This is a genomic window from Corynebacterium sp. HMSC08F01, assembly GCF_001807545.1.
In the GTDB taxonomy this organism is placed as follows: Bacteria; Actinomycetota; Actinomycetes; order Mycobacteriales; family Mycobacteriaceae; genus Corynebacterium; species Corynebacterium coyleae.
This window is the reverse complement of sequence record NZ_KV789323.1, coordinates 57,672-113,736: the sequence shown is the minus strand read 5'-3', so window position 1 is coordinate 113,736 and position 56,065 is coordinate 57,672. Positions and strand designations below refer to the sequence as shown.

The 56,065-nt window shown below is 59.9% G+C and carries 55 protein-coding genes and 1 tRNA gene (2 of these 56 only partly in view); 36 read left to right on the top strand and 20 right to left on the bottom strand.

The features are described 5' to 3' along the window. The 6 genes from sufD to HMPREF3171_RS09910 form a co-directional block, all read left to right on the top strand. On the top strand, positions 1 to 1,121 hold the 3' portion of the coding sequence (gene sufD / locus HMPREF3171_RS09935) for a Fe-S cluster assembly protein SufD (protein ID WP_070484816.1). Its footprint begins 43 nt before the window's first position; only the last 1,121 of its 1,164 coding nucleotides appear in the window; its start codon lies beyond the left edge, outside the window; the stop codon is at positions 1,119 to 1,121. Positions 1,122 to 1,132: 11 nt separating this feature from the next. Further along, the gene (sufC, locus tag HMPREF3171_RS09930; RefSeq protein WP_070484815.1) at positions 1,133 to 1,888 is read left to right on the top strand and encodes a Fe-S cluster assembly ATPase SufC; all 756 of its coding nucleotides are present in this window, start codon (positions 1,133 to 1,135) and stop codon (positions 1,886 to 1,888) included. Then, complete coding sequence (locus tag HMPREF3171_RS09925; protein ID WP_070484814.1) at positions 1,888 to 3,120, top strand: cysteine desulfurase; 1,233 nt, start codon at positions 1,888 to 1,890, stop codon at positions 3,118 to 3,120. The genes sufC and HMPREF3171_RS09925 overlap by 1 nt, the downstream gene beginning before the upstream one ends. After that, positions 3,117 to 3,566, top strand: a complete 450-nt coding sequence (gene sufU / locus HMPREF3171_RS09920) for a Fe-S cluster assembly sulfur transfer protein SufU (protein WP_070484813.1) — start codon at positions 3,117 to 3,119, stop codon at positions 3,564 to 3,566. The genes HMPREF3171_RS09925 and sufU overlap by 4 nt, the downstream gene beginning before the upstream one ends. Before the next feature lie 2 nt (positions 3,567 to 3,568). Further along, positions 3,569 to 3,943: a metal-sulfur cluster assembly factor gene (locus HMPREF3171_RS09915; protein WP_083292061.1), complete on the top strand. Its 375-nt coding sequence runs from the start codon at positions 3,569 to 3,571 to the stop codon at positions 3,941 to 3,943. A gap of 82 nt (positions 3,944 to 4,025) precedes the next feature. Further along, complete coding sequence (locus HMPREF3171_RS09910; protein WP_070484812.1) at positions 4,026 to 5,654, top strand: ABC-F family ATP-binding cassette domain-containing protein; 1,629 nt, start codon at positions 4,026 to 4,028, stop codon at positions 5,652 to 5,654. 71 nt (positions 5,655 to 5,725) lie between these two features. Here the strand turns inward: HMPREF3171_RS09910 and HMPREF3171_RS09905 are convergent, their stop codons facing one another. Both HMPREF3171_RS09905 and HMPREF3171_RS09900 read right to left on the bottom strand, forming a co-directional pair. Further along, a complete protein-coding gene (locus tag HMPREF3171_RS09905) occupies positions 5,726 to 7,264 on the bottom strand; it encodes an HNH endonuclease signature motif containing protein (protein ID WP_070484811.1) in 1,539 nt (512 codons plus the stop codon). Between the two features lie 33 nt (positions 7,265 to 7,297). Then, positions 7,298 to 8,164 (bottom strand): hypothetical protein, encoded by an 867-nt coding sequence (locus tag HMPREF3171_RS09900; RefSeq protein ID WP_070484810.1) that lies wholly within the window; start codon positions 8,162 to 8,164, stop codon positions 7,298 to 7,300. A gap of 181 nt (positions 8,165 to 8,345) precedes the next feature. Between HMPREF3171_RS09900 and HMPREF3171_RS09895 the strand changes: the two genes are divergently transcribed. After that, positions 8,346 to 8,591 carry a PLDc N-terminal domain-containing protein gene (locus tag HMPREF3171_RS09895; RefSeq protein WP_083279521.1) on the top strand — a complete coding sequence of 82 codons (246 nt, stop codon included), beginning with the start codon at positions 8,346 to 8,348 and terminating at the stop codon, positions 8,589 to 8,591. Positions 8,592 to 9,172: 581 nt separating this feature from the next. On the opposite strand, the gene HMPREF3171_RS09885 is transcribed toward HMPREF3171_RS09895, so the two are convergent. The 3 genes from HMPREF3171_RS09885 to HMPREF3171_RS09875 are packed head-to-tail and all read right to left on the bottom strand — an operon-like array spanning position 9,173 to position 11,561. Continuing rightward, the gene (locus HMPREF3171_RS09885; RefSeq protein WP_070484809.1) at positions 9,173 to 9,862 is read right to left on the bottom strand and encodes a MerR family transcriptional regulator; all 690 of its coding nucleotides are present in this window, start codon (positions 9,860 to 9,862) and stop codon (positions 9,173 to 9,175) included. A gap of 54 nt (positions 9,863 to 9,916) precedes the next feature. Continuing rightward, positions 9,917 to 11,281, bottom strand: a complete 1,365-nt coding sequence (locus tag HMPREF3171_RS09880; RefSeq protein ID WP_083279522.1) for a PFL family protein — start codon at positions 11,279 to 11,281, stop codon at positions 9,917 to 9,919. Between the two features lie 10 nt (positions 11,282 to 11,291). Further along, positions 11,292 to 11,561 carry an ACT domain-containing protein gene (locus HMPREF3171_RS09875; RefSeq protein ID WP_070484808.1) on the bottom strand — a complete coding sequence of 90 codons (270 nt, stop codon included), beginning with the start codon at positions 11,559 to 11,561 and terminating at the stop codon, positions 11,292 to 11,294. A 41-nt stretch (positions 11,562 to 11,602) separates the two neighbouring features. Between HMPREF3171_RS09875 and HMPREF3171_RS09870 the strand changes: the two genes are divergently transcribed. After that, complete coding sequence (locus tag HMPREF3171_RS09870; protein WP_070484865.1) at positions 11,603 to 12,259, top strand: NAD(P)H-binding protein; 657 nt, start codon at positions 11,603 to 11,605, stop codon at positions 12,257 to 12,259. Here the strand turns inward: HMPREF3171_RS09870 and HMPREF3171_RS09865 are convergent. The 3 genes from HMPREF3171_RS09865 to acnA form a co-directional block, all read right to left on the bottom strand. After that, on the bottom strand, positions 12,256 to 12,996 hold the full coding sequence (locus HMPREF3171_RS09865; protein ID WP_070423149.1) for a glutamine amidotransferase-related protein: 741 nt from the start codon (positions 12,994 to 12,996) through the stop codon (positions 12,256 to 12,258). The genes HMPREF3171_RS09870 and HMPREF3171_RS09865 overlap by 4 nt on opposite strands. Before the next feature lie 24 nt (positions 12,997 to 13,020). Continuing rightward, entirely contained in the window at positions 13,021 to 13,587 is a 567-nt protein-coding gene (locus HMPREF3171_RS09860; RefSeq protein ID WP_070423150.1) for a TetR/AcrR family transcriptional regulator, read from the bottom strand. A 143-nt stretch (positions 13,588 to 13,730) separates the two neighbouring features. Continuing rightward, positions 13,731 to 16,508, bottom strand: a complete 2,778-nt coding sequence (gene acnA, locus HMPREF3171_RS09855) for an aconitate hydratase AcnA (RefSeq protein ID WP_208856595.1) — start codon at positions 16,506 to 16,508, stop codon at positions 13,731 to 13,733. Positions 16,509 to 16,701: 193 nt separating this feature from the next. Between acnA and HMPREF3171_RS09850 the strand changes: the two genes are divergently transcribed. The 3 genes from HMPREF3171_RS09850 (at position 16,702) to HMPREF3171_RS09840 (ending at position 20,492) form a co-directional block, all read left to right on the top strand. After that, the gene (locus tag HMPREF3171_RS09850) at positions 16,702 to 17,175 is read left to right on the top strand and encodes an Rv1476 family membrane protein (RefSeq protein ID WP_083279523.1); all 474 of its coding nucleotides are present in this window, start codon (positions 16,702 to 16,704) and stop codon (positions 17,173 to 17,175) included. Positions 17,176 to 17,743: 568 nt separating this feature from the next. Next, on the top strand, positions 17,744 to 19,402 hold the full coding sequence (locus HMPREF3171_RS09845) for a DIP1281 family NlpC/P60 protein (RefSeq protein ID WP_070484806.1): 1,659 nt from the start codon (positions 17,744 to 17,746) through the stop codon (positions 19,400 to 19,402). 31 nt (positions 19,403 to 19,433) lie between these two features. Next, positions 19,434 to 20,492 (top strand): ferrochelatase, encoded by a 1,059-nt coding sequence (locus HMPREF3171_RS09840; RefSeq protein ID WP_070484805.1) that lies wholly within the window; start codon positions 19,434 to 19,436, stop codon positions 20,490 to 20,492. On the opposite strand, the gene HMPREF3171_RS09835 is transcribed toward HMPREF3171_RS09840, so the two are convergent. Further along, positions 20,489 to 21,244, bottom strand: a complete 756-nt coding sequence (locus HMPREF3171_RS09835; RefSeq protein ID WP_070484804.1) for a hypothetical protein — start codon at positions 21,242 to 21,244, stop codon at positions 20,489 to 20,491. The genes HMPREF3171_RS09840 and HMPREF3171_RS09835 overlap by 4 nt on opposite strands. 40 nt (positions 21,245 to 21,284) lie before the next feature. Here HMPREF3171_RS09835 and HMPREF3171_RS09830 point away from each other — a divergent pair, with 40 nt between their 5' ends. Genes HMPREF3171_RS09830 through HMPREF3171_RS09820 form a run of 3 tightly spaced genes read left to right on the top strand, consistent with a single transcriptional unit; the run spans position 21,285 to position 23,817 of the window. After that, entirely contained in the window at positions 21,285 to 22,136 is an 852-nt protein-coding gene (locus HMPREF3171_RS09830; RefSeq protein ID WP_070423154.1) for a DUF3097 domain-containing protein, read from the top strand. Positions 22,137 to 22,146: 10 nt separating this feature from the next. Further along, on the top strand, positions 22,147 to 22,575 hold the full coding sequence (locus HMPREF3171_RS09825) for an NfeD family protein (protein ID WP_070423155.1): 429 nt from the start codon (positions 22,147 to 22,149) through the stop codon (positions 22,573 to 22,575). Beyond that, positions 22,576 to 23,817, top strand: a complete 1,242-nt coding sequence (locus HMPREF3171_RS09820) for an SPFH domain-containing protein (RefSeq protein WP_083279524.1) — start codon at positions 22,576 to 22,578, stop codon at positions 23,815 to 23,817. Here HMPREF3171_RS09820 and HMPREF3171_RS09815 read toward each other — a convergent pair. The 3 genes from HMPREF3171_RS09815 to HMPREF3171_RS09805 form a co-directional block, all read right to left on the bottom strand. Continuing rightward, the gene (locus HMPREF3171_RS09815) at positions 23,789 to 24,349 is read right to left on the bottom strand and encodes a MarR family transcriptional regulator (RefSeq protein ID WP_070423156.1); all 561 of its coding nucleotides are present in this window, start codon (positions 24,347 to 24,349) and stop codon (positions 23,789 to 23,791) included. The two genes, HMPREF3171_RS09820 and HMPREF3171_RS09815, sit on opposite strands and share 29 nt — an antisense overlap. A gap of 35 nt (positions 24,350 to 24,384) precedes the next feature. Next, positions 24,385 to 25,032 carry a TVP38/TMEM64 family protein gene (locus HMPREF3171_RS09810; RefSeq protein ID WP_070484803.1) on the bottom strand — a complete coding sequence of 216 codons (648 nt, stop codon included), beginning with the start codon at positions 25,030 to 25,032 and terminating at the stop codon, positions 24,385 to 24,387. Positions 25,033 to 25,109: 77 nt separating this feature from the next. Further along, positions 25,110 to 25,195 (bottom strand) — tRNA-Leu (locus tag HMPREF3171_RS09805). Between the two features lie 231 nt (positions 25,196 to 25,426). Between HMPREF3171_RS09805 and HMPREF3171_RS09800 the strand changes: the two genes are divergently transcribed. Genes HMPREF3171_RS09800 through HMPREF3171_RS09785 form a run of 4 tightly spaced genes read left to right on the top strand, consistent with a single transcriptional unit; the run spans position 25,427 to position 29,594 of the window. After that, on the top strand, positions 25,427 to 26,866 hold the full coding sequence (locus HMPREF3171_RS09800; protein WP_371326011.1) for an ABC transporter transmembrane domain-containing protein: 1,440 nt from the start codon (positions 25,427 to 25,429) through the stop codon (positions 26,864 to 26,866). Then, a complete protein-coding gene (locus HMPREF3171_RS09795; protein ID WP_070484801.1) occupies positions 26,867 to 28,672 on the top strand; it encodes an ABC transporter ATP-binding protein in 1,806 nt (601 codons plus the stop codon). Between the two features lie 21 nt (positions 28,673 to 28,693). Further along, complete coding sequence (locus HMPREF3171_RS09790; RefSeq protein ID WP_070423160.1) at positions 28,694 to 29,227, top strand: YbhB/YbcL family Raf kinase inhibitor-like protein; 534 nt, start codon at positions 28,694 to 28,696, stop codon at positions 29,225 to 29,227. A 10-nt stretch (positions 29,228 to 29,237) separates the two neighbouring features. Next, positions 29,238 to 29,594 (top strand): hypothetical protein, encoded by a 357-nt coding sequence (locus tag HMPREF3171_RS09785; protein WP_070423161.1) that lies wholly within the window; start codon positions 29,238 to 29,240, stop codon positions 29,592 to 29,594. Here HMPREF3171_RS09785 and HMPREF3171_RS09780 read toward each other — a convergent pair. Beyond that, positions 29,591 to 30,670: a quinone-dependent dihydroorotate dehydrogenase gene (locus HMPREF3171_RS09780; RefSeq protein ID WP_070484800.1), complete on the bottom strand. Its 1,080-nt coding sequence runs from the start codon at positions 30,668 to 30,670 to the stop codon at positions 29,591 to 29,593. The genes HMPREF3171_RS09785 and HMPREF3171_RS09780 overlap by 4 nt on opposite strands. A 9-nt stretch (positions 30,671 to 30,679) precedes the next feature. After that, a complete protein-coding gene (locus HMPREF3171_RS09775) occupies positions 30,680 to 31,717 on the bottom strand; it encodes a YncE family protein (protein ID WP_244268727.1) in 1,038 nt (345 codons plus the stop codon). A gap of 72 nt (positions 31,718 to 31,789) precedes the next feature. Between HMPREF3171_RS09775 and HMPREF3171_RS09770 the strand changes: the two genes are divergently transcribed. From HMPREF3171_RS09770 to HMPREF3171_RS09740, 7 genes are all read left to right on the top strand, one after another. Continuing rightward, positions 31,790 to 32,617: an undecaprenyl-diphosphate phosphatase gene (locus HMPREF3171_RS09770; RefSeq protein WP_070484864.1), complete on the top strand. Its 828-nt coding sequence runs from the start codon at positions 31,790 to 31,792 to the stop codon at positions 32,615 to 32,617. 10 nt (positions 32,618 to 32,627) lie between these two features. Further along, positions 32,628 to 33,842, top strand: a complete 1,215-nt coding sequence (mshC, locus tag HMPREF3171_RS09765) for a cysteine--1-D-myo-inosityl 2-amino-2-deoxy-alpha-D-glucopyranoside ligase (RefSeq protein ID WP_070484799.1) — start codon at positions 32,628 to 32,630, stop codon at positions 33,840 to 33,842. Between the two features lie 24 nt (positions 33,843 to 33,866). Further along, positions 33,867 to 34,262 (top strand): hypothetical protein, encoded by a 396-nt coding sequence (locus tag HMPREF3171_RS09760; protein ID WP_070423164.1) that lies wholly within the window; start codon positions 33,867 to 33,869, stop codon positions 34,260 to 34,262. Then, positions 34,255 to 34,929, top strand: a complete 675-nt coding sequence (locus HMPREF3171_RS09755; protein ID WP_256388307.1) for an HAD family hydrolase — start codon at positions 34,255 to 34,257, stop codon at positions 34,927 to 34,929. The genes HMPREF3171_RS09760 and HMPREF3171_RS09755 overlap by 8 nt, the downstream gene beginning before the upstream one ends. A 55-nt stretch (positions 34,930 to 34,984) precedes the next feature. After that, the gene (gene aspA / locus HMPREF3171_RS09750) at positions 34,985 to 36,418 is read left to right on the top strand and encodes an aspartate ammonia-lyase (RefSeq protein WP_070451482.1); all 1,434 of its coding nucleotides are present in this window, start codon (positions 34,985 to 34,987) and stop codon (positions 36,416 to 36,418) included. Between the two features lie 146 nt (positions 36,419 to 36,564). Further along, the gene (locus tag HMPREF3171_RS09745) at positions 36,565 to 37,875 is read left to right on the top strand and encodes an anaerobic C4-dicarboxylate transporter (protein ID WP_070484797.1); all 1,311 of its coding nucleotides are present in this window, start codon (positions 36,565 to 36,567) and stop codon (positions 37,873 to 37,875) included. 5 nt (positions 37,876 to 37,880) lie between these two features. Beyond that, on the top strand, positions 37,881 to 39,548 hold the full coding sequence (locus HMPREF3171_RS09740) for a formate--tetrahydrofolate ligase (protein WP_070484796.1): 1,668 nt from the start codon (positions 37,881 to 37,883) through the stop codon (positions 39,546 to 39,548). Here the strand turns inward: HMPREF3171_RS09740 and HMPREF3171_RS09735 are convergent. After that, a complete protein-coding gene (locus HMPREF3171_RS09735; protein ID WP_070451605.1) occupies positions 39,545 to 40,384 on the bottom strand; it encodes a RecB family exonuclease in 840 nt (279 codons plus the stop codon). The two genes, HMPREF3171_RS09740 and HMPREF3171_RS09735, sit on opposite strands and share 4 nt — an antisense overlap. Positions 40,385 to 40,410: 26 nt before the next feature. Between HMPREF3171_RS09735 and HMPREF3171_RS09730 the strand changes: the two genes are divergently transcribed. The 3 genes from HMPREF3171_RS09730 to arc are packed head-to-tail and all read left to right on the top strand — an operon-like array spanning position 40,411 to position 44,033. After that, the gene (locus tag HMPREF3171_RS09730; RefSeq protein WP_070484795.1) at positions 40,411 to 41,622 is read left to right on the top strand and encodes a M18 family aminopeptidase; all 1,212 of its coding nucleotides are present in this window, start codon (positions 40,411 to 40,413) and stop codon (positions 41,620 to 41,622) included. A gap of 15 nt (positions 41,623 to 41,637) precedes the next feature. After that, positions 41,638 to 42,471 carry a tRNA (adenine-N1)-methyltransferase gene (locus tag HMPREF3171_RS09725; RefSeq protein WP_070423170.1) on the top strand — a complete coding sequence of 278 codons (834 nt, stop codon included), beginning with the start codon at positions 41,638 to 41,640 and terminating at the stop codon, positions 42,469 to 42,471. Positions 42,472 to 42,509: 38 nt separating this feature from the next. Beyond that, positions 42,510 to 44,033, top strand: coding sequence for a proteasome ATPase (arc, locus tag HMPREF3171_RS09720; RefSeq protein WP_070484794.1), 1,524 nt, complete (start codon positions 42,510 to 42,512; stop codon positions 44,031 to 44,033). A 3-nt stretch (positions 44,034 to 44,036) separates the two neighbouring features. Here the strand turns inward: arc and HMPREF3171_RS09715 are convergent, their stop codons facing one another. Next, on the bottom strand, positions 44,037 to 44,216 hold the full coding sequence (locus tag HMPREF3171_RS09715; protein ID WP_210384752.1) for a type II toxin-antitoxin system Phd/YefM family antitoxin: 180 nt from the start codon (positions 44,214 to 44,216) through the stop codon (positions 44,037 to 44,039). An 8-nt stretch (positions 44,217 to 44,224) separates the two neighbouring features. Beyond that, positions 44,225 to 45,592: a MocR-like pyridoxine biosynthesis transcription factor PdxR gene (pdxR, locus tag HMPREF3171_RS09710; RefSeq protein ID WP_246815366.1), complete on the bottom strand. Its 1,368-nt coding sequence runs from the start codon at positions 45,590 to 45,592 to the stop codon at positions 44,225 to 44,227. Between the two features lie 58 nt (positions 45,593 to 45,650). Between pdxR and pdxS the strand changes: the two genes are divergently transcribed. Beyond that, the gene (gene pdxS / locus HMPREF3171_RS09705) at positions 45,651 to 46,526 is read left to right on the top strand and encodes a pyridoxal 5'-phosphate synthase lyase subunit PdxS (RefSeq protein ID WP_070423174.1); all 876 of its coding nucleotides are present in this window, start codon (positions 45,651 to 45,653) and stop codon (positions 46,524 to 46,526) included. Between the two features lie 162 nt (positions 46,527 to 46,688). Here the strand turns inward: pdxS and HMPREF3171_RS11935 are convergent, their stop codons facing one another. The 3 genes from HMPREF3171_RS11935 to HMPREF3171_RS11700 form a co-directional block, all read right to left on the bottom strand. Continuing rightward, positions 46,689 to 47,075, bottom strand: coding sequence for a hypothetical protein (locus HMPREF3171_RS11935; RefSeq protein WP_070423175.1), 387 nt, complete (start codon positions 47,073 to 47,075; stop codon positions 46,689 to 46,691). Positions 47,076 to 47,386: 311 nt separating this feature from the next. Further along, positions 47,387 to 48,691 (bottom strand): hypothetical protein, encoded by a 1,305-nt coding sequence (locus HMPREF3171_RS09695; protein WP_070484790.1) that lies wholly within the window; start codon positions 48,689 to 48,691, stop codon positions 47,387 to 47,389. A 16-nt stretch (positions 48,692 to 48,707) separates the two neighbouring features. Next, positions 48,708 to 49,457, bottom strand: coding sequence for an ABC transporter ATP-binding protein (locus tag HMPREF3171_RS11700; RefSeq protein WP_083279525.1), 750 nt, complete (start codon positions 49,455 to 49,457; stop codon positions 48,708 to 48,710). Between the two features lie 642 nt (positions 49,458 to 50,099). Here HMPREF3171_RS11700 and dop point away from each other — a divergent pair. The 7 genes in view from dop to tatC are tightly spaced (at most 34 nt apart) and all read left to right on the top strand, a layout consistent with a single transcriptional unit that may run on beyond the window. Then, positions 50,100 to 51,620, top strand: coding sequence for a depupylase/deamidase Dop (dop, locus tag HMPREF3171_RS09685; protein ID WP_070484789.1), 1,521 nt, complete (start codon positions 50,100 to 50,102; stop codon positions 51,618 to 51,620). Positions 51,621 to 51,636: 16 nt separating this feature from the next. Continuing rightward, entirely contained in the window at positions 51,637 to 51,831 is a 195-nt protein-coding gene (locus HMPREF3171_RS09680; protein ID WP_070423179.1) for a ubiquitin-like protein Pup, read from the top strand. Positions 51,832 to 51,836: 5 nt separating this feature from the next. After that, positions 51,837 to 53,231, top strand: a complete 1,395-nt coding sequence (gene pafA / locus HMPREF3171_RS09675; protein ID WP_070484788.1) for a Pup--protein ligase — start codon at positions 51,837 to 51,839, stop codon at positions 53,229 to 53,231. A gap of 3 nt (positions 53,232 to 53,234) precedes the next feature. Then, the gene (locus tag HMPREF3171_RS09670; protein ID WP_070484787.1) at positions 53,235 to 54,170 is read left to right on the top strand and encodes a helix-turn-helix transcriptional regulator; all 936 of its coding nucleotides are present in this window, start codon (positions 53,235 to 53,237) and stop codon (positions 54,168 to 54,170) included. Further along, positions 54,160 to 55,092 (top strand): helix-turn-helix transcriptional regulator, encoded by a 933-nt coding sequence (locus HMPREF3171_RS09665; RefSeq protein ID WP_070484786.1) that lies wholly within the window; start codon positions 54,160 to 54,162, stop codon positions 55,090 to 55,092. The genes HMPREF3171_RS09670 and HMPREF3171_RS09665 overlap by 11 nt, the downstream gene beginning before the upstream one ends. A 34-nt stretch (positions 55,093 to 55,126) precedes the next feature. Continuing rightward, positions 55,127 to 55,393 (top strand): Sec-independent protein translocase subunit TatA, encoded by a 267-nt coding sequence (gene tatA, locus HMPREF3171_RS09660; RefSeq protein ID WP_070484785.1) that lies wholly within the window; start codon positions 55,127 to 55,129, stop codon positions 55,391 to 55,393. Positions 55,394 to 55,399: 6 nt separating this feature from the next. After that, a protein-coding gene (gene tatC, locus HMPREF3171_RS09655) for a twin-arginine translocase subunit TatC (protein ID WP_224212712.1) crosses the window boundary here: on the top strand, positions 55,400 to 56,065 show its 5' portion. 354 nt of this gene lie beyond the right edge of the window; 666 of the gene's 1,020 nt are visible here — the first part of the coding sequence; the start codon lies at positions 55,400 to 55,402; its stop codon lies beyond the right edge, outside the window.

Below are 56,065 nucleotides of genomic sequence, written 5' to 3'. Positions count from 1 at the left end.
GCGACCTGTTTTCCTCCTTCAACGTCGAGGATTTCGAGGTCCCGGGCGGTCGCGACGAAGTCTGGCGCTTCGTCTCGCTGCGTCGTCTGCGCGGCTTGCACAACGGCCAGTTCGCACCGCAGGCTCCCGCCCAGATCACAGTTGACGCTCCGTCCGAGGTCACCGTTGAGCAAGTTGCGCTTGACGACGACCGCGTGACCGCCGCCGGCGCTCCCGTCGACCGGATCGCTGCCCAGGCGTGGACCTCCTCCGAGAACGCCACACTGGTATCGGTGCCAGCAAACGTCGAGCTCAACGACACAATCACCATTACTGTGACCGGTGCAGGCACAGACGTCACGACGTTTGGCACCATCGTTGTCGAGACCGGCGCGAACTCCGGCGCAACCGTGCTGGTGCGCTACGAGGGCTCCGGCACTCACGCCGACAACGTCAACTGGGTCATCGGTGAGGGCTCCCGCGTCAATGCCGTCATCGACGCCGAATGGGATCTTGATGCAGTACATGTTGGCCAGCAGGCGATCGTCGTCAAGCGCGATGCAACCCTGCGTCACCATGTCGCAACCTTTGGCGGCGAGGTCGTGCGAATCTCTCCACGCGTGTCCTTCGAGGCACCGGGCGGCGACGCTGAGCTGACTGGCGTGTACTTCGCCGATGCGGGCCAGTACATCGAAAACCGCCTGCTCGTCGATCACGGCGTACCGAACTGCCGCTCCAACGTGCTCTACAAGGGTGCCCTCCAAGGCGACAAGGCCTCCGGCTTGCCCGAGGCCCGCACCTGCTGGGTCGGCGACGTACTCATCCGCGCCGAAGCGCAAGGCACCGACACTTACGAAACCAACCGCAACCTGGTGCTTACCGACGGTGCACGCGCCGACGCGATCCCGAACCTGGAAATCGAAACCGGCGAAATCGCAGGAGCAGGCCACGCAGCAACCGTCGGCCGCTTCGACGACGACCAGCTGTTCTACCTGCGCTCCCGCGGTATCCGCGAGGAAGACGCCACCCGTCTGATTATCCGTGGCTTCTTTAACGAGGTCCTCAACCAGATCCCAATCGAGTCGGTCCGCGAAGACCTGATCGCCCGCGTCGCCGGCGAACTCGAGCGCAACGAAAACTAAAAGGAGCTTCTATGTCCACCCTCGAAATTAAGAACCTGCACGCCAACGTCCTTCCCTCCGAGGAAGGCCAGGAGCCGAAGCCCATCCTCAAGGGCGTCAACCTGACCATTAAGGGCGGCGAAACCCACGCCATCATGGGCCCCAACGGCTCTGGCAAGTCCACCCTTGCCTACACCTTGGCCGGCCACCCGAAGTACGAGGTAACCGAAGGCGAGGTTCTCCTCGACGGCGAGAACATCCTGGAGATGGATATCGACGAGCGCGCACGCGCAGGCCTCTTCCTCGCCATGCAGTACCCGGTCGAGGTCCCAGGCGTGTCCTCCTCGAACTTCATGCGCTCCGCTGTCACCGCAGTGCGCGGTGAGGCTCCGAAGCTGCGCGAGTGGGTTTCCGAGCTCAACGCAGCGCGCGAGGCACTCCAGATGGATGCGTCCTTCTCCGAGCGTTCCGTCAACGAAGGCTTCTCCGGTGGCGAGAAGAAGCGCCACGAGGTCATGCAGCTTTCCCTGATGAAGCCGAAGTTCGCCGTTATGGACGAGACCGACTCCGGCCTTGACGTCGACGCGCTTCGCATCGTCTCTGAGGGCATCAACCGCTACCAGGACGAAACCGGTGGTGGAGTGCTCATGATTACGCACTACAAGCGCATCCTGAACTACGTCAAGCCGGACTTCATCCACGTCTTCGCGGACGGCAAGATCGTCAAGACCGGCGATGCTTCCCTCGCTGATCAGCTAGAGGCCGAAGGCTACGAGAAGTTCATCTAATGACGCTCGACGTATCTGCAATCCGGCAAGAGTTCCCGATCCTGGGGCGCACCGTGCGCGGCGGAAAGCCGTTGGTGTACCTGGATTCGGGGGCGACGTCGCAACGCCCGCAGCGGGTGTGGGACGCTGAGCGCGACTTCGTGCTCGGCTACAACGCTCCCGTGCACCGCGGTTCATACCTTCTCGCAGAGGAGGCGACCGACGCCTACGAATCAGCCCGCGAGGCGATCGCGGCGTTCGTAGGCGCGCGTAACGACGAGATCGCGTTCACCAAAAACGCCACCGAAGCCCTGAACTTGGTTGCGCACGTCCTGGGTGACTCGCGGGCGGGCTCGCTCGCGGTCGGGCCTGAGGACACGATCGTGATCACCGAGCTTGAGCACCACGCGAACCTGGTGCCCTGGCAGGAGCTTGCCCGTCGCACAGGCGCGACGTTGAAGTGGTACAAGATGACCCCGGACGGGCGCATCGACCTCGACTCGCTCGAGCTCGACAACTCCGTCAAGGTGGTCGCCTTTACCCACCAGTCAAACGTCACCGGTGCGGTTGCAGATGTCGAGGAGATGGTGCGCCGCGCAAAGGCTGTCGGGGCTCTCACCGTGCTCGACGCTTGCCAATCCGTGCCGCACATGCCGGTCGATTTCCACGCCTTGGACGTTGACTTCGCTGCCTTCTCCGGGCACAAGATGTGCGGCCCCAGTGGTGTGGGCGCGGTGTACTCCAAGCACCTCAACGAGCTGCCGCCGTTCTTGACCGGTGGATCCATGATCGAGGTTGTGCGCATGGAGGAATCCACCTTCGCTCCCGCACCGCAGCGCTTCGAGGCGGGGACCCAAATGACCTCGCAGGTCGTGGGGCTCGGCGAGGCAGTGCGTTTCCTCACCGAGGTGGGTATGGAGGAGATCCAGGCTCACGAACACGAGCTCACGGCCTATGCGCTGGAGCAGATGCAGGCAATTGATGGGCTGCGCATTGCTGGCCCGCTGACGGCTGAGAATCGCGGTGGCGCGATCTCGTTTACTGTCGACGGTGTCCACCCGCATGACTTGGGTCAGGTGCTCGATGCTGAAGGCGTTGCGATTCGCACCGGCCACCACTGTGCGTGGCCAGCGCACCGCGGCCTCGACCTGCAGTCGACCTCGCGGGCCAGCTTCTACCTGTACAACACTCTCGACGAGGTAGACACCCTGGTGGCCTCTATTGCCAAGGCGAAGGAGTTTTTCGCACGATGAACCTCGAATCCATGTACCAGGAAGTCATCCTGGACCATTACAAAAACCCGCAGCACGCCGGGCTTCGCGAGCCATACGAGGCGGAGGTGCACCACGTCAACCCGTCCTGCGGCGACGAGCTGACCCTGCGCGTGCACCTGTCCGAAGACGGCTCCACCGTCGAGGACGTTTCCTACGAAGCAGTGGGGTGTTCCATCTCGCAAGCTTCGACTTCCGTGATGGCTGAGGAGGTCATCGGGCTGCCGGTTGCTGAAGCAATGAAGAAGCTCGAAGCTTTCGACGAGATGATCACCTCCCGCGGCACCCTCGAAGGCGACGCGGAGATGATCGGCGATGGCGTCGCCTTCTCGGGTGTGTCGAAGTTTCCGGCCCGCGTCAAGTGCGCGCTGCTCGGCTGGAAGGCATTCCAGGCGGCAACGTCGGATGCATTGGAAGAAAAGGAGTAACTGTGACCGAATCGAACAAGCAGTCCGAGCGACCACAGCAAACCGAAGAGCAACTCAAGTTGGTCGGTGAAGTAGAGGAGTACCTCCACGACGTCATCGACCCGGAGCTGGGTATCAACGTTGTTGACCTCGGCCTGGTCTACGACCTGTGGATCGAGGAGCGCGAGGGCACAACCGTCGCGGTGCTCAACATGACGCTCACCTCGCCGGCGTGCCCGCTCACCGACGTGATCGAGGAGCAGGCCACCAATGCGGTGGTGTCGAACACCGCGGTCGACGAGCTCGAACTCAACTGGGTATGGATGCCGCCGTGGGGCCCGCAGTTCATCACGGAAGAGGGCCGCGAGCAGCTGCGTGCGCTTGGCTTCGCTGTCTAGACATCTATCTTGATCTTTCCCCGTCACGGATTGACTGTGGCGGGGAATTTTCGTTTAGGGGTGGTTGATAGAGTGGTGCCCCGTGATTGTTACGAATGATCTCGAGGTCCGCGTCGGGGCACGCACGCTTCTCGACGCACCAGGCCAGCACCTTCGCGTCCAACCCGGCGATCGCATCGGCCTAGTCGGCCGCAACGGCGCCGGCAAAACGACGACGATGCGCATCCTGGCGGGGGAGACCGAACCCTACGGTGGCTCGGTGACTCGGGCTGGCGAGATCGGTTACCTCCCGCAGGACTCCAAGGAGGGCGATATCGAGCAGACCGCCCGCGACCGTGTGCTCTCCGCGCGCGGGCTGGATCAGATCCAGCGCTCCATGGCAAAGCAGCAGAAGATCATGGAGGAGACCGACGGGGCGGAGCGCGACAAGGCGATTGCGAAGTTCTCCCGCCTGGAGGAGCGCTACCAGGCGCTCGGCGGCTACGAGGCCAACGCTGAAGCGGCGCAGATCTGTGACAATTTGGGGCTTCCGGCCAGGGTGCTTGATCAGAAACTTAAGACGCTTTCGGGTGGTCAGCGTCGCCGCGTCGAACTGGCCCAAATTCTCTTTGCTTCTCGCCAGGGTTCGGGTAAGTCGAAGACGACGCTTCTTCTCGACGAGCCCACTAACCACCTCGACGCCGACTCCATCACCTGGCTGCGTAACTTCCTGTCCAAGCACGAGGGCGGGTTGATCATGATCTCGCACGACGTTGAGCTTCTCGACGCCGTCTGCAACAAGGTCTGGTTCCTCGACGCCGTCCGCGCGGAGGCCGACGTGTACAACATGGGCTTTTCCAAGTACAAGGACGCACGCGCCCTCGACGAGGCCCGGCGGCGCCGCGAGCGCGCCAACGCGGAGAAGAAGGCCTCGGCCCTGCAGAAGCAGGCCGCCAAGCTCGGCGCGAAAGCCACTAAGGCGGCCGCGGCGAAGCAGATGCTGGCGCGTGCCGAGCGCATGATGGGGGAGCTCGACGAGGTCCGCGTCGCCGACAAGGTCGCCTCCATCTCGTTCCCTGAGCCGGCGCCGTGCGGCAAGACCCCGCTCTTCGGCAAGGGGTTGACAAAGATGTACGGCTCGCTCGAAGTCTTCGCGGGCGTCGATCTTGCGGTGGACAAGGGATCCCGGGTGGTCGTTCTCGGCACGAATGGTGCGGGCAAGACTACTTTGCTCAAGCTGCTCGCCGGGGTGGAGCGCACCGACGGGGAGGGTGGCGTCGTCTCCGGCCATGGCCTCAAGATTGGCTACTTTGCCCAGGAGCACGACACGATCGACGGCTCCAAGTCGGTGTGGGAAAACACGATCGAGGCTTGCCCCGACGCTGGCCAACAGGACCTGCGTGGGCTGCTTGGTGCCTTCATGTTCTCCGGCGACAAGCTCGATCAGCCGGCGGGCACCCTTTCTGGCGGCGAGAAGACTCGCCTAGCGCTGGCGACGCTGGTTTCCTCGCGTGCGAACGTGTTGCTTCTCGACGAGCCCACCAACAACCTCGACCCACAATCCCGCGAACAGGTCCTCGATGCGCTGAAGACGTACACGGGAGCGGTGGTGCTGGTCACCCACGATCCGGGTGCGGTGCGGGCGCTCGAGCCAGAGCGGGTCATCATCATGCCGGAGGGCGATGAAGATATGTGGAGCGACGAGTACATGGAGATCGTCGAGCTGGCTTAGCAATTCGCCATTGGGGCTTGGGCAGGCTAGCGCCCACCAACGTTCGAGGCAGGCGAGTTTCCGGTGGCAGCCTAAAACGGCGGGTAAGGGGATTGGTGTTTAGCCCATGATGGCGGCTCGGCAGGCTCGCGCGGTGGGGGTTTCGCTGTGGCTGTGTTCAGTCGGTGGTTTCGTTTACGGATCCGATTGACGGCTGAGTTTTCTGCCGCATCTGCATGATTGAACCTAATCTTGGTGGATCCGGGTTGCTTCACACCCACGCGGCCAGTTGCGTGGTCCCGTTCGATGTGACTCGTGTTGCCTCTGTGGTCTTTGAAGTCGTTGTTACATCGGTGATGGGTTCTACAGAGTGCGGCGAGGTTATCGATGTTGGTGTCACCGCCTTGCAGCCACGACGTGATGTGGTGGATCTCGGTTTGGGTCAGTGGGGCGGTGCACCCCGTCCAGGCACACACGCCTTGCACCGCGAGCAGCGTGATCTTCTGTGCCAACGATGCAAGGCGGCTCGTGCGGTAGAGGTTCAAGGGCAAAGAAGTCGCCCCATCAACGCTGAGGATGAAGTCAGCGGTGCCGTCCATCCCGAGACGGACGAGATCGAATGCTGTGAGGTCGATGCCGGTATTGGTTTGAAACTTCGTGGTCGGGGAGGCATCGGCGAGCTCGTCGAGCGTTACGGAGACGACAACGGACGCACAGCCGCCACCTGTTGGCTTTTGGCACGTGTCGTAGTGCTTCAGCATCTTGGCAAATTGGTCGTAGGCCCGTTGTGCTGGGGATCGGTAGTCGTCGACATCCTTTGGCATGTTTGAGTTCGGCGCTAGCCCCTTGTCGGTGAGTGCCTTGAACAATGCGGTGTCGCTGGCAGTGGCGTCGATGGTGATCTTGTGGGTGCCGTCGGCGCGCTGTGGCCCGATGTGGAGCCCACGTTTCTCCATGCCGGCGTTTGGGTTCGTGGGGTCGAGGTGTTCGCGGTTAGCGTCTTCTACCCAGCGTCGTACTGTTGCACGGAGGTCTTTGACTGTACGTCGCGGAGCCTCTGCGAGCGCCTTAGCCTGGAGACGAGCGCGGGCACCTTTGGCGGCCTCAACGAGGCGATCCAGCTCGAGACGAATCACGCGTTGTTTTTCGGCATTGACGCGCTCGGCGTTTCGGCGTGCCGTTTCCTGTTCGCGGCGCGCCTGCTCGCGCGCTGCTTGCTGCGCAGCTGCTTTCGCGGCCGCCTGTGCGGCATCGTCCGCCGTGGAATCTGCGTTGGAGTCGAAGAGGTCACCATCAGCAGCGTCCTCTGCGGTCCCCTCGACGGCCGGCTCCCCGTAGTAGTCGCGGCCACGGGCGAGACGGTCGTAGGCCTCCTTGGGCTCAAGGCCAAGCTTCTTCTGTAAGTACTGGGTCGGATGTTTCGCACCGACGGTGCGGCCAGCTTCATCGCGCTCGCAGAGGAATGCGAAGAAGGCGTCGAGGCTTGCCTTGACGTTGAAGGCTGCTTCGAAGCGCTCCATCTCTTTGTGGATGTCGTCGAAGTGCAGCGTTGCTGGGTCGTGAAAGAGGTCCTTGATGGCGAAAAGGGCATGGGAGATGGTGTCGACGTGGCGCGAAAGCTCCGTTGACATGGTTTCTCTCCCTTAACGCAATCGGAATTAGTGTTAGAACGGACCTTTAACAGTTGTAGGGCTGGAGTCAGCCCAGGATGTGTCGGCAAGAAAGTCAACTGTGATGGATTCTCGGCGTGGTTGTGTCAGCCGTTCATGTACGCGCTTCATCGAGTCTTCGTTGACGTCGACTACCATGATCAACCTGCCGGAACTATCGCTCAGGCGCAATGAATTTTCCGGCGAATCAATGGTGAGGAATGGATAGTCGCTCGGGAAGTGTGGCTTCACTACCGTCTCGTATTCGTCGCCAAGCAATGCGTCCTGGAAGGGGCGAATCTGGACGTGTGGTGGCTTCCAGTGGAATAGGTATTGCGCCAAAATCTCCGCAGTAACGGATCCTTCATCCCGGAGTGAAAGCAGATTGGTCAGGATCCTGTCTCCGCCGGCGGGGAGCAGGATATCCATGCCTGAACAGTACTCGCCGTTGCGCTTTGAGATAACCCGTATGACTTTGCGTTCAAGAAGTGGCGGTAGCTGCAAGTACATGTCCGTGTTGCTAGCGCGAGCCAATTCGTAAAGGGGCTTAACGTTTTCATGATCAAACGTGCAGCGGTCCGGCTTATAGTTGTCGATCCTGAGCGTCACTTCGCGTCGGGCGTAGTCGAGGATGAGGTAGTCTTCGCACAGCTCGTCGAGGTACGGGGTGTCCACATATTGCGTGGATAGTGGCGCTGGAAATTGGGCGAGAAGATTTGCGATGTCTCCGAGTCCCCGAGTGGGATTTCGTGTGTCGATCCTATATGCGTAAATAGATTCGAGTATGAATGCGAATCCGTCCCCGTGAAGATCGAAAGTTGCGCCAATGGGCTCGCATTCGATGCGTTCGGTTATGACATGTAGTAGCGGTTCTGGGAACATTTTTGCGCTCCTTAGGTCGTAAAAATTGCGTTACCAGTGACCGTAATGAGCTAAACATTGCTCGCACAAGTGTTTGATCACTATATTGTGCATCGACCCCTAGATAGGCGCAATATCCGAAATTTTGCGAGAAGAGCAACACGCTTATCGACGATCAACCCGACCGGCTAAACTTCAAACCATGGCTAAAAACAATGAGTTCATCGACACCATCAAGGACGCATGGAACAGCTTGTCTTCGGATCAGAAGACAATTGCTGGCGTCCTGGCCACGATCGATACGGCAGGCAAGGCCTTTGCGCTTCGCGACCTCGCTCGGACCAATTCCAAGAGGATTCGTGGCCCGAAGTGGCTGTGGACTCCGATTATCGGCGCAGTTAACACGTTTGGCTGGGTTGGCTACTTCATTATCGGGAAGAAGCGCTAGGCACCTTGGTTCCGTTACCGCGGTAGTAACGTATCTTCCTAACGCGTACGGGAACTGGTCGCTGCCACGGGTAGCGATCGGGATAGGCCAGCACGTCCTCATGTAGGCAGATGAGTGTGTCTGTTCCGGCAGGACCGCCGAATGTGAGTACGCCATCGGCGACCTCGACCGCAGAAGTATATGAAGGGGAGTCCGTCACACTGTGCACGGAGGTCGTTGGTATTTCCGTAAAAAGCGTTCGTCCGCGACGAAGCACGACGGTCTTGTCGTCGAAATAGCTGGGACGAATTCGCTCCGCGGCGATTAGACCCCACACGAACACGAGGGCCCACAGCGACAGTAGTAGCGCAACGACTCGAATGATCCCTTCAGGCAATACGAGGTGAACAACCCCGGCCTCAATTGCGAGCACCGCTGTGACCATCCCAAGCAATTGCAATCGACCAGGTTGATGGGGCAGCGCCGTAGCCTCTTCGGGGATGAGTGTCTCCCGGCGGATCCAACGCAAGAGATCTCGGTATAGACCGAGTTCATACTTGGCCAGGCGGAAGCCGGGGTGTTTTCGGAACAAGCGGAGGAAGCTACGCAAGGGGATCACCTGCCAGCACTTGAAGCACTAATCCCTGTGCGCCCTTCGTAGGTACATCCGACGACGCAAGTGGCACGTCTCCGGGGCTGAGGGTGGGGAAAATGTCTCGCATCAGTCCGGCTTGCGCCAGCGGGCGAAGCCTATCGACGATTACTTCGACGGAAGGGTCTCCAGGCCGCAATTCACCGAGTTTTAGCCAGAGGTCCGCAGCCTTTCGAGCTGCGGCGAGACAGCTGGGATCTTGAAGATTCTTCCGGAGCTGCTCCCAAGTGCCCGGCGTAGCAACGCCGGTAAGGGCCATGAGGTCCCATGAATCCAGTTCGATCCGCAAAAGTGACGAATCATCGATTAAGGAGCCGAGCGAAAAACGGATGTCGTCCGGGGTCCCATGTGGTGACGAAGACAGAGCGAGAAGGCGCTGTTTCTGGCGCTGGAGCTGTGCAATGCGCTCGTCGAGAAGGGCGAGCGATTCCTCAACGGCCTTCGGGCTCTGGACTTCAGATACCGGAACGCCGGCGTCGATAAGTGCTCTGGCGCGAAGGACCGCCGCGAGATCGGATACGGAATAGTTGCGGTAGTTACCACTGGTCCGAGCAGGTTCGGGAACTGCGCCACTCGTATGCAGGTGACGCACGGCCCGCACGGAGCAGCCTGCGACTGCAGCGACTTCTGAAATCTTCACACGACCATTCTCAACCCTGACACTGTGTCAGGGTCAAGAAGTCGGAGGAACTAATTAGTTCCTAAACCCGTGCACCGGTGCGGGGATGAATCCGCCACGGTGGATGAATTCGTCGTTGCCCACCTTGTTTACCGGAATGACCGGTGCGTAGCCGAGGAGGCCGCCGAAGTTGACTTCGTCGCCAGGCTTGGTGCCCGGCACGGGGATCAGGCGTGCTGCGGTGGTCTTATGGTTCATGACACCGATTGCCGCTTCGTCGGCAATCATGCCGGCGATGAGTTCGGCAGAAGTGTCGCCTGGGATTGCGATCATGTCGAAGCCGACGGAGCAGATGGAGGTCATTGCCTCGAGTTTGTCCATGGAGATCGCACCGGAGTTTACGGCGTCGATCATGCCTTTGTCCTCGGAGACCGGGATGAACGAGCCTGACAGGCCACCGACGCGGGAGCATGCCATCATGCCGCCCTTCTTCACGGCGTCGTTAAGCAAGGCTAGCGCTGCGGTTGTGCCGTGGGTGCCGACCTGGTCGAGCCCCATGCGTTCGAGGACGTGTGCGACGGAGTCGCCCATTTCGGCGGTCGGTGCAAGCGAGAGGTCGACGATGCCAAACGGGACGCCGAGGCGCTCAGCAGCAAGAGTGCCGACGAGCTGGCCCGCACGGGTGATCTTGAACGCGGCCTTCTTGATCTCCTCGGCGACTTCGTTGAGCGTCGCGCCCTTGAGCGGAGCGATCGCATTGTCAACGACACCTGGGCCCGACACGCCGACAGAGATGACGGTGTCTGGCTCTTCGATGCCGTGGAATGCGCCGGCCATGAACGGGTTGTCGCCGACCGCGTTGGCGAAGACGACGAGCTTCGCACAGGCGATGGAGGAGCGGTCCTTGGTCAGTTCCGCCGCTTCCTTCACAATCTCGCCCATCTTGGCCACGGCATTCATGTTGATGCCAGCGCGCGAGGATGCGATGTTGACGGAGCTGCAGACGTTGTTGGTTTCCGCCAGAGCTTCCGGGATGGAGTAGATCAGGTTCTTGTCGGCGCGGGTGCCGCCCTTCTCGACGAGTGCGGAGTAGCCGCCGACGAAGTTCACACCGAGTTCGGCTGCAGCGCGATCGAGAGCTCGCGCAATCTCGACCGGGCTACCCTCTACACCTGCTGCAACAAGTGCGACGGGGGAGACCGAGATGCGTTTATTCACAATCGGGATGCCGAGCTCGCGCTCGATGCCTTCACAGACGGGAACGAGGTCGCGGGCGCGTTCGGTGACGCGGTCGTAAACCGCCTGTGCGGTGGCCTCCATCGTGGCGCGGGTGCAACCGATGAGTGAGATGCCCATGGTTACGGTGCGGATGTCCAGGCGGTAGTCCTCGATCATCCGGATGACGTCGAGGAATCGTGCGTCAGAAAACTCGAGTTTCACGGAACTTCCCTTAGATGTCGTTGATAGCGCTGAAGAGTGCTTCAGATTGGATCCGGACTACCATGCCGAGCGGCTTACCGCACGCGTCGAAGGCGTCCTGGAGGACACCCATGTCAACGTTTCCTTCGGGGAGCTCGGCGCGCATGATCATGGTGAAGAAGTCATCCATGATGGTTTGCGATACATCTACGATGTTAAGGCCCTGGTCGGCTGCGGTTTTCGATACCGCTGCAATCACGCCCGGGCGATCCTTACCTGTGGTTGTAATAATTGCATGCATGCGAAAAGTATAGGCGGGAAATGTGCGTTAAGGTCGCATTTATGAAAACTCAGCATGTACTTGTTCTCGGTGCGGGTGGAAACGTCTCGCGCTTCACTGTGCCCAAACTAGTGGGCAATGGCCACAACGTTAGTGCTCTTGTCCGGAATCCTGACCACGCCAAGCAGCTTGTCGACGATGGCGCCACCGTCATCGTTCGCGATCTCACCACTCTCGACCAGGAGGGATGGGCACGCCTCCTTACACCATTCGATGTGGTTGTCTGGTCCGCGGGCGCAGGCGGGGGATCTGCGGAGCGGACCTGGGCGGTGGATCGCGACGCTGCGATGACGATGATCGACGCGCTCGAAGAGCTAGACGAGTTCGCCCCATTTCTCGTCATGGTGTCCTATGCAGGTGCCACCGAGGCCTCCACTGAGGATGATGGCGGTTCGTGGTACGCCTACGTTGAGTCAAAGAAGGCCGTTGATCGGCGACTGCTTGATTCGAGCCTGCCACACCAGATCCTTGGCCCAACGCTGCTGACCGATGATCCAGCAGAGGGCATCGCGCTTCTCGACGAACCACGTGGCACCGAATCCGAAACCCCTCGAGAGCTCGTAGCAGATGTGATCGTCGAATCGGTTGGCCGTGGCGAGCCGTTTGCACGTAACCCGCTGGACTTTGAGGGTGGCAGCGGGGCAGTAGCAGGCCTCTAATTGTCGAGGGAGAAGTAGTCCTCGCGGCACAGCCGGGCGAAGTTGCGTAGAAGCATGTTCGCCCGGCTGACGTCATGGTTGGGCAGATCTGCGACGATGCGGGCGTACTCCTCGGCAGGGAAGTAGCCGTAGTCGTGGAAGAAATCCATGCGTGTACGCATGGCGTCGGCGTCCATTTCGGCGTGAAACTGTGTGGCCCACACGTGGTCGTCGTAACGCACCATCTGCACTGGGCAGGAGGGACCTGTAGCGAGCACGGTCAACGAATTGGGCAACTCTACGGGGTTCTCTGTATGTCCCGTCAGCGCGGTAAACGTGCCGGAGCCACTGACTACGGGGTCAAGCTCCCCTTCGGCTGTCACGTCAACGATGGTAGGTCCAGAAGGCTCAGGCGAGGTGCACCCAACGGTGCCGCCGAGGTGGTCGACGAGCCAGGAGATGCCGAAGCAGACGAAAAAGACAGGCTTGCCAGATGCAACCACGGTGGATAGCACGTCGTCGATATGCAGGTGCCAGGCACCACGTTCTTCATTGGTGACGTTCAGCGAGCATCCGCCGACGATAATCCCGCTGACCGTGTCGAGCGGGCCTAATTCAGCGTCAGGCGAATTGATGATGCGAAGCTCCATATCCAATTCGCTCAGGCCAGTTGCGCGCAGCGTGTCGTGATACTCGGCGTGCGCGACATCTGGGCCGATCTCGCCGTTGCGAAGTGAAAGGAAAAGGAGCTTAGCCATGCCGGCTACTCTATACCGCTCGGTCTAGTCCTGATTCATTGGGTGCCGAACGGCTTGCTCCACGATGTCAAGCATCGATTCGAGGCGTTCCACAGGCTCACCGGCAGCGAGTTTGGTGATAAACCCTTCGAGAACAGTCTCCAGGTAGGTCTGCACTACCTCCACGGGGACGTCGTCGCGCATATGCTTGTTCGATTCCAAGCGCGTGCGCACCGCCTGGTCGAGCACCTCTTGATGTTCCCGCCAGCGTGCTTCGAACTTCGGGTCAGTTCGCAGTCTCCGCAGGATTTCCGCACGGGTGGTGAACCAATCGTTTGCTTCAGTGTCGTGGAGCATCCCACGCATGACCTCAACCAAACCCTGCTCACTGACCACTTGTGCCTGGCGCTCCGCGTCCGCTTTCGCAATAGCAAGGAACAGTGATTCCTTGTCTCCGAAGTGATGGAAGATCGCGCCTCGGGTTTTACCGGTGGCTTCCTCGAGCCGTGCAACAGTGGCGCCCTCGTAGCCGTAATGGGCGAAGCATTTGCGTGCGGTATCGATAATCTCGCTACGGCGGCGTGCGAGCTCGGCCTCGCTCACGATAGGCATGTCAGTGCTCCTTGGCGTAGTTCTAGGTCAAAAGTGGTCGAAGACTAGCGGAGTGCGGAAACAAAGGATTAGGGGGTAAAAATGCGGAAGGGGCCCCGCGTAGTGCGGTGGCCCCTTCGCGGCGATGGCGTCAGGAGAGCTGACTAGCTCTTGACCATCTGGCGAAGCACGTACTGCAGAATGCCGCCGTGGCGGTAGTACTCAGCCTCACCTGGGGTGTCCACGCGGACAACAGCGTCGAACTCGACAGCGTCAGCGCCGTCCTTCTCAGCCTTGACGTGAACCGTTGCCGGGATGTCACCCTTGTTGAAGTCGGTGATACCGGACAGGGTGAAGGTCTCGGTGCCGTCGAGGCCGAGGGACTCGTGGGACTGGCCCTCCGGGAACTGCAGCGGCAGAACACCCATACCGATCAGGTTGGAACGGTGGATGCGCTCAAAGGACTCGGCGATAACTGCCTTCACACCAAGCAGGTTGGTGCCCTTAGCAGCCCAGTCACGGGAAGAACCGGTGCCGTATTCCTTACCAGCAAGGACGACGAGCGGAATGTTCTTCTCGGCGTAGTTCATCGCAGCATCGTAGATGTATGCCTGCGGTGCACCCTCCTGGGTGAAGTCGCGGGTGAATCCACCCTGCTCATCAACCAGCTGGTTGCGCAGACGGATGTTTGCGAAGGTACCGCGAACCATGACCTCGTGGTTGCCACGACGGGAGCCGAAGGAGTTGTAGTCCTGGCGCTCAACACCGTGGGAATCGAGGTAGTTCGCAGCCGGGGTGCCCGGCTTAATGGAGGAAGCAGGGGAGATGTGGTCCGTGGTGACCGAGTCGCCCAGCTTCGCCAGAACGCGAGCACCCTCGATGTCCTTGACATCCTCCGGCTCCTCCGGCATGCCGTCAAAGTACGGTGCCTTGCGGATGTAGGTGGAGTCTTCGTTCCACTCGAAGGTCTTGCCGGTCGGGATGTCGAGACCCTGCCACTGTGCGTCGCCCTTGAAGACGTCGGCGTAGTCAGCCTCGTACATCTCACGGGAGATGGTGCCAGCGATGGTCTCTTCGATCTCCTCGGTGGACGGCCAGACGTCCTTGAGAAAGACGTCGTTGCCGTCTGCGTCCTGGCCGAGCGGCTGGGTTTCGAAGTCGAAGTCCATGGTGCCGGCGATTGCGTATGCAATGACCAAGAGCGGGGACGCGAGGTAGTTCATCTTCACGTCCGGGGAGATACGACCCTCGAAGTTGCGGTTGCCGGAAAGCACTGCGGTTGCGGTGAGGTCAAACTCGTTGACAGCCTCGGAGACCTCAGCCGGCAGCGGGCCAGAGTTGCCGATGCAGGATGCGCAGCCGAAGCCGGACAGGTAGAAGCCAACAGCCTCGAGGTCCTTCCAGAGGTCTGCGCGCTCGTAGTAGCCGTCGACAACCTGGGAGCCCGGAGCCATGATGGTCTTGACCCACGGCTTAGCCTTCAGGCCCTTCTCAGCAGCCTTGCGTGCGAGCAGGGCAGCGCCAACCATGACGGACGGGTTGGAGGTGTTGGTGCAGGAGGTGACTGCAGCAATTGCGACGAAGCCGTGGTCGAGGGTGTACTCGCCACCCTGCGGGGACTCGACGATGACCGGCTTGGAAGCGCGGCCCTCAGCACCCACAGCAGCGGACTCGCCGTTTGCCGGCCAAGACTCGTTGTAGGAGACGCTGTCGACCTTTGCTGCACGAACCGGCTCGGACGTGCCCTCGCCAGCGGTGTTGTAGTCCGGCAGCTGCTTGCGGAAGGTCTCCTTGGACTCCGCGAGCAGGATCCGGTCCTGCGGGCGCTTCGGGCCAGCGATAGACGGCTTGACGGTGGAGAGGTCGAGCTCGAGGTACTCGGAGTACTCAGCTTCCGCAGCGTCCTGCTCAAGCCACATGCCCTGTGCCTTGGCGTATGCCTCGACGCGGTCGATGTCCTCCTGGTTACGACCGGTCAGGTGCAGGTAGTTGATGGTCTCCTCGTCGATCGGGAAGATCGCGCAGGTGGAGCCGAACTCTGGGGACATGTTGCCGATGGTGGCGCGGTTTGCCAGCGGGATCTGCTTGACACCGTTGCCGTAGAACTCGACGAACTTCTGGACCACGCCGTGCTCACGCAGCATCTCGGTGATGGTCAGCACCACGTCGGTTGCGGTCACGCCGGTCGGAATCTCGCCGGTGAGCTTGAAGCCGACAACGCGCGGGATGAGCATGGAGACCGGCTGGCCAAGCATCGCTGCCTCAGCCTCGATACCGCCGACGCCCCAGCCAAGGATGCCCAGGCCGTTTTCCATGGTGGTGTGGGAGTCGGTACCAATGCAGGTGTCCGGGTATGCAACGCCGTCGTTGTCAAAGACAACGCGGGAGAGGTACTCGATGTTGACCTGGTGGACGATGCCGGTTCCCGGTGGGACAACGCGGAAGTTAGAGAAGTTCTCTGCACCCCAGCGCAGGAACTGGTAGCGCTCCTCGTTGCGCTGGTACTCAATCTCTACGTTCTTCTCGATGGCGTCGGTGGAACCAAAGGCCTCGATGATCACAGAGTGGTCAATAACCATCTCTGCCGGGTTCAGGGGGTTGACCTGATCCGGGTTGCCGCCGAGCGACGATACGGCCTCACGCATGGTGGCAAGGTCGACGACACACGGCACGCCCGTGAAGTCCTGCATCAGCACACGTGCTGGGGTGAACTGGATCTCAACGCTCGGCTCTGCCGACGGGTCCCAGTTTGCAATGGCCTTGATGTGGTCTTCGGTGACGTTCTTGCCGTCCTCGGTGCGCAGGAGGTTCTCGCCCAACACCTTAAGGGAGTAGGGGAGTTTCTCCATGCCTTCAACAGCATCGAGAGCGAAGTAGTCGTAAGACTTACCGCCAACCTCGAGCGTCTTCTTGGCACCGAAGGAATTCTTGCTTTCTGCCACGGTGAGCTCCATTCCTCGTCGTAATCAAAAACAGGGATGATGACCCTATGGTCAAGTCCCATACTAAGCGACCCGCCATAGATCCGTACTGATGATAACAGTACGTTCGTTATGTTTTCATATTTTGCTTATCGACTACAGCAAAATCACTCAGATTAGAATCGGCCCAGCAGTTTGGCATGAAGGAGTAATCGTGGAGCCGGAGACGACATTGGACGAGCTAATCGGCCAGCTTGAAACCTCTGCCGTGGCTTTTGGTACGGAGAATCCGGTAAACGATGACCTGCGAAATGGCATTGAAGGCGTGCTGAGCTCGCCGCATTCGGATTCGATTGACCCTGCCGCAGTAGTCGTTTTAGAGCGCACTCCAGAAAAGGTTGCCCAGCTCCGAGATCTTGCCCAGGACATTGCAAACGCTACGGAATATTCAACGGTGCTGATCCGCACACCCCACACCGCAGTGGGGGTAAGCGAAGAGTTGAGTCGTGCGCAAATAGAGACAGGGGAGCTCGCGATGATGTCGCATGCGGATTATGTCGAAGGGCTGAAAGCGTTTACAGGGGAGGCGAGTTCCTTCTCTCCAATGTGGCCGGTAGTTGTTGGGGTGGTGCTAGTCGCGTTTGCCCTCCTCGCGATCGCTGCGCGGCGCCCAAAGCCGTCACGCTAGACAAGTTGCAGGACTTGACGGAGTTCATGTTAGGAGTATCTCGGGTTGCTAAAGGGTACCTGCTCCGCGGCTCTTTTTTCGCCATTTTCCCACGTCAAAACGTATAAGTAACGGTTCGGTAACCTTGGATGTGAGCAAACTCACACATCAAATAAGCGTGTCAATACATGCAGGTGAGGCGCGTGTGAATCATGTGACAAGACTTGACTTGATCAACTTTATGTAACGAAAGGGATACAAGTCGGTTGGCTTGACGTATGGTGCTCCTATCGGCTCGCGGGTCGATAGTTGTCACACGTTTCGCGTGAAGCTTCATTGAGCGCTCTAGTCAAGCGTTCGACTGATGGATCGGGCTTGTGGGGAAGCACGCCGAGATCCTGAAACATTGTTGAAGCGCCACGGATTCTTGTGGTGGCTACTTCTTCGCGCTGCCGCGTTAGTAGTCAACATCGAGGCCGCACGTTCTTACCCCTAGTCAGGGTTTATGTGTGCCTTGGCGCGCCTGCAGGTTTCTTGATCACCTGCGGGCCTGCCACGGTATGCGCGTGTGGCGTGAAGGAGCACCTTCGTGGCAAATCCACTAAGGGGCACCCGGTTTGGACGTGCACGTAATGTGTTCGGTACTGCCGCGTGTGTCGTTACCGTGTCGTTGGCGGTGGGCCTCGTCAGCCCGGCTGCCTCTGGTCAGAGCTCGACGTCTACCGTCAGCGAACTCGTTTCCGCAGTCACCCGCGCTCAAGCGGACGTGGACGCCCGAAACTTGAACCTCGGCGAACTGCAAGAGGCGGTTAACCAGTCGCTCGTCGATTTGCACGACGCTCATGCAAAGGCCCAGCAGGCCCGCCTCGGCGAAGAGGAAGCTAAGCGTCGACTGGACGAGGCTCAGGCTCGCGTCGAAAGGCTGCGCACCGAGCTTGATGAGTTAAGCCGTTCCCAGTATCGCGGGGCGTCGACAAGCGATGTGCTCACGTCGATTAGCGGTAAGGACACGCAGCGCGACGTGCTGGATCGCTCGCTGTTCCTGCGCCAGCGTTCTGAAGAAAAGCGTGCGAAGCTGCAGGAAGCGGAGCAGGCCCGTGCAGAGGCGGCGAACGAAGAGTCGACGCTGCGTCAGACGCGTGAGCTTGCCGACTCGGCTGCTCAAGAAGCCGAGGCTGCGGAGGCGCAAGCGCGTCAGCTTCTCGACGACAACCGCGCAGCGCTCGAGGCAAGCACGGCTGAGCGCGACGCCGCGCAACGCGAGCTTGAAGCAGCGCAATCTGATCTCCAGGAGCAGCGCGCGCCTGAGCAGCAGGAAGCATCCGATGAGACAACGGAGGGCCCTGTGGCCAGCCCGTACGCTTCAACCCTGACCATTTCGCGCGGCGATGCCACCTATGAGGTCCCAGAAGAGGTCGTGGACCGTGTTCGGGAGCGCATCTCTGGTACCTCCCCTGAAGCCGGCGAGCCGAGCCGTGAGGCCATCGTGGATGCCGTGCGTGTTGTCGCCCAGACTTCTTCTTCAGATACGACGTCCGACGACGTGTCCCAGGTTGCTGCGCTTTCTTCGGCAGCAGGCTTGCCACAGCTTGACGACGACGCTATCGCGAAGGCTGGTGCCATCGCCGTCGGCGTAGCCCTGGTTGGCGGCGTTGCTGCGAACCACGGCTCCTTCTCTGATGCAGTGAATAGCGGTGACGCAGGCCAACTTGTGACTGCGTTCGCAGAAGGGCTCACTGGTGCCTTGGGCAATGTCGATAACACCTCAGGCACCGTGGCTGACGTATTGCCGCAGGTGCAGACTGCGGCAGATCTTACTGAGAAGGCTCGTGCTGCCTCTGCGGCCGTATCCGACGCCTCTCAGGTTGAGACGGTTATCGCACGCGCTCAGTCGATGATCGGCACGCCGTATGTCTGGGGCGGTGGCGATGCAAACGGTCCAACCACGGGCTTGGAAGGTGGCGGCCAAGCTGGCTTCGACTGCTCTGGCCTCGTGCTTTACGCATTCGCCGGCGCTGGCATTGCATTGCCCCACTACACGGGCTACCAGTACCAGCGCGGCACGCATGTGCCGGCGAGCGAAGCGCAGCGCGGCGACTTGCTGTTCTGGGGTCCGGGCGGCAACCAGCACGTTGCCATCTACCTCGGCGACGGCACCATGATCGAGGCACCGCAGTCTGGCATGAACGTGCAGATTTCTCCGGTCCGTTGGTCCGGCATGGCGCCGAACGCGGTCCGCCTGCTCTAATTTTTCGGGGCCACAGTCTAGGCTCAAGGCTATGGCTCTCAACGACTACGACGCACTCCTCGTCCTTTCCTTCGGTGGACCCGAAGGAAAGGACGAGGTTATTCCTTTTCTAGAGAATGTCACCCGTGGCCGCGGGATTCCGCGTGAGCGGCTCGCCAAGGTAGGGGAACACTACTTCCACTTCGGTGGTGTTAGCCCGATCAATGAACAGAACCGAGTGCTGATTAGCAACATCGAAAAGCAGTTGGAGGCTCGGGGGATTGAACTTCCGGTGTACTTCGGCAACCGGAACTGGCACCCCTTTGCGGAAGATACTGCGAAGCAGCTGGAGGCTGACGGGCATAAGCGCGTGCTGGTGTTCGCGACCTCGGCATGGGGTGGGTACTCGGCCTGCCGACAGTACGACGAAGACATCCAGAGGATCCGCGAAGTGACGCCGCAGCTTGAGTACACGAAGCTTTGGCAGTTCTACGCCCACCCGACGTTCGTGCGGCTTATGGCGAACGTGTTGCGTAGCGCCGTCGATGCAGCGCCGGCTGGTGCAAAAGTACTGTTCACTGCTCACAGTGTTCCGAATGCTGCGGATAATGTCTCAGGTGGCCCGGAGGATGCCAACCTGTACTCACGGCAGGTGCATGAGGCGGCCCGGCTGGTCGCTGCAGAGGCCGGCGTCGAAGAGTACGAGGTTGTCTGGCAGTCTCGCTCCGGCAATCCGGCAACGCCGTGGTTGGAGCCGGACATCGTAGATCGCACCGAGGAGCTCCATGATCAAGACAGCACCTTTACGCACTTGATCTGTGTGCCACTCGGCTTCATCACCGACCACATGGAGGTGATCTGGGACCTCGACACCGAGCTGCGACAGGCCTGCGAGGCACGCAACATCACGCTAGATCGCGTTGCGACGGTGGGGCTCGAGCCCGATTTCGCTGGCATGGTCGTCGATATCGCGCAAGCTATCGCTGATGGTGACAAGCCTGAAACCTTGTCTAATGTTACTGTTCAGGGGTGTACCGTCAACGGCGCGCCGTGCAAGCCGCATTGCTGCGAGCCGTTGAAGCACCCGGGCCGACCGGGTAGCGCAAACTAATTCGCTAGATATTCGCGCCGGTAATCGATCACTGCGTCTGCGACCCCCGCCATGCGGGCGGTGCGGACGTGCCGCCACAGTGCAAACAGGTGGGGGTCGAAGGAGTGGTCGTCGAGTCGCTCCGTTACCGTCTCGATCGTCGCGGCAACACGGTCAGCCCTGGCAAAAAGCTTTGCCGCTCGCGCAGTCACCCCGGCCGGCAGCCCGGGGGTGTCGTAGAAATCAGCGAGTGTGCCGACGGTAAGCCGGGGATTTGGCAATTCCTTCGAGGTGCCACCAGCCGCCTCAATCAAAACGGCGGCTTCATCGGTTGCGCGCGACAGCAGTTGATCTGCCTCACCCGGAGTTAGCCAATCCGGTTCCGGCAGCCGCTCAGTTTCTTCAAACCAACGCCAGCGCACTTCCGCCCCCGAGTAGTCGGGGACAAGGATGTGGCTGATCCCATCTCCCCGGACAACCAACGCACCAGCCTGGGAGAGGGCGTCCATTGCGGGGGATCCAGCTCGGAGGCGCGGTGCCTGTCCTGGCCCCCACAGAATCAAGCGGATAACTGGATCCGGAGACTCAAGGTCGGCGGCGGCGCGGACGTCGCTAAGCAATTGCACCATGGGGGCGTCGCAATAGGTGTGGGTGCCGCCAAGGTCTGTTAACGCGTCGAGGGTGTCGTCCGTGGACTCGACGTTGTACAGCCAGGCGGCAAGCCAGACTGCAGTGTTTTGGAGAGGCGAGTAGACCTGAGCGCGCGTGTGCATCCAGTTGAGTCTAGCTAGGGGGATAGAATACGGAGCCACTATGGGAGATAGCCGGTATAGCGGAGATATTTTTCAAGGCCACGCGCGCAAGAGGAGGCCAACGTATCCAGAGATGCCTGCAGAGCCAGGCATCATCGTGGAGATCGTCGGCAACGACTTTGTCGGCGCAGTGGTTGGATTCGAGCGAACCTACGACGGCGACTTCGTCCGCCTGGAGGACCGCTATGGAACCCAGCGGCTGTTCAAAATGCTGCCGGGGGCATTCATGGTCGAAGGGCAGCGTGTCACCCTCACCCGATATGTTGCACCGCGTAACGACGAACCAAAGCGCTCCAACTCGGGCTCACGCAAGGTTGCTAACGTGCAGGCGAAGGTTGCAATGCCGTCACGCATCTGGGTGGAGGGCATCCACGATGCTGCGATCGTTGAGCAGGTGTGGGGGCACGACCTGCGTGTTGAGGGGGTTGTCGTCGAGTATCTGGAAGGGCTAGACAACCTGCAGATGCGTCTCGACGAGTTCCAGCCTGGACCGGACCGTCGCGTCGGTGTGCTCGCCGATCACCTCATTAGGGGGACTAAGGAGGCTCGGCTCGTCGAAAATGTAGGACCTCATGTGTTGGTGACGGGGCACCCCTACATCGATATCTGGGCTGCGGTGAAACCGAAGAGCGTCGGCATCGCCGCCTGGCCGGAGGTTCCGTACGGCGAAGACTGGAAGACGGGCGTGTGCCGTCGCTTGGGTTGGTCTGATCCAAAGGAAGGCTGGCGCCGCGTTTCATCGTCCGTGCGCACTTTCCGCGACTTGGATTCAACACTTATCGGTGCAGTTGAGAGACTGGTGGACTTCGTCACTAATCCCGAGCTCACGAAGGAAGATCTCACACACATGTAAGATTTGCGCCGTGGGAGCATTGATTTGGTTTATTGTCGCGGCAGGTTTCGCGCTACTCGAGCTTGGCGTGGGCGAATTGACGCTGCTCATGCTCGCTGCGGGTGCGTTGACAACATCGGGGGTCGCCTTATTCGACGTTCCACTTGCAGCTGAAGTCGCGGTGTTTATCGCTTCCTCGTTGCTGTTCTGGTTCTTCCTAAGGCCACGTCTGCGCAAGCGGATGGATAAGCCGCTGGTGCTCGATGAGACGCCACGCGCGCTCGTCGGAAGTCGTGCAGAGGTTGTCGAGGACATCGGCCCCGGGGGTGGGCAAGTGCGTTTCGACGGCAGCCTGTGGTCGGCACGCGCCCTGGATCCGGCAAAAACTATTCCTGCAGGTTCCCACGTGACCGTTTACGATATCGACGGACCCGTAGCCGTCGTTTGGAAGGAGTCCTAAATGGGTGGGTTAGTTACCTTCGCCGTCATACTTATTCTGTTTATCGCGCTGCTTACAGCGTCGATCAAACTGATTCCGCAGGGAGAAGCTGCGGTTATTGAGCGTCTGGGACGCTACACGCGCACTGCGTCCGGTGGGTTGACGTTCCTGGTGCCGTATATCGACCGCATCCGTGCGCGCGTAGACACGCGTGAGCGCGTGGTGTCGTTCCCGCCCCAGGCAGTAATTACCCAGGACAACCTGACCGTGGCGATTGACACGGTGGTGACGTTCCAGATCAACGAGCCTGCGAAGGCCATCTACGGCGTGGACAACTACCTCGTCGGTGTGGAGCAGATTTCGACGGCAACGCTGCGTGACGTCGTTGGTGGCATGACGCTTGAGGAGACGCTGACCTCTCGCGAAACCATTAACCGCCGCCTGCGCGGTGAGCTAGATGCTGCGACCGCAAAGTGGGGCCTGCGCATTAGCCGCGTGGAGCTCAAGGCGATTGATCCGCCACCGTCGATTCAGCAGTCCATGGAGATGCAGATGAAGGCGGACCGCGAAAAGCGCGCGATGATCCTCACCGCTGAAGGTAAGCGCGAGTCCGACATCAAAACCGCTGAGGGTGAAAAGCAGGCTCGCATTCTTTCTGCCGAGGGTGAGAAGCACGCAGCGATTCTCGCCGCTGAGGCTGAGCGTCAAGCAATGATGCTGCGCGCCGAAGGTGAGCGTGCCGCGAAGTACCTCGCTGCGCAGGGTGAGGCGCGTGCGATCCAAAAGGTGAACGCCGCGATTAAGTCCTCTGGAGTGACGCCGGAACTCCTGGCATACCAGTACCTGGACCAGTTGCCGAAGATTGCCAACAACGAGGCGGCCACGATGTGGATGATTCCGTCCCAGTTCGGCGATTCGTTGCAGCAGTTTGCCAAGGCGTTTGCCAACAAGGACGACGACGGAGTGTTCCGCTACGAGGCGGCGCAGGTTGACGAGCGCGATCTTGAGATGGCCGATGAGGGCAATCCGGAGCGTTGGTTCGACACCTCGACCGACCCGGAGCTAGCCAAGGCGCTTGCAGAGGCCCGCGCGGTGGCGAACAAACACGTAGACGATCCAGATCCGACCCAACCTACCGCTGGCACGGCTTCCAGCGACTCGGGGTTGCGAGAGATCAGTGCCCCTGCGAACAAGCCGACCGATTTCGGGTTCAATGACCAGGTGTCGAACCCGCTTAATCAGCCAGATCAGCAGCCCGAGTAATCAGGTTGAGGGCCAGTTGCCAGCCGGCTTGTTCGGCTGGCCATCCCGCTGCCTGGAGCCTCTGGCTGATTGCCTGCTTGGATATGCCGAGCTCGGCTGCTGCTTCATTCTGATTCAGCCCGCGGCGCACGAGCGAGGTCGCTTCTCGTCCCTCGAATGTCCGCTTGTGCAGCACGTGGGCTAGCAGGGCGAATGCGGCAGCGATATCCGCAGCCTCAGTAGTTGCGCCTTGCTTGTCGACGACCACACGCACCTGGCCCGCTTTCACCCCAACCGCCTTTGAGGCAGCTTTCAATGCATCGCTGTTGCTTGCAGCGACCCCTAGGCCGATGGCCCAGTTGCCGTCGGAGAGCAGCGCCATGATCAGGTTTAACGAAGCCTCAGCGTCATCCACCAGGGTGCGGATATCTTCAACACCGAGCACTTCAAACGGGCTGATGCCTGGGAGAGTGCCAAGCGCCTCCGCGGAACGCTCGACGACGGCAGCACGCCCTTTTTCGCGGCCCCTGTATTTCGCATGCACGGCAATCATGGCTGCCAATACTACGCGGGTCTACCCGTGAGCCTTTACTTACGCGCCGGAAGTCGTGCGTCGAGAATCAACCCGCTAAGGCCAATCACTGCCAATACAGCCATCACTGCGATGACCACAGGGTTTGCCTCACCCGTGAGGGTGTCGCCAAAGATAGTGACCAACACGGTTCCTGGAAGTGAACCCGCAAACGTTGCGATGGCAAACGGCAACACCGGAACGCGCGTGAGCGCTGCTGCGTAGTTGAGGACGGAAAATGGAACGGCTGCAATGAGGCGCAGGCTGAAAATCGCGAGCCAGCCGCGTTCTTCGAGGCGCCGGTTGATCTGCTCAACAGCAGGATGTGTCAGTCGCGCTTCTACCCAATCCCGCAGCAGAGTGCGCACGATCAACAGTGAGATAACTGCGCTGACTGTCGTCGCGGTAATCGCGATCAGGATCCCTTGTACCGAACCGAAAAGAATGCCGGCAGAGACGGTCATCACGGTGCGCGGGATAGGGAATTGGGTAATCAAGATATAGAGCAGCCAGAACGCTACTGGGAACCAGGGGCCGAGTGTGTCAGCCCAGGTGCGAAGTGTGGAGAGTGGTGGGACGTCGAGAAACACCCAGCCCGCTATGAACACGACGATAAGCACTGCGAGTACGAGCTTGTTGCGGGCGGAACCCGATATCTTGGGCATACGCACTCCTCGACCATGTCTGTAAATATAAATGTCCCGCTCCGCAGTTCTATTGACTGCTGAGCGGGACTTATCTGTGCCCGGAGGGGGACTTGAACCCCCACGTCCGTTAATAGGACACTAGCACCTCAAGCTAGCGCGTCTGCCATTCCGCCACCCGGGCTAGGGTGTTTGTTCAGCCTCTCGGCTGGGCACCTGCACTACTATAGGGTCGGTTCTTGCAGGTACCAAATCGCCAGCATAACGCGCAGATTCTGCTAAATTTTGCGGGGTGATAGCTCCACCGCGCAGAATGCTGACGTACCGCTGGTTCGTCCCACAAGTTCCGCCTGCTCATGACCCCGCCCGGCTCCACCCGGCGCGATGGGAGGAAGGTAACCGGGTCGTTCGGGACATGGTTTCCGCGTATCCGGGTGTGCTCGCGCTGCATATTCTGAGCTACCTTTTTGGCTCCGGTATCGCAGCGTTCGTGCCGGTGGTGGTCGGCATGATCGTGGACGGTCTCCTTGGCGAAGAAACGTTTAACGCGTGGTGGCTGTTTGCGGTACTGGTGGGCATTTTTGTTTTGTCGTTCATCGGTGAGGCAACCGGCGACGGCCTTGCGGCAGCGTCGGTGGGCCGGGTTACCCACAACGCCCGGTTACACTTATCCTCCGGAGTGCTGCGCGATGGTGCAGGCGCGATGAGCCCGGGTACGGTGCTCAACACGATCGATGCAGACGCAAGCACGGTCGGACGGTACCGCGAACTGCTGTCGTTTCCGCTTATGGCGATCGGTTATGCCGCGGGTGCAGTGGTGGCGATGTGGTCTGTGTCCCCGTGGGTGGCACTTGCCATTCCGGTTAGCGCGATGATCATTGGGCTTTTTGCGGCGTGGACCGCAGGACCAGTGACACGGATCTCGTTGAAGCGTCGCGCTGCGGAAGCGGATGTCGCGGGCTTGGCCACGGATGTCTCTCAAGGCATTCGTGCTGTGAAGGGCCTTGGCGCGGGTGCATCTGTTGCACAACGTTTTGCAGTTGAGACGGCCAACGCCAGGACATTGATCTTGAAGCACCTGAAGGTTGAAGTCGGGCTGGGCTTTGTTCGTCTTGTGGTGGCTTGGCTGTGCAATCTGGCGATCGTGGCACTTGCTGCCTGGTTGACGCTTCGCGGAGAGATCACGCCTGGGCAGATGACATCGGTTGCGCTGCTAGTGCCGCCTGCGCTGAATATGGCGGGATTTGCCTTCGGTGACCTAGCTAGTGGGTGGGGCAGGGCGGTTGCCAGTGGCAAGCGCATCGTGGAGTTGCACCATGCAGCCGAAAAGGTGTCTGAGCCGCAGCCAACCTCCAACGCGATCCCCGGTCCAGGGCTGTGGATCCTCGCTCCGGATGAGCGATCGTTTGCGGTCGTTGAGGCATGGGCGGAGCGTGAGGGGGTGCTGTTCCCACCGCACACCGTCAACGTATTTGAGGGCACGATCGCGGATAACGTGAATCCGCGCGGTGATTTGCCGGCAGTCGTCGTCAAGCAGGCGCTCGCTGCGGCGCATTGTCAGGACATTCTGCGTCGCCTCGGAGGTGTCCGAGAGAACGGTGAATTGCCTGATGCGCCGCTGGGGGAGGCGGGGCTGAATTTGTCGGGCGGGCAGCGGCAACGTGTGGCACTTGCACGCGCACTCGCAGCGGATCCGAACGTGCTCATTTTGGACGATCCAACAACAGGGCTGGACTCTGTCACCCAAGCTGACGTCGTTGCGGCGGTTAAGACGCTACGCGCGGACAAAACAACCATAGTGATCACTGGAAATGCCGCGTGGCGCTCTGCAGGTAACGCATTGGAGGTGCAGTAAATGAAGCGTGAATACGAGCGCGTCGATGCCGTTGCCCCCGCTGGGGTGAAGGAGACCTTCGCGTACCTTGCGGAACTGCCGAACGCACTGGATCGTCGGTGGTGGGTAATGCTGTTGAGTATCCAGGCTGTGATCGTTGCTGTGAACACGACACAGTCGAACCTGTTTGGGCGCAGCGTTGACCCGTTGATCGGTGGCTCGATACCCGGGCTCGGCTCTGGCAGCAGTGCTTTTATTTGGGCCATCGCATTGGCAATGTTGTGCATGCTGATCGAGCTGTCCCTCCGTGGTCTGGGCAACTATGTGGTGGGCCAGAAGGTCGCCCGTGCGTCCATCGATCTGCGCCGTCGTTGCCTCGACGCTATCTTGCGCGCGCCTGTGCCGCGGGTGATGGAGTTGGGCACCGGCAACGTGATTACGCGCATGACGAAGGACATCGATGATGTGGTGCAAACGATCACCGCGATCGGATCCAGGGTCCTCACCACAGCCTTCGTGTTTCCGATTACCTTTCTCGGGCTTTTGCTTATCGACGTCCGCTTTGCCCTCATCCTCGTCATAGTCGGTATCTGCACGTACCCGTTCGCGCGAGCCGTTGTGCGTGCAATCCCTGCTGCGTCGAACGCAGTGAGTGTGGCGGAGGCTCGTAGAAACGCAGTGCTGCTTGATACGGTGCGTGGCCTGCCGACGCTTCGCGCGTTCGGACTAGAACGTTGGGCGCTTGGGCGCATGCGTCGCACCTCCTGGGGTGCGGTGGAGGCGACGATGGATCGTGTGCCCTGGTTCATTCGTCTCATGGGCATCGGACAGTTCGCCTTCGCAGCATGGGTGCTGCTCACTCTTGGTGTGGGTGCCTGGTTGGTGTCTACAGGCGCTGTGACACCTGGGGAGGCCAGCGCTGCTGTGTTCATGGTGATCCGTGCTGAGGTCGTCGTGTTTAATGCGCTGTTTTTCATCGGAGAGCTCCAAAGCGCCGCCACGTCTGTTGGGCGCGCGGTGAGTTTGGCCAAACTGGCGGACGGCCGAGCGGCCACCGTGGTACCTGATGACCTCGATGTGCCTGAAGACGTTGAGATCAACCACGTGTCCTTTGCCTACCCCGGCGGAGCTAACGTTCTTGAGGACCTCTCGGTGACGCTCGCAGCGGGCACGATGACGGCGCTCGTCGGCACGTCTGGCGCGGGCAAATCCACGCTGGCAGCGCTTATCGCAGGCTTAGTGGAGCCGACTTCGGGGAGCATCCGAGTTGGTGGGGTAGATACCTCCCAAGTCAGCGACGTCTGGACTGCGAAGAACGTCACCCTGCTCACCCAGGACGTGCATATCTTCGCGGGCACGCTGCGCGAAGACCTGTCTATGGCTGCTCCGGGAAGTGACGACACTGTTTTGCTCAAGGCGCTCGCCAGTGTCGGGTTGGATCCGAACAGCACGCAGTTTGCCCGACTCTTCCCCAATGGGCTCGACACCGCTGTGGGAGCAGGCGCAGATGACCTCCCACCCGAGGTGAAGCAACAGGTCGCGCTCGCGCGTGTGGCGTTGGCAGGTCCGAAGATCCTCATCCTGGACGAAGCGACAGCAGAGGCGGGCAGTGATGCCACAAACACGCTCGAAGATGCTGCTGCAAGGATTACTGAAGGCACGACGGCGTTGGTTGTCGCGCATCGCCTCGATCAAGCTGCAACCGCTGATCGCATCCTGGTGATGGAAGCAGGACGCATTATCGAAGACGGCACCCATGCCGAGCTGCTTGCTGCCGGTGGGAGATATGCACAACTCTTTGAGGCGTGGAGTGGCGAGGGTCACTGATTTACAGGTAGGAATGGGTCTATGACTGCTTCCTATGTTTCAGACCGTTTCCCCGGCCCCGACCCGTATGCGCCCCTGGCGGACGTGCCTTCGTTCACGGTGACCTCGGATGACATTGTTGACGGCGAGCGTCTCAACGACACACTTGCCGGCGATAACGCCACCAGCCCGCAGCTTGCGTGGGAAGGTGCGCCTGAGGGGACGAAGACTTACGCAGTGACGTGCTTCGACCCGGACGCACCAACCGCGTCAGGTTTTTGGCACTGGTCCGCGTTCAACATCCCGGCAGATATCACCGAGCTGCCTGCTGGCGCAGGCGCCAAGGAGGACCTGGGCGTCGGCGCGGTTGTGCTCACCGGTGATTCCGGAGTTAAAGGGTTCTACGGCGCAAACCCGCCGGCAGGCCACGGGCCGCACCGCTACCTGTTCGTAGTCCACGCGGTGGACACGGAATTGCCGGCAGATCAGATCGCGAACCCAACGCAGCTCGGGTTCAACCTGAACTTCCACTCGTTGGGCCGGGCAATCATCTGGGGTTGGTACGAGAACCAGTAGTATTCGGCGAATGGTACCTGTGCAGCTTCGCGTCGGCGGTGCCTTTTTAGGTCTTGCCGCCGCACTCGTCCTCTATGCAGTCGTCGGATTTACCCGTGGTGATGAGGGGTTTGTGATCACCCCTCAGGTGCTCACGGTGCTTGTGGCTGTCGCTCTCGTCGGTGCGTTTGCGACCACGAACAAAGAGCAGCAAGGCTCGCGCACGCAGGTTATCGCCCTTTTCATCGCGATCGTCTTGATCGGCCTTGGGGTAATTTTGCCGAACACCGCATTATTCACGACGACGCCGGTGTGGCTTGTCGCTTGGGCTATCGCCGCGGGCTTCTGCGCCGTGATTCTACGGCGCAGCGTGCAACCGAAGGCCTAGAGCGCTTTCCACTCAAGCCCACTGCCCACGGCCTGCTCAATAGAGTTCAGACCGTGGGCCTTAATCTGTGCAGCAATGCCCCGGTGGATATCCCGGATCCAACCCGGGCCGCCGTAGATGAATGGCGTGTAGCCCTGCAACAGATTGGCACCTGAAGTGATGCGTTCCCACGCCTGTTGGGGTGTGGAGATACCGCCAACACTGATGATCGCCAATTGGCCGCCGATGCGGTCGTAGAGGCGCTTGAGCACCTCGAGTGAGCGTGCCGCAACGGGTGCACCAGAGATGCCACCCGCACCCATGGCTGCAACCTCGTCTGCATTGGTGTGCAGCCCGTCGCGGGAGATCGTGGTGTTGGTCGCCACGATGCCGTCGAGTCCAAGTTCGACAGCGAGGTCTGCAACAGCGTCGATGTCCTCGTCCGAAAGATCTGGCGCGATCTTGACCAGCACCGGGGTGGTGGTCGACTCTTTCACCACGGAAAGGATGGGGCGAAGCTCCTCCACCGCCTGCAGGTCGCGAAGACCCGGCGTGTTCGGGGAGGACACGTTGACCACGAGATAGTCGGCCAGCGGGCCAAGGGCGGTAGCGGTTGCGCGGTAGTCGGCGACAGCGTCTTCGGCGGTCTTGTTCTTGCCGATGTTAATCCCGACGATGTCGTCGGACTTCCTGCTGCGCAGGTTATCTGCGACAACGAGTGCACCCTTGTTGTTGAACCCCATACGGTTCAAAATTGCCTTGTCCGCGGGAAGGCGGAACAGGCGTGGGGCGGGATTACCCGGCTGCGGCTTCGGGGTCACCGTGCCCATCTCTGCGTAGCCGAAGCCAACGGCGCCCCAGGCGTCGATAGCTTCAGCGTTTTTATCAAACCCAGCCGCAAGTCCCAGCGGGGCAGGGAAGTCAACGCCGAACACTGTCTGGCGCAGCACGGGGTCGTGGACGCGTACAACCTTCTCGAGTGCGCGGTTGAGGGGACTCGCGGCATCCAGTACACGCAGGCCACCGCTGATGATGCCGTGGATGCGCTCCGGCGGGATGCGGAACATCAGTTGCAGGGCGCGGTCGTAAAGACTCATGTTGGTCTCCTAGTTAATCTGCTCGTCGGGTGCGACGATTTGGATGCCATCGCCGGTGGCGGATGCGAGGACGACGGTGCCGTCGTCAAGCGAAATGATGCTCTGAGCGTTCGCGACAGTGGCGAAACTCTTCTTTTCGATCGGCACACCCTGGGAGATGTCGTATCCGGTTGCGGTGTTTTCAGCCAAGGAACTTACCCATGCAAGGCGTTGCGACGAATCCCACGCGACGTCCCACGGGCCTTCCGGCACAGGTGCGCTCTGCTGGAGACGAATGATGTCGTCGGTGGTGTAGACGTGGATCTGGTTGCCGGTGGAGTCGGCAGCGAGCACAAGCCCGTGCTCGCCTGCGGCAACCTTGCCCACGCCGAGGCCAACACGCAGCGTGCCGCCCTGGCGGGAGCCCTGCCAGTCGATGTCCTGGATGGTGGTGTCGAAGCTGCTGATGCGAACTACCGCGTCATCTTGGCCGTCGAGGGCGACCGCCTGCAGCTGGTCGGTCTCGCGGGCAACATCGATCGTGTCCGACAGTTCCCCGTCCTTAAACACCCACACTTTGCGCTCTGTATCGCTTGCAGCGAGCACTTCACCGCTGGAAACAACAGTCGCCGAAGTCACCGGAAGGTCGGTGCTAATAGTTTGCGCGGCTTGGCCGAAGACGTTGACAGCCCCATCACACGCCACTGCGAACGACCCATCGCTGGCAGATACATCCCCGCACGACGCGTCGAGTGGATGCTCTTCAGCCTTGCCGTTGGCAATGTCGTCGATCGACCCAATCAGCAGGGCATTTTCTGTGCGCACCCCGACAACACCGTTTGTCGTGTCTAGGTCGCGCACAGCCTCAAACTGCACTACACGCCCAGCCGGGTTCTCGCTCGCAGGGGACTGGGCAGGTTCGGCGCTGCCCATGTTGGCTGCGGCGTCGCCACCCGCCTCCTCGATTTTTGCGTTCGGGGTGGCGCTGCATGCTGCCAGCGCGAGCGGTAACACCGCGCTAAGGCAGAGTGCGGCAGTAAAACGGGAAGCAGTACGTCGAACAATCACGCACGTAAGCCTAGCAATCAGCCTGCTGCGTTCAGTGATCAAGCGCGGTGCGGAGTAGGGTGTGCAGCCATGATGTCGTGGCTACAGGTGATCGTCCTCTCCATCGTGCAGGGCTTGACGGAGTTTCTCCCGGTGTCCTCGTCGGGTCACCTCCGTATCGTCTCAGAGTTGTTTTGGGGGGAGGACGCTGGCGCAAGTTTTACCGCTGTGATCCAGCTCGGTACCGAGCTTGCCGTGCTTGTGTACTTTGCCAAGGACATTTGGCGGATTCTCACCGCTTGGTTCACTGGACTGTTCGACAAGGCCAAGCGAGGGTTTGATTACCGCATGGGCTGGATGGTCATCGCCGGCACGATCCCAGTCGGGTTGGCAGGTGTGTTGCTGAAAGACCTGATTCGCGAAAACTTCCGCAACTTGTGGATCACCGCGACCGTGCTCATTTTGTTCTCTCTGGTGTTCATTCTTGCGGAACGCCGCGGCAAGAAGTCTCGTGGGTTTGAGGAGCTGACCATGAAGGACGCCGTTCTCATGGGCCTGTGGCAGTGCCTAGCGCTGATTCCTGGTGTGTCGCGCTCCGGCGGAACGATCTCGGGTGGTTTGTTCCTCAACCTCGACCGCGAGGTTGCTACCCGGTTTAGCTTCCTTCTGGCTATCCCCGCGGTACTCGCGTCTGGTCTGTTCTCCTTGCCCGATGCGTTTGACCCGCAAGCGGGACAGGCTGCCTCCGGAATGCAGCTGCTTGTCGGCTCCGGAATTGGCTTTATCGTCGGTTACATCTCCATTGCGTGGTTGCTGAAGTTCGTTTCTAACCACTCGTTTGCCTGGTTCGCTGCCTACCGCATCCCACTCGGTGTCATTGTGATGATTCTGCTTGGCACTGGTGTCATGCAGCCTGTGTAGGGTTGGGCGCATGCAAGCTTGGCCGAACCCAATTGTTCCTAACGTTGCCGGCACTTCGGTGCCGCTGAAGCTCTACGACACCGCTGATCAGCAGGTGAAACCTGTGGATACCACGCCGGATGCGAAGGGCGAAGTGGGGTTGTATGTCTGCGGTATCACTCCATACGACTCGACCCACCTGGGACACGCTGCCACCTATCTCACATTCGACCTTGTGCAGCGTCAGCTGATCGCTAACGGTCACAAGGTGCACTATGTACAGAACATCACCGATGTTGATGACCCTCTGTTCGAGCGAGCCGAGCGTGACGGTGTGGATTGGCGCGAACTCGGCTCGAGCCAGATCGATCTGTTCCGCAGCGACATGGAGATTCTCTCCGTCATCCCGCCGCGCGATTACATCGGCGCGATGGAGTCTGTCGATGAGGTCATCGAGATGGTGCAGAAGCTTCTCGACGAAGGCGTGGCCTACATACTCGACAAGGGCGATGTGTATGCCTCGATCGATGCAACCGAGCAGTTTGGCTACGAGTCGAATCTTGACCGTGCAACGATGGAGGAGTACTTCGCTGAGCGCGGTGGTGACCCGGAGCGTGAAGGCAAGCGCGACAAGCTTGATGCGCTGATCTGGCGTGGTCACCGTGAGGGCGAGCCAGCCTGGGACTCGCCGTTCGGCCCAGGTCGTCCGGGATGGCACGTGGAGTGCTCCGCGATTGCGACGAACCGCTTAGGGGCAAGTTTCGCGATCCAAGGTGGCGGTTCGGACCTGGCGTTTCCGCACCACGAGTTCTCGGCCGCGCACGCAGAGGCCGCGCTGCACGTGGACCGGATGGCCGGCCACTATGTGCACGCGGGCATGATCGCACTTGATGGTGTGAAGATGTCGAAGTCACTAGGTAACCTCGTCTTTGTTCACAAGCTCACCGAGCAAGGCCACGAGGCTTCCGCGATCCGGCTGGCGGTGTTTTCCCAGCACTACCGGGAAGACCGTGATTTCTCCGACGCGATTCTTCACACCGCTGAGGAGCGACTCGACCGGTGGCGTGAGGCCCTGGCGAACGAGGTGTCTGAAGACGAGGCGCTCGGTGTCGTCGATAAATTGCGCGCTGCGCTGGCAGACGACCTTGACACGCCCACAGCTCTTCGTGTGGTCGATGAAGCACGGGGCGACTACGACGGTGTGATTGCAACAGCACTTGATGGACTGCTTGGTGTGCATCTCTAGGCCTCATCCAGCACAATGGTGGTCATGAGCGCAGCAGCACACACGATTCGTGCCCAGTTCCAGCCTGAGGTCGACGAGTTTATCGATGACCTGACGATGTTCGCCTCAGGCTCCTACCTTTCTGAGGAAGACAAGGAGTTGTGGGACGAGCCATTCGACCCGTCCGTGTTGCCCGAGTTGCGGAAAATGCTCGAGCATTACCTCGACGAGGTCGACGCACTCGGTTCCCAGCCAGAGGACCAGCAACTGGTGGGGCTAGTTGGACCGTTCTACGAGCGCTTGGAGGCATTCAATGTCCGTCATGCGGACGCGGTGCTTGAGCCAGAAGAAAAAGCAGATATTGAGACGCTCGTGATTCGGGTGTGCACCGCGGCGGGCGCGACCGATGAGGCGCTAGAAGCGCTGCCGGAATTTGAGTAGGCAGCGTCCGGCGGCTGTCTTCTGGGATATGGACGGCACGCTGATAGACACAGAGCCGCTCTGGGGACAGGCGACCTACGAGTTAGGGGAGTTGCTTGGTCGGCCGCTGACCCCAGAGGTTCGCGAGCGCACCATTGGCGGGAGTTTCCCGAACACGCTTCGCATTGTGGCGCAGTGGGCGGAGCACACACTGACTGACGGCGACGAACAGCGATATAAGGATTGGATGTTCGGTCGGATGGCTGAGCTGTTTTCTGCAGGTATCGAATGCAACCCAGGGATTCTTGAAGTGCTGCAGTCGCTGAAGGAAGACCACATGCCCATGTTCGTGACGACGAATACTGAACGCGTCCTGGCAGATCCGTGTATTGATGCGATTGGGCGTGCGTTCTTCACCGGCACCATTACTGGCGACGAAGTAATCCACCCGAAACCTGCCCCCGACATGTACCTCGAAGCAGCCCAGCGCGTCGGCGCCGCTCCGCAAGACTGTCTCGTGGTCGAGGACTCGTTCAGTGGCATGTCAGCTGCGGCTGCAGCGGGATGTGCAGTGTTGGGGCTCGCGGATCATGTACCTGCCGGTGTGTATCGGTTTGATCCCCACCTGTTTGTGGGGGCCAGTGCCGACGACGTTTACCGCTGGTTTGCTGCAGCCTGCGGGGCGTAGGTGTCACGCGCACAATCGTCGAGAGGCTTCGCTTTGCTACGTATAGTGGTGTGCCATGAGCACTCGTATTGAAGAAGACCTGCTTGGCAAGGCTGAAGTCCCCGCTGATGTGTACTACGGAGTGCATACGCAGCGAGCAGTAGACAACTTCAAGTTGTCGGCCAGCACCCTGAACGATTTGCCGGAGTTCATCCGTGGCATGGCCCAAGTCAAGAAAGCTACCGCTATTGCGAACCGTCGCCTGCATGTGTTGCCGCGCGAGAAAGCCGAAGCAATTGCGTGGGCCTGCGACCAGATTCTGGATGAGGGACGCTGCATGGATCAGTTCCCGATCGACCTGTTCCAGGGTGGCGCGGGTACCTCGGCAAACATGAACACGAACGAGGTGGTGGCTAACCTCGCACTGGAATACGTTGGTGCTGAGAAGGGCTCCTACGACATCATCAATCCGAACGATGATGTGAATATGTCCCAGTCCACCAACGATGCGTACCCGACTGGTCTGCGTCTCGGTGTGTACTACGCGGTGCAGGGCTTGCTTGAGGAGCTCGACGAGCTGCAGAAGGCACTGCGCGCGAAAGGCGACGAGTTTTCCGACATCATCAAAATGGGTCGTACTCAGTTGCAGGACGCGGTTCCGATGACGCTGGGTCAGGAATTCACTGCGTTTGGCGCAAACCTCAATGAAGAGCAGCGCACCATCAGCAACGCTGCAACCTCGTTGCTGGAAGTCAACCTTGGCGCAACCGCAATCGGTACGGGAATTAACACTCCGAACGGCTACAAAGATCAGGTTGTCACGGCACTTCGCGAGGTCACCGGCCTGGACATCCAGGCCTCTCCGGATCTGATCGAAGCCACTTCGGATACCGGCGACTACGTCATGATGCACGGCGCTATCAAGCGTGCGGCAATGAAGCTCTCCAAGATGTGTAACGACCTGCGCCTGCTGTCGTCCGGTCCTCGCGCTGGTCTGAACGAGATCAACCTTCCGGAGCGCCAGGCTGGTTCCTCGATCATGCCGGCCAAGGTCAACCCGGTTATCCCGGAGGTTGTTAACCAGGTGTGTTTCAAGGTCTTCGGCAACGACGTGACGGTCTCCATGGCTGCTGAGGCAGGTCAGCTCCAGCTCAACGTCATGGAGCCGGTCATTGCTCAGTCCTTGTTTGAGTCGATCCGTCTGCTGGCCAATGCGGCACGTACGCTGCGCGAGAAGTGCGTTGTGGGCATCACTGCGAACAAGGACGTGTGCGAGGCTTACGTGACTAACTCGATCGGCATCGTCACCTATCTCAACCCGGTGATTGGTCACCACAACGGTGACATCATTGGCCGTGAGGCTGCTTCCACCGGTAAGAGTGTCTATGACCTAGTGCTGGAGAAGGGCCTTATTGAGGAAGAGGATTTGAAGCGGTTGCTGAGCAAGGAAAACCTCATGCACCCGGAATTCCGCGGCAAGCTCTACGTTGATGAGGACGACGCTAATTAGGTTTTAAAACCGCATTTCCTTCCGTGTCAGCGGTGAACCGGGGCAGGGTGGTAGCCAATCTCACACCTGCCCCGTTTCCTTTTGGTGTGATCAATACGGGATAATGGCGGAAGTTCTTACTAACCCGTAATGAAGGAGCGCACACCATGTTGGTTGCCCTGCACACCCTCATTCTTTTCGGGGCAATCGTGTTGGGTGCACGCATTGGCTCGATCGCGATCGGCTTCGCCGGAGGATTGGGGGTGTTGCTGCTCGGTGCGACAGGCATGCCGGTCACCGCAGATGCAATCCCGTTTGATGTCATCGGCATCATCATGTGCGTTATCGCAGCAATTTCTGCAATGCAGCTCGCCGGTGGCATGCAATACCTCGTGGATCTTGCGGAGCGACTCTTACGCAGAAACCCGAAGCGCATCACTGTGTACGCCCCGATGGTGACGTGGTTGATGACAGTCTTCGCGGGAACGGGGCATACGGCGTTTTCCACGATGCCGGTCATCACAGAGGTAGCTAAGGAAGGAAACGTTCGGCCTTCACGCCCCTTGTCAGCGGCCGTGATCGCTTCACAGATGGCGATCGTCGCTTCACCAATCTCTGCAGCAGTCGTGTTCATGGCGTCAGCGCTGGAACCGCTTGGGGTGGGGTATCTCCAGATTCTTGCGGTGATGCTTCCTGCGACGTTCCTCGCAATTTTCCCGACGGCGTGGGTTGCCAATCATATGGGCAGTGAGCTTGACGACGACCCCGTGTACCTCAAACGCAAGGCCGCTGGGCTCGTCGCAACGCATCAAGCTCATGACGATTACGTTGCCGCACCAGGAGCGAAGCGCTCGGTCGCTATCTTTCTGGCAGCGATCGTCATTGTGATAGTCTACGCAACGCTGATTTCGGATCAGATCGGTCTGATTGCGGAGCCAACAGTGCCGCGTAACGAGGCAATCATGGCCATCATGCTCAGCGCCGCGGTCGCCATCATTATGAGCACCCGCACTGCTGCCGCGGAGATTCTGAACACCCAAGTTTTTCGATCCGGCATGTCCGCATGTGTCTGCGTGCTCGGCGTGGCGTGGCTGGGTACGACGTATATCAACTACTACATCGACGACATCCAAAACATCGCCGGTAACGTGCTGACGTCAAAACCCTGGCTGCTCGCGGTCGTGCTCTTTGTCGCCGCGTCACTGTTGTATTCACAAGCCGCTACGGCGAAAGCGCTCATCCCCGCCGCATTGGCGATAGGGGTCAGCCCACTCACCGCACTTGCAGCATTCCCGGCGGTCTCCGCACTATTCGTCCTGCCCACATACCCAACGCTGCTCGCGGCAGTAGAGATGGATGACACGGGCTCGACACGCATTGGCAAGTACGTGTTTGACCACCCATTCCTCATCCCCGGAGTGGTCTGCATTTTAGTCAGCGTAATCCTGGGATACCTCATCGGTGCAGCGGTAGTGTGAGATGCATGACTGCACAACCGTTGACTGACGTCGAAATCGCTCAAGCACACGAACTCGAACCCATCACTGACATTGCCGCCCGGGCCGGCGTGGATGAGGATGCGCTCATCCCGTACGGCAAGTACATGGCCAAGGTGGACATCAACAAGACTCCGAAGGGCAAGCCGGGCAAGCTCGTTCTGGTAACCGGTGTGTCCCCAACCCCGGCTGGCGAGGGCAAGTCCACCATGCTGATCGGTCTGACCGATGCATTGGCAAAGCTTGGCCACAAGGCGATGGTGGCGCTTCGCGAGCCTTCGCTCGGCCCGGTCATGGGCGTCAAGGGTGGTGCAGCAGGTGGCGGCTACTCCCAGGTCGTTCCGATGGAGCAGATCAACCTGCACTTCACCGGCGACTTCCACGCCATCACCAGCGCCAACAACACCCTGGCTGCGCTGATCGACAACCACATCCATCAGGGCAACGAGCTCAACATCGACCCGCGTCGCGTGACCTGGCAGCGTTGCGTGGACGTGAACGACCGCGTGCTGCGCAACGTCATCACTGGCCTCGGTGGCCCGACCTCGGGTGTTCCGGCAGAAACCGGCTTCACCATCACGGCTGCGTCCGAGATCATGGCGATCCTTGGTCTGGCCACGGACCTGGAAGACCTGAAGCGTCGCCTCGCTGCGATCACCATCGGTCTGACGTACGACGGCAAGCCGGTCACCGCCGGTGAGATCGGCGCACAGGGCGCGATGGCCGCGTTGCTTAAGGACGCGGTGAACCCGAACCTGGTGCAGACGCTCGGCGGTACCCCTGCGTTTATCCACGGCGGTCCGTTTGCCAACATCGCACACGGCTGCAACACGCTCATCGCAACCCGCACGGCACTCGACTATGCCGACATCGTGCTCACCGAGGCCGGCTTCGGTTCTGACCTCGGTGCGGAGAAGTTCTTCGACATCAAGGCACGCTACGGTGATCTGGATGTCGCAGGTGCGGTGATCGTCGCTACGATCCGCTCGATCAAGCACCACGCTGGCATTGCGAAGGAAGACCTTAAGGCTGAAAACGTCGATGCGCTGGCAGAGGGCATCGTGAACCTGGAGCGCCACGTGGAAAACGTGCGCAAGTTCGGCGTCACCCCGGTGGTTGCGCTCAACCGCTTTGTCACCGATACCGACGCCGAGCTCGATTTCGTGCGTAACTGGGCAGAGTCCAAGGGCATTGCGCTTGCCGACGCCAACGTGTGGGCCGAAGGCGGCGCCGGCGCCACCGAGCTCGCTGAAACCCTGCTGGCGAACCTCACCGAGGGCGAATCGCACCCGCTGTACGACCCGGCTGAGGGCGTGGAGAAGTCCATCGAAACCATCGCCAAGGAGATCTACCGCGCAGGCGAGGTGCAGTACTCCGCTGCAGCTCTGAAGGACCTGAAGACGCTCAAGGACAACGGCTTTGACAACCTGCCGGTCTGCGTGTCCAAGACGCAGTACTCCTTCTCCGACGACCCGACGGAGCTCGGTGCGCCAGAGGGCCACACCCTGCACGTACGCAATCTCATCCCGCGCACTGGCGCAGGTTTCGTCCTCGCACTGACCGGTGACGTGATGACTATGCCGGGCCTGCCGAAGAAGCCGGCAGCCAACAACATTGACGTCGACGAGAACGGTGTGGTCAGCGGACTGTTCTAGTCCGTTTCCGGCCCCGGCTCCTCCTCTGCGCGGGAGCCAGGCCAACCGGGATACTCGGGTGGTGTGCCGCCAAACACTGGACACAGTGATTGGAAGGCGCACCACCCGCAAAGCTTTGACTGCTGTGGACGGAACGAGCCGGCTTTGCCGTCGGCTTCGATCTTCCACCACAACTCCGCCAGGTCGCGCTCGAAGTACTCCAGCTCCTCGCGTGAAGGGGTGAGGATCATTGAGTCCATCACCTTCAGGTACATCAGTTTCAGCTGCGTCGGCACAACGCCGAAGAGCCGCCAGTACACCAGCGCATAAAACCGCATCTGGAACTGCGCATCCTGGGAGTAGCGGGGCAGTGGCTTCTTGCCGGTCTTGTAGTCGACAACACGCACCTCGCCGGTCTGCGCGATGTCCACCCGGTCGATGAACCCGCGCACGGGAACCCCGTTAGGCAACGTGAAATCAACCGGCATTTCTTGCGCGTGCGCGTCGAACCCGAGCGGGTTTTCCATGGTGAAGTAGCCACGTAGGAGCGTGCGTGCATCCACGAGCAGCTGGTAGTCGTCTTCGACGGGTTCGGCGCAGGTGGGGTCGTCGATACGCATCTGCTCCCACGTCGGCTTGAGCCGCTTCACGGCGGCGGGGTAGGTGCGCTCCTCCCTGGGCCAAGAAAACATCTCCTCCAGGACGGCGTGCACCAGGGTGCCTTTCACCTGCGCTTCCGTGGATGGTTCCGGCAAGCGGTCGATCGCGCGGAACCGATACTGCAGCGGGCAGCGCTTGTAATCGGATGCGCGGGAGGGGGACAGGGCGAGTGGTCGTGGCGTATTGCTGGGAGTCATGGTGCCCAACATCTTAGAGTGGGGGTATGACACAGCCGTTCATCGATTTCATCAGCCAGAGTCCGTCCGCCTATCACGCAGCGGAAAACGTCGCCAAAAGCCTCGAGGCAGCAGGGTTTACTCGTCGAGCATTGCTTGACGACGACGCCACCCGCCCCGGTGGCCACCTCATCATCAACGATGGCGCCGTGATTGCGTGGTGGGTCCCGGAAAACCCCAACCCGCGGTTCCGTGTGGTCGGCTCGCACACGGACTCGCCTGGCTTGATGGCCAAGCCCGATCCGGATGTCGTGCGCGAAGAGTTCCACCAGGTTGCCGTCGAGGTCTACGGCGGGCCGATCCTGGCGAGCTGGTTCGATCGCGACCTCACCTTCGCCGGTCGAGTGGTGACCACCGACCGTAAGGAACACCTCGTGAACACGGGTGCGGTTGCGCGCGTTCCCAACCTGGCTATCCACCTCTACCGGGGTGACATGCCGGAGATCGACCGCCAGGTCCACACCCAGCCGATCCTGGGGGTGGACCGTCCGCTGCTCGAGCTAGCGGCGGAGTCGGCGGGCATTGCTGCAGACGACATCGTGGCGCACGAACTTATCACCGCGGACGCACAGCGGGGCGAGGTTATCGGTGATCTTCTGGCCGCTGGCCGCCTGGATAACCTGACCAGTGTGTGGGCATCGCTCGAGGCAATGCTTGCCGCCAAGGACGATGCCCAGGACATCCTGGTGCTTGCGGCGTTTAACCACGAGGAGGTGGGCTCTGCATCCACCGCCGGAGCCGGTGGCCCGATGCTGGAGCGCGTCCTGACCAAGATGGCGGCGGCGTTCGGTGATCCGTCTGAAATTATCGCGAACTCCATCCAGGTTTCCGCCGACGCGGCGCACGCGGTGCACCCGAACTACCCGGGCAAGCACGATCCGACGCACCATCCGCTGATCAACAAGGGTCCGGTGCTGAAGATCAACGCCAACCAGCGCTACGCATCCAATGCAGCGACGGAAGCCGAGTGGATCCTGGCGTGCCGCGCTGCCGGCGTGCCGCACCAAACCTTTGTGGGCAATAACGCTGTGCCGTGCGGGTCGACGATTGGCCCGATCTCCTCGACGCGTCTGGGCCTTCCGACGGTCGATGTGGGTGTGCCGCTTTTGTCCATGCATTCCGCGCGCGAGCTGTGCGGAGTGGACGACATGGATTACTTCGTGCGCGCACTGTCGGCTTTTTACACCGGCGCACAGTAGGGCATACTTACCGGCATGTATTCGGGACCGTTCCAGCCAGGCGACAAGGTGCAGCTCACTGACGCGAAGCGCCGCCACTTCACCATCGAGCTCAAGGAGGGTGGCCAGTTCCACTCCCACAAGGGCATCGTCAGTCACGATGACATCATCGGTGCCGACGAGGGCACGGTGGTCAAGTCCACGCTGGGCTCGGACTACCTCTGCTTCCGCCACCTGCTGGTGGATCACGTCCTGTCCATGCCGCGCGGCGCCGCGGTGATCTACCCGAAGGATGCGGCCCAGATCCTCGTTGAGGGTGACATCTTCATGGGCGCACGCGTGCTGGAGGCGGGTGCCGGCTCCGGCGCGTTGACCATGTCGCTGCTGCGCGCGGTCGGACCCGAGGGGCACGTGTACTCCTACGAGATTCGCGACGACCACCTGGCGTTCGCCAAAGACAACGTCGCTGAATACTTCGGCGGCGAACCAGAATGGTGGACGCCTCGCCTCGGCGACTTCGGCGAGGTCACCCCGGAAGACCTCGACGGCCAGGTAGACCGCGTCATCTTGGACATGGTCGAGCCGTGGCACTTCATCGACACCGTGAAGAACGTGCTCATCCCAGGTGGTGTGTTCATGACGTACGTGGCCACCGTGCCACAGCTGATGAACATTATGGAGGCTATCCGCGAGGCGAAGTGCTTCACTGAGCCACGCGCCTGGGAGACCCTGCTGCGCGAGTGGAAGGTCGACGGCCTGGCCACCCGCCCGGAGCACCGCATGAACGCACACACCGCGTTTCTTGTCTGGACCCGCAGGCTCGCTGATGGTGTGACGCCGCCGCGCCCGCAGCGTAAGGCTCGTCGATAAGCACTTGCGTCCTATCGACGATAGGTAGGCTCGGATCCATGGTTGGACACATTGAAGACGATGCTTTCGGGCCGGAATTGCGCAACCTCAAGCGCGAGAATCAAGATTTGGGGGCGCGCAACAAGCGGCTTGCGGAGTTGCTGAAGTCCAGCCGCGACAAGCTCAATGACCTTTACGTCAAGGTCGAGGAGCTCGGCGAGCCCGCGTCCACCTACGGCATCTACCTCGCCCCGGGTACTCGCGATGGGGAGGCGGAAGTGCACACGTCCGGTCGGCGGATGCGTCTGAAAATCTCGCCTTTGGTCGAGCCGCAAGCCCTTGTACCGGGCACGCTTGTGCGCCTCGGCGAGGGGACCGTTGTAGTGGAAGCCTGCGGGTTTACCCCAACTGGCCAGATTGCCACGATGGTGGAACGCATCGGCACAGATCGCGCCGTGGTCGCCGACCAGCAAGGCGCGGAGTCGCTGGTCATGCTCGCCGAACCGCTCCTCAAAACCACGCGTGCAGGCGATACGGTGCTGGTGAACTCATCCGCTGGTTACGCGTTTGAGCGCATCCAGAAAACCGAGGTCAACCAACTCTCGCTCGAAGAGGTCCCGGATGTGACCTACGAAGATATCGGCGGGCTGTCCTCCCAGATTGAGACGATCCAGGACTCCGTCGAGCTGCCGTTTTCCCACCCCGAGCTTTACGCCGCGTACGACCTCACCCCGCCGAAGGGCTTGTTGCTGTACGGCCCTCCGGGTTGCGGCAAGACGCTGATCGCAAAGGCTGTGGCGAACTCGTTGTCGCAGCGTATTGGCGACGGGGGACAGGCACACTTCATCAACGTCAAGGGCCCCGAGCTGCTGAACAAGTTCGTCGGCGAGACCGAGCGTCGCATTCGCCTCATCTTCGAGCGCGCTCGCGAGCTCGCCTCAGAAGGCAACCCGGTCATCGTCTTCTTCGACGAGATGGAATCGATCTTCCGCACCCGCGGTTCCGGTGTTTCTTCCGACATGGAGACCACCGTGGTGCCGCAGTTGCTGACTGAGATCGATGGCGTGGAGGACATTGCGAACGTCATCGTCATCGGCGCGACGAACCGCGAAGAGCTCATCGACCCGGCAATCCTGCGCCCGGGTCGCCTCGACATCAAGGTCCGGGTGTCGCGGCCGAACAAGGAGGAGTCGAAGGACATCCTCGCGCGCTACCTCACTGACGAGATCCCACTCGCGGCTCCTCGCAAAGAACTTATCGACGCAGCCGCTGCCGCTCTGTTCGCCCCGCGCCCCTTCGTGCGACTCGAACTTGTCGACGGCACCGCCGAGGTACTGCACTACTCCGACTTCGTCTCTGGCGCTTTGATTGCCAACGTGGTGGATCGCGCGAAGAAGCTTGCGATCAAGGATCACCTCTCAGGTGTGTCTACCGCGGGTGTCACCGTTGATCACCTGCGCGAAGCAGTACGCGACGAGCAGGACGAAAGCGAAGACATGCCAAACACTGCGAACCCGGACGAGTGGGCGCGCATTACCGGCCGCCACGGCAAGCGCGTCGTCGCCGCAGAAGTTATCGGGTAGTAGTTATTCATTTTCCTCGATGAGTGCATTCTGCACCGATAACCCTTTTTCTAATCGGTCGATTCGCTCTTTGAGTACGCGGGCATTCGCGGGTGATTGAAGTAGAAAAGAGGTCTCGTTCATTGACTCGTATTCCGTGCTCGAGACAAAGTCGGCCCCCTTGCGAGACTCTGAGTAAGTCATGACTTTCATCATATGCGTCCGACAGTTTGGACGACGATCTCAACGGCATGGTCGAAGTCAGACGCGCTCAAGTGAGCAAAGCTCAGCAACAGCCCGTCGCCACCATTTGTCCACAATGCAGATTCATGGCCAGACTCGACGCCTGCCTCAAGCAGGCGTTGTTCAAACGCATCCCGTTCCTTTCGCGTGTCAAAATGCACTGCAAGGTCTGCGCCGTCGCCGGGTGCAAGTTCTGCACCGTTGACCAACGGAACCAGCCGCTCGTTGAGTACTTCGCGCCGCTTCGCCAGACCACGGTGCACAGCGCGAGATGAGCGGCGAGCGACGCCGTCGTTAAGCAAGTACGCGATGGCACGCTGTGTGACCGAAGAAACTGGCATGCCGAGGACGCTGCGAACCTCGCGCAGCACTTCTGCAGTTGCTGGCGAGGCGACGACGTAGCCGGCCGCGAGTTCCCGCGAAAGCAGCGTGGAAAACGTGCCAAGGGTGAGCACGTCCGCGCGTGTGGCCAGCGAGGACAGCGCAGGCTGCGGGGAGATGCGGTAGCGCAATTCGGTGTTGAAGTCGTCTTCGATTATCACGGTTTCGGTGCGAGCCGCCCATTCCAGGAGCTCCACACGGCGGGTGGCGGGCATGGCGCCACCGAACGGGTAGAGGTGGGAGGGGGTTACCAGCAGAGCGTCCAGAGTGTCGGGGAGTTCGCTGACCACAATGCCCTCGTGATCGGTTGCGCATTCCACGACCTCGTGGCCGCCGAGCGGGATCACTCGCCTTAGTCCTGGATGTCCGGGGTCCTCCACACCGACGCGAAGTGCGGGACCTAACGCGTAGAGGATGCACATCAGCCCCTCGCGTGAGCCGCCGGTGACCACGATCTGATCCGGTAAAACGCGCATGCTGCGTGCAAGGCGGAGGTGTTCAGCCACCGCATGGCGTAGCTCCGGCTCCCCGGACTTATCCATGGAGTTGGTGGGTTCCGCGGCAGCTTCGCGCCACGCTTTGCGCCAAGTAGTGGGGCGGATGGTACCCGCATTGCCAGGAGAGGGCTTCAGGGAGATCTGGGCTTTCGGCATCAGACGGGGCGGCGCGCTGGTGAGGCGTTCAGGCAACCGTGCAGCGACCGTGAGGTCCGGGTGGACCCGGGTCGGCGCGCCTTGCCGGGAGAGGAGGTACCCCTCGCCCTCGAGCTGGTCATATGCAGTGACGACGCTGCCGCGCGATACCCCGAGTTGCTCGGCTAGGGCGCGGGTAGACGGGATTGCGTCGTTAGGCGCAAGCGCACCGGTGGCGACGGCGTCGCGGATTCCCGCCGCGATTTGAGCGGGAATGGGTGTGGGGTGGTCGCGTGAGACGTCGAGAAGCATCAACTGGTCCAAAGAATCTAAATATAACTGGCTCTTGGAATCTACCAGTTGGAGGTGCAGACTAAGCGGTATGTCTGATGTAGAACAGTTGAACCAGAAGTTCCTCGGCGGCGTGATTATGGACGTCGTCACCCCAGAACAGGCGAAGATCGCCGAAGACGCCGGCGCGGTCGCTGTGATGGCCCTCGAGCGCGTCCCCGCGGATATCCGCGCCCAGGGCGGCGTGGCCCGCATGTCGGATCCGGATCTGATCGAAGGCATCATCAACACCGTCGATATCCCGGTCATGGCCAAGGCCCGCATCGGCCACACGGTGGAGGCGAAGATCCTCGAGCACCTGGGCGTGGACTATATCGACGAGTCCGAGGTGCTCAGCCCGGCGGACTACGTCAACCACATTGACAAGCGTGGCTTTTCCGTGCCGTTCGTCTGTGGCGCGACCAACCTCGGCGAGGCACTGCGCCGCATCAACGAAGGTGCATCCATGATCCGCTCCAAGGGTGAAGCTGGCACGGGTGACGTGTCCGAGGCCACCAAGCACATCCGCAAGATCACCAGCGAGATCGCTGGCCTCCAGGCTATTTGGGAGAACAACCGCGACGAGCTCTACGTGGCCGCCAAGGAGCTGCAGGCTCCGTACGACCTTGTAGCGTGGGTTGCCGAGAACGGCAAGCTGCCAGTGCCATTGCTTGTCGCTGGTGGCGTGTCCACCCCGGCTGATGCGGCCTTCATGATGGAACTCGGCGCGGACGGTGTGTTTGTCGGCTCCGGCATCTTCAAGTCCGGCAACCCTGAGGCCCGCGCAAAGGCTGTGGTGAAGGCGACGCAGAACTGGAACGACATCGCGGTAGTCACCGAGGTGTCCCGTGGCCTGGGCGAGGCGATGGTGGGCATCAACGTCTCCGACCTCCCGGCACCGCACCGCCTGGCTGAGCGCGGCTGGTGACGCATTTATTCGTGCATCGACTAACCGGTTGAGAATGGCCATAGTTGTACGACCCTAAGTTCTCTGCGACTCGAACCTGTCAAACACATCGCCCCCAGGTCATGCGTGATACTTGGGGGCGAAGACTATTTCCTCATAACCACTCGAATTGGGCGGTCGAATCTATGTGTCTCTTCGAATTGCGAAAGCACTAGCACCGGCAGTGCGGAACTGCACCAGAAAACTCGCAATCAGTACTAGCCCTGTAGTGCATAGGTGCTCCGGAGAGAACCACGGTCCAGCATCTAGAAGTACCGCAAAAGGCCATGGGGTGAAGTTGGTAAAGAAAACCAAAGGCGTATTACAAAGCGCCCACAGGATAATGGTGGCGAGTGTCCCCAGTGATTTTCCCCACTGCGTGATCAGTATTGCACCTGCCGCAAATATCAACACACTGTTGTTGATAATCAGTTCGCTCTCTGGACTGACGGCGGGATCGGTCCCCGGCTCAAGATGATAAGCAACATTGCTCTGGATCGAGGCGAAATAGGCGACAATCACGACGACCATCGCACCAAAGGTTTGTCTAAATACTGATAACCACTGAGCCCGTCGTCTCCGCAGATCAATGTGAGGCATCGAAGGTGTTACAAGCACAACCGTGGTCAAAGCGAAAAGAAGCGAAACTAGCTCAACAGCTGTAATGCCAAAGGTCTCAGTGGGACTACCTCCGACCTCAAACGTTATCCCACGAACTAAACGAATCATTACTCCGCAAAATGCCCCCAAAAGGCAAATGATGTGCCACGGGGTGGACAAGAGAATACTACGGATCGGCATCGGGCTACCTCTGAGTAACTAAACGATGGTCAATGGTTGACCTAGGACTCCTCCGTCAACATTTCCCATGTAGCTTGACAAGACACAATTGCTCTCCAGTTCTTCGCTATGTTTTTGTCAACCACGCTGTGGTCAAGGGAAGATAGCACGTCCTCCGGTGCTGGATCCGTCTCACCGCTCTCGGAAATGCTTTTGTAGAAAGCACCATTTTTCTCAACGCTCTTGGAATAAACACCAGTGCGCTTAGTGATATAGACCCCAACTCGGTCGATCACAAAGGCTCCTTCGGACGTCGGATCTGTACATGACCCGATTCCTAGCTCATCGAGAAGAAGCCCACTGATGTCTAGGCGCCGATCCTCGCCGGCGGTCGTAAAGTTTTGGTAACCGTGGTCCCCGGACTTGATCCGGTAAGCCGAATTGCTGGCGAGTTTCCTCGGTCTTACGCCGTCCGGTAAATATTCTTCGAGGGCGGAGATATCACGAGTCATTTGCTCAAGCCCGGGCTCATCGGCCGAATCCACACATATCTCTGACCCGCCCGACGAGAATGCGCAAGAGTCTCGATCGACGATCGCGACGGGACCTGCAGCTGCCTGCAACAGACCTGCAACACCGACAATCGCCGTAATAGCAATTACTCCGCTAAGACTAATGTTTTTCGAAGCACCAGCAGCCAACAAAAGAAGTCCACCAGCTACCAGTGCGAGGCAAACGCTTACACCCAAGGCAACTACCAGGTTTCGAGGCTCAGTGAGATCAGTCGGATCAACCGCCTGCAAAACAATTGGAGCGACTGCCCAAGTTTTGGCACTGTTAGCACCGAACGCGACAACAAAGTAGGTGACAATAACTGCAATCAATGGCGAGACAGCGGGATGAAACTTGCGAAAGGCAAGCGCAACGAAAGCGGACAGCGCAGCAACCGTGGAGAGAAAAACAGTGCTGACAGCGACTACCAGCAGAATCCAGACGGATCCATCTGCACTTTTAGCGATAGCATCGGTAAAAGCAGGAATAGCCCCAAGTGATATTGACGCGGCTGTAATTAATGCTGGGGCGAGGGTCAAGAATAGAACCTGCAGTTTTAGCGGGTATCGGCCAAGTGAGTTGGCAGTTCCCACGCGAGGAGAAGCTAACGCTGCCACGTTGTAGGAGACGATGACTGCTAGTCCAAAGCAGGATAAAGCAGTTGCATCTCGAAATGCCTCAGCGATATCCGCAGTTCGCGGATACGCAAATTGCATTTGTTTAGAGGTCACCCAAAAGGAAACCCCAACACCGAATACCACCTGAAGGACACCGAGCACCATGAGCACTGGTGAGCCAAATTTTCTAGTGATCATAAGCTGAAGTCCTGAATTAATGTTTCGATGCCACGTAAGCGAGGGCGCGTTCTAGGGGATCGGTTGACACCGAGGAAAAATTGTCTGCCGAAACAGCTTTTAACCGATTCCATTCTCCCTCGTACGCGATGCGACCGTTGTGGAGCGCAACCACGTTGTCAGCCACATGCTCGAGATCATCCTGCAGATGCGTGGAGAGAATGATTGTTGCGCTATCTTTGAGACGATTTAGGAGATGTCGCACCTCAATCCTCGCCTGCGGGTCAAGACCTGCGGTAGGTTCATCCAAAAATAGAATATCGGGCGAATGGATCAGGGAAGCTGCAATTCCAACGCGCCGAGTTTGTCCTCCAGACAGGTTGCTGACTCGGGAATTCTCAATCTCTGGGAGCTCGATCATCTCCAATACTTCCGGGATTCGTCGCAAATAGGCGCGTCTATCAAGCCCTGCAACCCAGCCTGCGTATGCAAGGGCATCACGGCATGTCATAGTCGAGGCGAAACGTACATCTTGGGGTACATAGCCAATACGACGCCGATAGTTAACTAACGCTCTTCCTGCGATCTCCGTTCCATCGACCGAAAATCCACCTCGTGTCGGCTTTTCTATGGTGCACAGGAGACGTATCAACGTAGACTTTCCACTGCCGTTGCCGCCTATCAGGACCGAGAGACCCGGCGGGAACGTTACAGACACGTCTTTGACTGCTTCCGTAGTGCCAGTGCGTGACTTGAAAGTCTTGCTTAAGGAATTGGTGCGGATCAAGGAGCTTCCTTCCTATTTATCGGCAGGCCCCGGAGTTATCTCCACGCAACGAGTTTCCTGTGCTGCTGGCCACCCGGCCGTAGTAGCTTCCAGGTCCCTTGCATGCCCCAAAAGCTCGAACTATTTGATTGTTTACGCCCCTGACAGAACCAATGAGTGGGTCCGGTGCCCGAGGAATATCCTTGCGCAGCTCTAAGAAAAATTCAGCATTGTTCGCGCAGTTTTCCCGACCGCCTTGGATGCCCAGCCAATTTGTGGACTTGTCCCAACCGACATCCCAGACAACCAAACGGCAGGTTCCCGGCGCTCCACTTTCGCGGAAATCGTACGGAACAATCTCTGAAACATCGTCAGTCATCGATGTGGTGGGCGAATCGGACCACTGAGAAGGTTCCAAGGAGACGCCACTGCTTGGCGATGCGTCTGATATGGGCGAGAGGAATGACATACCAATTGCGGTTGCTGTCAGTATGGCGAAGATGTGGCGCCTTGAAGCTTGCATGTTCGTTACTCCTAAAAAGTTCGGAGGTGAAGCACCTCCATCAGAAAATTACTGGTGTAAAAAATATAGCATGGGTTACTATTCTGCGACAATAGTGAGAATACTCACAATTTGCCCCCGGCCTGTAGTCTGTTGAAGTGATGAGTAATAACCAATTGCGCTACATGGGTACCGAGACCGAATACGGCATCACTTGCCCCGATAATCCGCTGATCAGCCCGCTAGTTACCTCCACTCACGCGGTGGTGGCGTACGCGGCGTTGCGCACAAAAGCGCGTACGCGATGGGACTATGCGGAAGAAGCCCCGCTGAAGGACGCCCGTGGGTTCGATCTGCAGCGCTACCGCAGTGTGCCGGTAGTGGATGCGAATGCGATCGGGGTGGCAAACGTTGTTGTTGCTAATGGCGCGCGTTATTACGTTGACCACGGCCACCCGGAGTACTCCAGCCCGGAGTGCTCGAACGCCATGGACGCCATGATTTACGACGCAGCCGGCGATCACATTCTTAATGACGCCGCAGCTGACATCCGCCACCTGTGGGAAGAGCAAGTCTCCGTCCTGGCTAATCACGATCCGTGTCCGCCGCTGAAGTTCTACAAGAACAACGTCGATGGCAAGGGTCGCTCCTACGGCAGTCACGAGAATTACCTGTACTCGCGCCACACGAACTTTGAGCGGCTCACGCAGGGGTTGATTCCATTCTTCGTCACTCGCCAGGTGATCATCGGCGCGGGACGCGTCGGTATCGGCCAGGCATCGGAGAAGCCTGGTTTCCAGATCTCGCAGCGCGCAGACTACTTCGAGCAGGAAATCTCACTCGAGACGACACTCAACCGCGGCATTGTGAATACGCGTGACGAGCCACACGCACCGGAGGAGGACTTCCGTCGCCTCCACGTCATCGTGGGCGATGCGAACATGAGCCAGTTCTCCAACTTCCTCAAGCTCGGCATGACGAAGTTGGTGCTCGACGCCATTGAGCAGGACGTGGACTTCTCAGGCCTGCGTCTGAAGGACCCCGTCGCGGAGATCCATGCGGTTAGCCACGATCCGGCACTGACGCACGAGCTTTCGCTTGTCGACGACACCACGCGCACCGCAATCTCCATCCTGCGGATCTACCGTGAGCGGTGTGCAGGCCTTGAGGGACTTGGGGTCGTCGATAAGCAAGTGCTCGAAATGTGGGGCGAGATTCTCGATGACTTGGAGCGCGATCCGCTCTCGACGGCCGACCGGCTGGACTGGACCGCAAAGTGGTCGCTGATCCAGCGTTTCGAGCAGCGCGGCGCGACGATGGCAAAACTGCAAGCGATTGACCTGCAGTACTCGGACATTGACCCGTCGCAGTCGCTGTATCACGCGCTGGTCCGCAAGGGTGCGATGCGCACGATGGTTAATGCGGAAACGATCAAACGCGCCGCCGCAGAACCGCCACGTGACACGCGAGCGTACTTCCGCGGCACCGCCGGCCAAAAGTTCGGCGAGAACCTGGTTGCCTCGAGTTGGCAGTCCATGCTGTTTTCTGTCGACGAGCAGCTCTACCGGGTGCCCTTGGACCTGCTTGGGGAGCACACCGCGGCCGACACCGAAGAACTCATCGCCCAATCCAACACGGTGTCCGACTTGCTGGCCGGACTGGGCTTGAAAACGAATAGGTAAAGGTAGGCTGATAGCCATGGCTACGCAACAGATGCACGCCGCAGGTGGCGGCGGTGAAGATAACGGTGACAACTTCGACGCATCGCAAGGCGCCGGTCAAGCCCAGATCAACACGACCGGTACGGATGATCTGCTCGACGAGATCGACGCGCTGCTAGACACCAACGCGGAGGAGTTTGTGAAGTCCTTCGTGCAAAAGGGTGGTCAGTAAACGCAATGGTGGCTGGGTACCCGCGGCGCATCATGGGCGTCGAAACAGAATTCGGCGTGGCTGCCTACGACGGTGCCCGCCAAGTGCTCACTCCGGAAGAGATCGCCAGGTACCTCTTCCGCCCGGTAGTGGCGCAGCACCGCAGTTCCAACGTGTATGTGGACAACGCGGCACGTCTTTACCTCGATGTCGGATCACACCCGGAATACGCGACAGCGGAGTGCGACTCGCTGTCCCAGCTCCTCGCGCACGATAAGGCGGGCGAGTGGATCTATGCGGATCTTGCAGAAACGGCCGACAAGGCGCTTGCAGCCGACGGGCTTGATGGGTCTACCTACCTGTTTAAGAACAACGTAGATTCGCGCGGCAACTCCTATGGCGCGCACGAGAACTACCTGGTCAGCCGGGAACTCGCGCTGAAGTCCTTTGGCCAGCAACTTCTGCCGTTTCTGATCACGCGCCAGCTTATCTGCGGCGCCGGCAAGATCGCCGGCGACACGTTCGTCATCTCTCAACGCGCCGATCAGGTCTGGGAAGGCGTGTCCTCTGCGACGACGCGCACCCGACCGATCATCAACACCCGCGACGAACCGCACGGGGATTCGCACCGTTTCCGTCGCATGCACGTCATCGTAGGTGATTCCAACATGTCCGAGCCGACCTTTGCGCTGAAGGTTGGCTCGATGCTGCTGGTCATTGAGATGCTCGAGGCAGGCTTCGACCTGCCCGACATGGAGCTCACAGACCCGATTGCGCATATCCGCGATATTGCAGCGGACCCGACCGGGTCGACGCTGCTCGACCTAGCTGCGGGTGGCACCGTAACCGCCCTGGAGGTGCAGCGCACAACGCTTGAGGCTGCAAAGCGCTGGTTGGCGCAACGCCCAGACGAAGGCACGCCGAACGAGGAGATGGCCCGGGTCGTGGACTTGTGGGAGCGCACCCTCGATGCGATTGCGACGCAGGATTTCTCCCAGGTAGACACAGAGATCGACTGGGTGATCAAGCGTAAACTGCTTGAGCAGTTCCGCGCCAAGCTCGGTTGTGGCTGGGACCACCCAAAGCTCGCCCAGATCGACTTGACGTATCACGACATCAACCGCAAGCGCGGACTGTTCTACCTGCTGGAGCGCAAAGGTCTTGCCAAGCGCTGGATTACCGACGACCAGATCGCTCAGGCTGTGGCGAACCCGCCTGAGACCACACGTGCCGCCATCCGCGGGAGGTTCCTCGCGGCAGTACGTGAGGCAGATACGCCACACAACGTCGATTGGGTGCACCTGAAGGTCAACCGTCCGGAGCCGCGCACGATTGAGTTGCTCGACCCATTCGCCAACACCAGCGACGAGGCTGATGACCTCATCGACTACGTCAACGCTCACGCGGGGGAAGGGGAGTAGCGCATGGCCGACGATTCCGACATGATCATCCGCCAGGTCGGCCTCACCTTTGCACTGCTCAACTCACCCGAAAAGCGGGACGTCGCGTGGGTGCAGCGCCACGTCGACGGTTACGGGGGTCGCAGCCGTGACGCTGCAGGTCATCTCATCCGCCGTGACGTCGCAGAACTGCGCCGACTCTGGGTTCCCGCCCACTTTGTAGACGGGGAAGTGTGGGTCGATAAAGACCTCTACGAACTTCCGCCGGTGGATCTCACCGCCGAGGAAGCATCCGTCGTCGGGCTAGCAGTTGATCTTTCCCAGCCAGGCTCGCTGGGTAGTTTCGCGCGTTCGGGATGGACGAAGCTCGCCGCGTCCGGTGCGACGCGGAACCTGGACGCTCCGACGTTGGTGTCGGTGTCCAACGATATTTTCCAACTCCGCCCAGAGACGTTGCGCGCCATCGTCGCGTGTGTGCGCAACAAACAGCGCATGTCCTTCGACTTTGTCCGCGCACCAGGCAAGGATCCTGAGCGTCGCGTGGTGGACCCGTGGGGCGTGGTGTCGCTGAACAACCGCGCCTACTTCGTCGGCTACGACATCGACCGCGGCGCCGAGCGCGTTTTCCGTGTGAAGAAAATCTCCCAGGTCAAACGTGTCAACACATCGGAGCAGTTCCACGAGCAAGAACGCGAGCTCCAAAGCATTGTGGAGGCATCGTTGCGAGGCGACCTGGTTGATGCCACCGTCACCGTTGCCAATGGAGCCGGTGAAGAACTCGCAATGCGGGGCAAGCGTATCGACGACACCATCACGCTCACCTCAGTCGACCGCGATTGGATCGTTCGCGCGATTGCCAGCATCGCGGGCAACGTTATTGCGGTGGAGCCAGCTGGGGTACGGGAGGACGTCGTCAAGCTTCTGCGCTCTGCGAAGGGAAAGGAGCCTCATGAGCACTGATCTGCAGCGTCAAGAGCGCGTGGTGCGTTTGCTCAACCTCGTTGCTTACGCATCCAACCACGCGGATCTGACGGTGATGGAAATCGCGCGAGACCTCGGCGCAGATCCACAGCAGGTGCGCGATGATCTCGACTTGCTGTACATGTCGGGAGTTGGCACCGGGCCGGGGGAGATGATCGAGCTTGAGCACTCTTGGAAGGGCGTGCGGATCATCGACGACCAAGGTTTGACCAAGCCGCTCCGCCTCACCCCAGTCGAGGCAAGCGCGCTGCTGGTGCTGCTCGATTCGTTAGAGACGATGCCTGGGCTTGTCGACGCACGCGCGGTCCGCTCCGCAGCCGACAAGATTCGCGCAGCGACAACCTCGAGTGGCATCGGCGATGCGGAGCACCCCACGACGTCGAGTGTTGCGTCCACTATCGCCGACGCGCTCTCTGCCAAGAAGCAACTTGAGGTGACGTATTACTCGGCAACCTCAGACACAACGAGTAAGCGAACAATCGAGCCGGCGAGCCTCTTCCATGAAGACGGCAACACGTACCTCCGCGCCGCAGATGCCGGCGAGATGAAGACGTTCAGGCTCGACCGAATCCGGGAAGCAGTGCTTCTCGACGAGCCGTCCACCGCCACGGACACCGACTTCGACAGCGCCGATCCCTTCGGGATGGCCCAGCAGGCGAAGGCTCGGCTGTTAATTCATCCGGACGCGACGTGGCTGGCGGACTACTGGGACATCGATATCGAAAGTGACGTAATTGACTCCGAAACGGGGTGGATTCCGGCCACCATGCACTACGGCAGCGGCGACTGGCTGATCCGGTTCTGCCTAGGTCAAGGCGACCGCGTACGCATCCAAGAGCCTGCGGATCTGGCCCGCGAACTCGAGGCGCGCGTGAATTCTGCGCTCGAGGCGTTAGACTAAGAGCCCTTACACGTCTGTTGTTGAAAGGAACGCAATGACTTTGCCGAGTGGAGCAGAACTACTCCTTATTCTTTTCGTAATCTTGCTTTTGTTTGGTGCAAACAAGCTGCCGGATCTCGCACGCTCCATGGGTCGCTCCGCCCGTATCTTTAAGTCTGAAGTCAAGGAGATGCAAAACGACGAGGCTGGCGAACAGCCGAAGCAACAGCACGAGATTGAATCCGCGGCTGCCCAAGAGACCCGCAGCGCCGCGCAGGACGCCGATTTCTGGGAGCGCCCGGAGAACCAGCCGCGCTCCTAGGTGGCAATGAAGGCAAAAGTGACAAATCGGAGGAAGAATCCTACCGGCGAGATGTCGCTGGTCGAGCACCTCCAGGAACTTCGTCGTCGGGTACTTGTCTCTCTAGCTGCGATTCTCGTCGGGACTATCGTGGGCTTTATTTGGTACCAATATGCGCCTTGGCGCTTGATGCCGTTGGGTGAAATCATTCGTGGCCCATATTGCAGTTTGCCAGATGAACTTCGAGCGGATTTTACCGGAGACGGCGAGTGCCGGCTTTTGGCAACAAGACCACTAGAGATGTTCATGCTGCGACTGAAGATTGGCGCTCTCGCCGGTCTGGTACTGGCATCTCCGGTGTGGTTATCCCAAATTTGGAAGTTTATTACGCCAGGACTGCTAAAGAACGAACGCCGCTATACGTTTGTCTTCGTAACTATTGCAGTGATTCTTTTTGTAAGCGGCGCAACTCTGGCCTATTTCATCCTTGACCAGGGTTTTCTTATCTTGATGTCAATTGGATCTGAGTTTCAGATCGCTGCACTGTCTGGTGGAGACTACTACAACTTCCTGCTGTCGCTCATCGTGATCTTCGGCGTGAGCTTCGAGGTGCCGCTGATCATCATCATGCTCAACCTCGTCGGAGTGTTGCGCTACGAACATGTGAAGGACAAGCGTCGCTTCATCATCGTG

Bases quoted from the DNA above. Each gene is read 5' to 3' on its own strand.
- HMPREF3171_RS09725 (WP_070423170.1), top strand. From the start codon at position 41,638: ATGTATTCGGGACCGTTCCAGCCAGGCGACAAGGTGCAGCTCACTGAC.
- HMPREF3171_RS09875 (WP_070484808.1), bottom strand. From the start codon at position 11,561: ATGCATGCAATTATTACAACCACAGGTAAGGATCGCCCGGGCGTGATT.
- pafA (WP_070484788.1), top strand. From the start codon at position 51,837: ATGGTGGCTGGGTACCCGCGGCGCATCATGGGCGTCGAAACAGAATTC.
- HMPREF3171_RS09860 (WP_070423150.1), bottom strand. From the start codon at position 13,587: ATGCCTATCGTGAGCGAGGCCGAGCTCGCACGCCGCCGTAGCGAGATT.
- HMPREF3171_RS09865 (WP_070423149.1), bottom strand. From the start codon at position 12,996: ATGGCTAAGCTCCTTTTCCTTTCACTTCGCAACGGCGAGATCGGCCCA.
- HMPREF3171_RS11935 (WP_070423175.1), bottom strand. From the start codon at position 47,075: ATGGTCGTCGTGATTGTCGCCTATTTCGCCTCGATCCAGAGCAATGTT.
- HMPREF3171_RS09895 (WP_083279521.1), top strand. From the start codon at position 8,346: ATGGCTAAAAACAATGAGTTCATCGACACCATCAAGGACGCATGGAAC.
- HMPREF3171_RS09830 (WP_070423154.1), top strand. From the start codon at position 21,285: ATGGGAGATAGCCGGTATAGCGGAGATATTTTTCAAGGCCACGCGCGC.
- HMPREF3171_RS09905 (WP_070484811.1), bottom strand. From the start codon at position 7,264: ATGTCAACGGAGCTTTCGCGCCACGTCGACACCATCTCCCATGCCCTT.
- HMPREF3171_RS09800 (WP_371326011.1), top strand. From the start codon at position 25,427: ATGGTTTCCGCGTATCCGGGTGTGCTCGCGCTGCATATTCTGAGCTAC.
- HMPREF3171_RS09715 (WP_210384752.1), bottom strand. From the start codon at position 44,216: ATGACTTACTCAGAGTCTCGCAAGGGGGCCGACTTTGTCTCGAGCACG.
- HMPREF3171_RS09740 (WP_070484796.1), top strand. From the start codon at position 37,881: ATGACTGCACAACCGTTGACTGACGTCGAAATCGCTCAAGCACACGAA.
- HMPREF3171_RS09735 (WP_070451605.1), bottom strand. From the start codon at position 40,384: ATGACTCCCAGCAATACGCCACGACCACTCGCCCTGTCCCCCTCCCGC.
- HMPREF3171_RS09670 (WP_070484787.1), top strand. From the start codon at position 53,235: ATGGCCGACGATTCCGACATGATCATCCGCCAGGTCGGCCTCACCTTT.
- HMPREF3171_RS09840 (WP_070484805.1), top strand. From the start codon at position 19,434: ATGGCTCTCAACGACTACGACGCACTCCTCGTCCTTTCCTTCGGTGGA.
- HMPREF3171_RS09695 (WP_070484790.1), bottom strand. From the start codon at position 48,691: ATGATCACTAGAAAATTTGGCTCACCAGTGCTCATGGTGCTCGGTGTC.
- HMPREF3171_RS09745 (WP_070484797.1), top strand. From the start codon at position 36,565: ATGTTGGTTGCCCTGCACACCCTCATTCTTTTCGGGGCAATCGTGTTG.
- HMPREF3171_RS09730 (WP_070484795.1), top strand. From the start codon at position 40,411: ATGACACAGCCGTTCATCGATTTCATCAGCCAGAGTCCGTCCGCCTAT.
- aspA (WP_070451482.1), top strand. From the start codon at position 34,985: ATGAGCACTCGTATTGAAGAAGACCTGCTTGGCAAGGCTGAAGTCCCC.
- HMPREF3171_RS09815 (WP_070423156.1), bottom strand. From the start codon at position 24,349: ATGATTGCCGTGCATGCGAAATACAGGGGCCGCGAAAAAGGGCGTGCT.
- mshC (WP_070484799.1), top strand. From the start codon at position 32,628: ATGCAAGCTTGGCCGAACCCAATTGTTCCTAACGTTGCCGGCACTTCG.
- HMPREF3171_RS09785 (WP_070423161.1), top strand. From the start codon at position 29,238: ATGGTACCTGTGCAGCTTCGCGTCGGCGGTGCCTTTTTAGGTCTTGCC.
- HMPREF3171_RS09900 (WP_070484810.1), bottom strand. From the start codon at position 8,164: ATGTTCCCAGAACCGCTACTACATGTCATAACCGAACGCATCGAATGC.
- dop (WP_070484789.1), top strand. From the start codon at position 50,100: ATGAGTAATAACCAATTGCGCTACATGGGTACCGAGACCGAATACGGC.
- HMPREF3171_RS09835 (WP_070484804.1), bottom strand. From the start codon at position 21,244: ATGCACACGCGCGCTCAGGTCTACTCGCCTCTCCAAAACACTGCAGTC.
- HMPREF3171_RS09820 (WP_083279524.1), top strand. From the start codon at position 22,576: ATGGGTGGGTTAGTTACCTTCGCCGTCATACTTATTCTGTTTATCGCG.
- HMPREF3171_RS09810 (WP_070484803.1), bottom strand. From the start codon at position 25,032: ATGCCCAAGATATCGGGTTCCGCCCGCAACAAGCTCGTACTCGCAGTG.
- HMPREF3171_RS09665 (WP_070484786.1), top strand. From the start codon at position 54,160: ATGAGCACTGATCTGCAGCGTCAAGAGCGCGTGGTGCGTTTGCTCAAC.
- HMPREF3171_RS09790 (WP_070423160.1), top strand. From the start codon at position 28,694: ATGACTGCTTCCTATGTTTCAGACCGTTTCCCCGGCCCCGACCCGTAT.
- sufU (WP_070484813.1), top strand. From the start codon at position 3,117: ATGAACCTCGAATCCATGTACCAGGAAGTCATCCTGGACCATTACAAA.
- HMPREF3171_RS09770 (WP_070484864.1), top strand. From the start codon at position 31,790: ATGTCGTGGCTACAGGTGATCGTCCTCTCCATCGTGCAGGGCTTGACG.
- sufC (WP_070484815.1), top strand. From the start codon at position 1,133: ATGTCCACCCTCGAAATTAAGAACCTGCACGCCAACGTCCTTCCCTCC.
- HMPREF3171_RS09780 (WP_070484800.1), bottom strand. From the start codon at position 30,670: ATGAGTCTTTACGACCGCGCCCTGCAACTGATGTTCCGCATCCCGCCG.
- HMPREF3171_RS09760 (WP_070423164.1), top strand. From the start codon at position 33,867: ATGAGCGCAGCAGCACACACGATTCGTGCCCAGTTCCAGCCTGAGGTC.
- arc (WP_070484794.1), top strand. From the start codon at position 42,510: ATGGTTGGACACATTGAAGACGATGCTTTCGGGCCGGAATTGCGCAAC.
- HMPREF3171_RS09680 (WP_070423179.1), top strand. From the start codon at position 51,637: ATGGCTACGCAACAGATGCACGCCGCAGGTGGCGGCGGTGAAGATAAC.
- pdxS (WP_070423174.1), top strand. From the start codon at position 45,651: ATGTCTGATGTAGAACAGTTGAACCAGAAGTTCCTCGGCGGCGTGATT.
- tatA (WP_070484785.1), top strand. From the start codon at position 55,127: ATGACTTTGCCGAGTGGAGCAGAACTACTCCTTATTCTTTTCGTAATC.
- HMPREF3171_RS09925 (WP_070484814.1), top strand. From the start codon at position 1,888: ATGACGCTCGACGTATCTGCAATCCGGCAAGAGTTCCCGATCCTGGGG.
- HMPREF3171_RS09795 (WP_070484801.1), top strand. From the start codon at position 26,867: ATGAAGCGTGAATACGAGCGCGTCGATGCCGTTGCCCCCGCTGGGGTG.
- HMPREF3171_RS09870 (WP_070484865.1), top strand. From the start codon at position 11,603: ATGAAAACTCAGCATGTACTTGTTCTCGGTGCGGGTGGAAACGTCTCG.